General features: G+C 66.3%; 47 protein-coding genes and 5 tRNA genes (1 of these 52 running past the window's edge). 20 read left to right on the top strand and 32 right to left on the bottom strand.

Translation table 11 applies throughout. From position 1 onward, the window contains the following. The 5 genes from MJ602_RS14070 to MJ602_RS14050 all read left to right on the top strand — a co-directional run. On the top strand, positions 1–443 hold the 3' end of the coding sequence (locus MJ602_RS14070; protein ID WP_243021459.1) for a TonB-dependent receptor. It extends 1,702 nt beyond the left edge of the window; only the last 443 of its 2,145 coding nucleotides appear in the window; the start codon falls outside the window, past its left edge; the stop codon is at positions 441–443. Positions 444–708: 265 nt separating this feature from the next. Then, on the top strand, positions 709–1,872 hold the full coding sequence (locus MJ602_RS14065) for a PepSY-associated TM helix domain-containing protein (protein WP_243021457.1): 1,164 nt from the start codon (positions 709–711) through the stop codon (positions 1,870–1,872). Further along, complete coding sequence (locus MJ602_RS14060; RefSeq protein WP_243021456.1) at positions 1,869–2,096, top strand: hypothetical protein; 228 nt, start codon at positions 1,869–1,871, stop codon at positions 2,094–2,096. The genes MJ602_RS14065 and MJ602_RS14060 overlap by 4 nt, the downstream gene beginning before the upstream one ends. Positions 2,097–2,181: 85 nt before the next feature. Further along, on the top strand, positions 2,182–2,907 hold the full coding sequence (locus MJ602_RS14055; protein ID WP_243021454.1) for a DUF4198 domain-containing protein: 726 nt from the start codon (positions 2,182–2,184) through the stop codon (positions 2,905–2,907). Positions 2,908–2,955: 48 nt separating this feature from the next. Beyond that, complete coding sequence (locus MJ602_RS14050) at positions 2,956–5,067, top strand: TonB-dependent siderophore receptor (RefSeq protein ID WP_243021452.1); 2,112 nt, start codon at positions 2,956–2,958, stop codon at positions 5,065–5,067. Here MJ602_RS14050 and MJ602_RS14045 read toward each other — a convergent pair. From MJ602_RS14045 to MJ602_RS14020, 6 genes are read right to left on the bottom strand one after another with little or no spacing between them, the layout of a single operon-like run. Next, on the bottom strand, positions 5,045–5,209 hold the full coding sequence (locus MJ602_RS14045; RefSeq protein ID WP_243021450.1) for a hypothetical protein: 165 nt from the start codon (positions 5,207–5,209) through the stop codon (positions 5,045–5,047). The two genes, MJ602_RS14050 and MJ602_RS14045, sit on opposite strands and share 23 nt — an antisense overlap. After that, a complete protein-coding gene (locus MJ602_RS14040) occupies positions 5,206–6,696 on the bottom strand; it encodes an efflux transporter outer membrane subunit (RefSeq protein ID WP_243021449.1) in 1,491 nt (496 codons plus the stop codon). The genes MJ602_RS14045 and MJ602_RS14040 overlap by 4 nt, the downstream gene beginning before the upstream one ends. 32 nt (positions 6,697–6,728) lie before the next feature. Next, entirely contained in the window at positions 6,729–7,445 is a 717-nt protein-coding gene (locus tag MJ602_RS14035; protein WP_243021448.1) for an ABC transporter ATP-binding protein, read from the bottom strand. Position 7,446: 1 nt separating this feature from the next. Then, positions 7,447–8,652 (bottom strand): ABC transporter permease, encoded by a 1,206-nt coding sequence (locus MJ602_RS14030; RefSeq protein ID WP_162015686.1) that lies wholly within the window; start codon positions 8,650–8,652, stop codon positions 7,447–7,449. Further along, positions 8,649–9,800: an efflux RND transporter periplasmic adaptor subunit gene (locus tag MJ602_RS14025; protein ID WP_243021446.1), complete on the bottom strand. Its 1,152-nt coding sequence runs from the start codon at positions 9,798–9,800 to the stop codon at positions 8,649–8,651. Before MJ602_RS14025 ends, MJ602_RS14030 begins: the two co-directional genes overlap by 4 nt. Further along, on the bottom strand, positions 9,797–10,408 hold the full coding sequence (locus MJ602_RS14020; protein WP_243021444.1) for a TetR/AcrR family transcriptional regulator: 612 nt from the start codon (positions 10,406–10,408) through the stop codon (positions 9,797–9,799). Before MJ602_RS14020 ends, MJ602_RS14025 begins: the two co-directional genes overlap by 4 nt. A gap of 140 nt (positions 10,409–10,548) precedes the next feature. Here MJ602_RS14020 and MJ602_RS14015 point away from each other — a divergent pair, with 140 nt between their 5' ends. Further along, positions 10,549–11,232, top strand: a complete 684-nt coding sequence (locus tag MJ602_RS14015; protein ID WP_243021443.1) for a hypothetical protein — start codon at positions 10,549–10,551, stop codon at positions 11,230–11,232. A 6-nt stretch (positions 11,233–11,238) separates the two neighbouring features. Further along, positions 11,239–12,165, top strand: coding sequence for an RNA polymerase sigma factor SigJ (sigJ, locus tag MJ602_RS14010; protein WP_243021442.1), 927 nt, complete (start codon positions 11,239–11,241; stop codon positions 12,163–12,165). Here the strand turns inward: sigJ and MJ602_RS14005 are convergent. The 3 genes from MJ602_RS14005 to MJ602_RS13995 all read right to left on the bottom strand — a co-directional run bounded on the left by MJ602_RS14005 (position 12,131) and on the right by MJ602_RS13995 (position 17,404). Continuing rightward, positions 12,131–13,090 (bottom strand): alpha-E domain-containing protein, encoded by a 960-nt coding sequence (locus tag MJ602_RS14005; protein WP_243021440.1) that lies wholly within the window; start codon positions 13,088–13,090, stop codon positions 12,131–12,133. The genes sigJ and MJ602_RS14005 overlap by 35 nt on opposite strands. Further along, positions 13,084–14,550: a circularly permuted type 2 ATP-grasp protein gene (locus tag MJ602_RS14000; protein WP_243021438.1), complete on the bottom strand. Its 1,467-nt coding sequence runs from the start codon at positions 14,548–14,550 to the stop codon at positions 13,084–13,086. The genes MJ602_RS14005 and MJ602_RS14000 overlap by 7 nt, the downstream gene beginning before the upstream one ends. Positions 14,551–14,926: 376 nt before the next feature. Further along, positions 14,927–17,404, bottom strand: a complete 2,478-nt coding sequence (locus MJ602_RS13995; RefSeq protein WP_243021436.1) for a DNA internalization-related competence protein ComEC/Rec2 — start codon at positions 17,402–17,404, stop codon at positions 14,927–14,929. A 132-nt stretch (positions 17,405–17,536) separates the two neighbouring features. Here MJ602_RS13995 and MJ602_RS13990 point away from each other — a divergent pair, with 132 nt between their 5' ends. Then, positions 17,537–17,995 (top strand): RidA family protein, encoded by a 459-nt coding sequence (locus MJ602_RS13990; protein WP_162015678.1) that lies wholly within the window; start codon positions 17,537–17,539, stop codon positions 17,993–17,995. A 29-nt stretch (positions 17,996–18,024) separates the two neighbouring features. Here the strand turns inward: MJ602_RS13990 and MJ602_RS13985 are convergent, their stop codons facing one another. From MJ602_RS13985 to MJ602_RS13965, 5 genes are all read right to left on the bottom strand, one after another. Continuing rightward, positions 18,025–20,673: a putative bifunctional diguanylate cyclase/phosphodiesterase gene (locus tag MJ602_RS13985; protein WP_243021434.1), complete on the bottom strand. Its 2,649-nt coding sequence runs from the start codon at positions 20,671–20,673 to the stop codon at positions 18,025–18,027. Further along, positions 20,674–21,186: a prepilin-type N-terminal cleavage/methylation domain-containing protein gene (locus tag MJ602_RS16770; RefSeq protein WP_279236302.1), complete on the bottom strand. Its 513-nt coding sequence runs from the start codon at positions 21,184–21,186 to the stop codon at positions 20,674–20,676. An 81-nt stretch (positions 21,187–21,267) separates the two neighbouring features. Next, complete coding sequence (locus MJ602_RS13975) at positions 21,268–23,055, bottom strand: methyl-accepting chemotaxis protein (protein WP_243021431.1); 1,788 nt, start codon at positions 23,053–23,055, stop codon at positions 21,268–21,270. A gap of 163 nt (positions 23,056–23,218) precedes the next feature. Beyond that, positions 23,219–25,570, bottom strand: coding sequence for a DNA topoisomerase IV subunit A (parC, locus tag MJ602_RS13970; RefSeq protein ID WP_243021430.1), 2,352 nt, complete (start codon positions 25,568–25,570; stop codon positions 23,219–23,221). Between the two features lie 106 nt (positions 25,571–25,676). Next, positions 25,677–27,653: a DNA topoisomerase IV subunit B gene (locus MJ602_RS13965; RefSeq protein WP_243021428.1), complete on the bottom strand. Its 1,977-nt coding sequence runs from the start codon at positions 27,651–27,653 to the stop codon at positions 25,677–25,679. Positions 27,654–27,760: 107 nt separating this feature from the next. On the opposite strand from MJ602_RS13965, the gene MJ602_RS13960 reads away from it, so the two are divergent. The 5 genes from MJ602_RS13960 to bamC are packed head-to-tail and all read left to right on the top strand — an operon-like array spanning position 27,761 to position 31,822. Beyond that, positions 27,761–28,978, top strand: a complete 1,218-nt coding sequence (locus tag MJ602_RS13960; RefSeq protein ID WP_243021426.1) for an MFS transporter — start codon at positions 27,761–27,763, stop codon at positions 28,976–28,978. Positions 28,979–28,985: 7 nt separating this feature from the next. Next, positions 28,986–29,135 (top strand): hypothetical protein, encoded by a 150-nt coding sequence (locus tag MJ602_RS13955; protein WP_197904980.1) that lies wholly within the window; start codon positions 28,986–28,988, stop codon positions 29,133–29,135. A 43-nt stretch (positions 29,136–29,178) separates the two neighbouring features. After that, the gene (locus tag MJ602_RS13950; protein ID WP_243021425.1) at positions 29,179–29,757 is read left to right on the top strand and encodes a class I SAM-dependent methyltransferase; all 579 of its coding nucleotides are present in this window, start codon (positions 29,179–29,181) and stop codon (positions 29,755–29,757) included. 34 nt (positions 29,758–29,791) lie between these two features. After that, positions 29,792–30,688, top strand: a complete 897-nt coding sequence (dapA, locus tag MJ602_RS13945; protein WP_243021423.1) for a 4-hydroxy-tetrahydrodipicolinate synthase — start codon at positions 29,792–29,794, stop codon at positions 30,686–30,688. A gap of 39 nt (positions 30,689–30,727) precedes the next feature. After that, a complete protein-coding gene (bamC, locus tag MJ602_RS13940) occupies positions 30,728–31,822 on the top strand; it encodes an outer membrane protein assembly factor BamC (protein ID WP_243021422.1) in 1,095 nt (364 codons plus the stop codon). A gap of 221 nt (positions 31,823–32,043) precedes the next feature. Here bamC and selD read toward each other — a convergent pair whose 3' ends face one another. Continuing rightward, entirely contained in the window at positions 32,044–33,141 is a 1,098-nt protein-coding gene (gene selD / locus MJ602_RS13935) for a selenide, water dikinase SelD (protein WP_243021421.1), read from the bottom strand. 46 nt (positions 33,142–33,187) lie between these two features. On the opposite strand from selD, the gene mnmH reads away from it, so the two are divergent. Beyond that, positions 33,188–34,237: a tRNA 2-selenouridine(34) synthase MnmH gene (mnmH, locus tag MJ602_RS13930; RefSeq protein WP_243021419.1), complete on the top strand. Its 1,050-nt coding sequence runs from the start codon at positions 33,188–33,190 to the stop codon at positions 34,235–34,237. A 97-nt stretch (positions 34,238–34,334) separates the two neighbouring features. Here the strand turns inward: mnmH and MJ602_RS13925 are convergent, their stop codons facing one another. Both MJ602_RS13925 and fumC read right to left on the bottom strand, forming a co-directional pair. Further along, positions 34,335–34,583 carry a DUF2249 domain-containing protein gene (locus MJ602_RS13925; protein ID WP_162015667.1) on the bottom strand — a complete coding sequence of 83 codons (249 nt, stop codon included), beginning with the start codon at positions 34,581–34,583 and terminating at the stop codon, positions 34,335–34,337. A gap of 46 nt (positions 34,584–34,629) precedes the next feature. Beyond that, a complete protein-coding gene (gene fumC / locus MJ602_RS13920) occupies positions 34,630–36,012 on the bottom strand; it encodes a class II fumarate hydratase (protein ID WP_243021418.1) in 1,383 nt (460 codons plus the stop codon). A gap of 136 nt (positions 36,013–36,148) precedes the next feature. Here fumC and MJ602_RS13915 point away from each other — a divergent pair, with 136 nt between their 5' ends. Beyond that, positions 36,149–37,699 carry a fumarate hydratase gene (locus MJ602_RS13915; RefSeq protein WP_243021417.1) on the top strand — a complete coding sequence of 517 codons (1,551 nt, stop codon included), beginning with the start codon at positions 36,149–36,151 and terminating at the stop codon, positions 37,697–37,699. A 26-nt stretch (positions 37,700–37,725) separates the two neighbouring features. After that, positions 37,726–38,580 (top strand): glutamate racemase, encoded by an 855-nt coding sequence (gene murI / locus MJ602_RS13910; protein ID WP_243021415.1) that lies wholly within the window; start codon positions 37,726–37,728, stop codon positions 38,578–38,580. Here murI and MJ602_RS13905 read toward each other — a convergent pair whose 3' ends face one another. The 13 genes from MJ602_RS13905 to MJ602_RS13845 all read right to left on the bottom strand — a co-directional run bounded on the left by MJ602_RS13905 (position 38,581) and on the right by MJ602_RS13845 (position 51,097). Then, a complete protein-coding gene (locus MJ602_RS13905; RefSeq protein WP_243021413.1) occupies positions 38,581–39,120 on the bottom strand; it encodes a M48 family metallopeptidase in 540 nt (179 codons plus the stop codon). Positions 39,121–39,131: 11 nt separating this feature from the next. After that, positions 39,132–39,767 carry a DUF6806 family protein gene (locus tag MJ602_RS13900; protein ID WP_162015662.1) on the bottom strand — a complete coding sequence of 212 codons (636 nt, stop codon included), beginning with the start codon at positions 39,765–39,767 and terminating at the stop codon, positions 39,132–39,134. A 15-nt stretch (positions 39,768–39,782) separates the two neighbouring features. Beyond that, a tRNA-Leu gene (locus MJ602_RS13895) sits at positions 39,783–39,874 on the bottom strand. A 129-nt stretch (positions 39,875–40,003) separates the two neighbouring features. Further along, a tRNA-Gly gene (locus MJ602_RS13890) sits at positions 40,004–40,079 on the bottom strand. 123 nt (positions 40,080–40,202) lie between these two features. After that, positions 40,203–40,276, bottom strand: a tRNA-Cys gene (locus MJ602_RS13885). A 54-nt stretch (positions 40,277–40,330) separates the two neighbouring features. Further along, positions 40,331–40,406, bottom strand: a tRNA-Gly gene (locus MJ602_RS13880). 84 nt (positions 40,407–40,490) lie between these two features. Next, entirely contained in the window at positions 40,491–42,923 is a 2,433-nt protein-coding gene (lon, locus tag MJ602_RS13875; protein WP_162015661.1) for an endopeptidase La, read from the bottom strand. A gap of 137 nt (positions 42,924–43,060) precedes the next feature. After that, positions 43,061–44,326: an ATP-dependent Clp protease ATP-binding subunit ClpX gene (gene clpX / locus MJ602_RS13870; RefSeq protein WP_243021411.1), complete on the bottom strand. Its 1,266-nt coding sequence runs from the start codon at positions 44,324–44,326 to the stop codon at positions 43,061–43,063. A 105-nt stretch (positions 44,327–44,431) separates the two neighbouring features. Then, positions 44,432–45,040, bottom strand: coding sequence for an ATP-dependent Clp endopeptidase proteolytic subunit ClpP (gene clpP, locus MJ602_RS13865; RefSeq protein WP_162015659.1), 609 nt, complete (start codon positions 45,038–45,040; stop codon positions 44,432–44,434). 128 nt (positions 45,041–45,168) lie between these two features. Beyond that, entirely contained in the window at positions 45,169–46,491 is a 1,323-nt protein-coding gene (tig, locus tag MJ602_RS13860; protein ID WP_162015658.1) for a trigger factor, read from the bottom strand. Between the two features lie 75 nt (positions 46,492–46,566). Continuing rightward, positions 46,567–46,653: transfer RNA gene (locus tag MJ602_RS13855), tRNA-Leu, on the bottom strand. An 84-nt stretch (positions 46,654–46,737) separates the two neighbouring features. Beyond that, positions 46,738–49,908, bottom strand: coding sequence for an efflux RND transporter permease subunit (locus MJ602_RS13850; protein ID WP_243021409.1), 3,171 nt, complete (start codon positions 49,906–49,908; stop codon positions 46,738–46,740). A gap of 7 nt (positions 49,909–49,915) precedes the next feature. Next, entirely contained in the window at positions 49,916–51,097 is a 1,182-nt protein-coding gene (locus MJ602_RS13845) for an efflux RND transporter periplasmic adaptor subunit (protein WP_243021408.1), read from the bottom strand. 71 nt (positions 51,098–51,168) lie between these two features. On the opposite strand from MJ602_RS13845, the gene hpnC reads away from it, so the two are divergent. Further along, positions 51,169–52,026: a squalene synthase HpnC gene (gene hpnC, locus MJ602_RS13840; protein WP_243021407.1), complete on the top strand. Its 858-nt coding sequence runs from the start codon at positions 51,169–51,171 to the stop codon at positions 52,024–52,026. A gap of 267 nt (positions 52,027–52,293) precedes the next feature. Beyond that, a complete protein-coding gene (locus MJ602_RS13835; protein WP_243021405.1) occupies positions 52,294–53,679 on the top strand; it encodes an L-serine ammonia-lyase in 1,386 nt (461 codons plus the stop codon). Positions 53,680–53,743: 64 nt separating this feature from the next. On the opposite strand, the gene MJ602_RS13830 is transcribed toward MJ602_RS13835, so the two are convergent. Continuing rightward, positions 53,744–54,904, bottom strand: coding sequence for a branched-chain amino acid ABC transporter substrate-binding protein (locus MJ602_RS13830; RefSeq protein WP_162015653.1), 1,161 nt, complete (start codon positions 54,902–54,904; stop codon positions 53,744–53,746). Positions 54,905–55,091: 187 nt separating this feature from the next. On the opposite strand from MJ602_RS13830, the gene MJ602_RS13825 reads away from it, so the two are divergent. Both MJ602_RS13825 and MJ602_RS13820 read left to right on the top strand, forming a co-directional pair. Beyond that, positions 55,092–55,718, top strand: a complete 627-nt coding sequence (locus tag MJ602_RS13825) for an ANTAR domain-containing response regulator (RefSeq protein WP_162015652.1) — start codon at positions 55,092–55,094, stop codon at positions 55,716–55,718. 309 nt (positions 55,719–56,027) lie between these two features. Beyond that, positions 56,028–57,317: an amidohydrolase family protein gene (locus MJ602_RS13820; protein WP_243021403.1), complete on the top strand. Its 1,290-nt coding sequence runs from the start codon at positions 56,028–56,030 to the stop codon at positions 57,315–57,317. Between the two features lie 146 nt (positions 57,318–57,463). On the opposite strand, the gene MJ602_RS13815 is transcribed toward MJ602_RS13820, so the two are convergent. Then, the coding region (locus MJ602_RS13815) for a hypothetical protein (protein ID WP_243021401.1) at positions 57,464–57,671 on the bottom strand (208 nt) is incomplete at its 5' end.

Genomic DNA, 57,671 nt, shown 5'->3' with positions numbered 1-57,671 from the left:
TCAATGGCCGCCTGCCGGGACGCTGGGATGTGAGCGCGGGCTACGCCTTCCTGGACGGACGCATGGTCAAGTCGCTGGCGCGCGTGACCTCCACGCAATTGCCCACGCAATCGGTGGCCGTGCAGGGCAAGGTGCCCGCCCTCACACCGCGCAACTCCGCCTTCCTGTGGGCCATGAAGGACCTGGGCAACGGCCTGCGCGTGGGCGGCGGCCTGCAGCATGTGGGTGCGCGCTTCACCTCGGTGAGCAACCTGGTCACGCTACCGGCCTACACCACGCTGGATGCCGCCCTGCAATACACGCTGGGCGCCTGGGGCCTGGACGTGAACCTCAGGAACCTCACCAACCGCAAGTACTACGTGTCCAGCCACGGCAGCCACGACAACCTGATCCTGCCGGGCTCGCCACGCGCGCTGCAGGTCACGCTGCGGCGCCAGTTCTGAGACACGTCAAACCACTCAGCAAGAATAATCATTCTTATTTACAATGCCGTGCTGAGAGCGCAAGCCAGGGTTTTGCACAGCACAACGCCACGCACCACCGCCAGCGCAGGCCTATCGATTCAACCCACGCGCTGCGGTGCGCCTGGTTGCGAAAGGCGCTGGTGCACCCAACCCTGCCTACTGCCGCGCAGCCTTGCCCAAGGCGCGCTCGCAGACGCACGGCGGCGCCTGCGCCCGCAAGCGGGTGGTACGGGCGCACCATGCCATGCTTTCATCTGCCGCTCTGCGCCGCTGGAGCTGGGCCCACAAGTGGTCCAGCCTGGTTTGCACCATGTTCATGCTGCTGCTGTGCCTTACCGGCCTGCCGCTGATCTTTCACCACGAAATCGGCCACCTGCTGGGCACCGAGGTGGAGGCCCCGACCATGCCGGGCGACACCCCGCGCGCAAACCTGGATTCCGTGCTGGCCAAGGCCCAGGCCCTGTACCCAGAACGGGTGGTGCAGTTTGTTTCGCAGGCCGACGACGACAAGGTCTGGTTCGTCACCCTCACCCCCACGCCAGAGCCGACCAACGACTTCAAGTCTGTGGCCGTGGATGCGCGCAGCACCGACATCCTCTCGCGCAGGCCGGTGAACGAAGGCTTCATGTACGTGATGTTTCGCCTGCACGTGGATCTGTTTGCCGACCTGCCGGGCAAGCTGTTCCTGGGCCTGATGGGTCTGCTGCTGTTGGTGGCCATCGTGACCGGCGTGGTGCTGTACGCGCCCTTCATGCGCCGCCTGGCCTTTGGTGAGGTTCGGCGCACGCAGTCTCCCCGGCTGCGCTGGCTGGATCTGCACAACATGCTGGGCATCATCACCCTGGTGTGGGCCCTGGTGGTGGGCGCCACGGGCATGGTCAACACCTGGGCCGATCTGCTCGTCAAGTACTGGCAGTACGACCGTCTCTCCAGCCTGCTGGCACCTTACCAAGGCCAGCCCACCGTGCCCGCAGGCGAACGCGCCCCCATGCAGCGTGTGCTGGAAGCGGCGCAGGCACAGGCGCCCGGCATGAAGTTCGGCTTCATCGCCACGCCCGGAACGGCGTTCTCCAGCCCACACCACTACACCGTGTTCCTGCGCGGCACCACGCCGCTGACCTCGCGCCTGCTACAGCCGGTGCTGGTGGACGCCCGCAGCGCCGCGGTCACCGCTACCCCCGCCTTGCCCTGGTACCTGACGGCGCTGCTGGTGTCCCAGCCGCTGCACTTTGGCGATTACGGCGGCATGCCGATGAAGATTCTGTGGGCACTGCTGGACGTTGCCACCATCGTGGTGCTGGGCAGCGGCCTTTACCTCTGGCTGCGCAAGGGCGCGGCGGCGGCGCGCAGCACCCCGGTGCCCAGCACCGCCCTGCCCGCCACGGAATCGCTGGAGGGCCACCCATGAAAGCCGCCGCTGCACACCGCGCGCACCGCACCTGGCCGGGCCCCATCGCCATGGGCCTGCTGACCTCGACCGGACTGGCCACCGCCCTGGTGTCCGACACCTGGGGCGACTTGTGGTCCTGGGTGGGGCTGGGCCTTCCAACGCTGGCCATGGCCTGGTTTGCCTGGCGGCCCAAGCCCTCTTCGCACCCACAGCCCTCAACACAGGAAAAACAAACCAAATAGGCTTCTAGCGCTTTATATATAAGCGCAAGCAGCTATTGTTTTTATAGCATTTCTTGATTTTTTAGCCCCCCAAAGGAAACACACCATGCATCTCACACCCCGCCGCACCCGCCTTGGCGTCACCCTGTTGGCCTTGTGCGCCAGCGCCGCGCACGCCCACCAAGTGTGGATTGAAAACACCGACGGCCAGGCCCGCCTGCGCTTTGGCGAATACCACATGAACCTGCGCGAGACCTCACCGGGTGCGCTGGACAAGTTCCTGGCCGCCCCCACGCTGGAGCAGCGCAGCAGCGCGGGCAGCACGCAGTTGCCCAGCACGCTGGGCAAGGACGCCTTTGTGGCCAGCGCGCAGGCCGACGCGCAGAGCCTGTTCGCCACAGCCGCCTACCCGGTGATCGACCGCAGCAAGCGCAACCTGCCCGCCCTGCTGTGGGTGCCCGCTGCACGCTGGGTGGCCCACGCCAGCCAGGCGGTCGAGCCCCGCCCCCAGGCGCTGGACCTAGTGCCCACGGGCAAACCCGGCGAGTTCAAGGCCTTGTTCAACGGCACGCCGCTGGCCAAGGTGGCAGTGGAGATGGTGGCGCCTTCGGGCTGGTCGCGCAGCCAGAACAGCGCCGAAGACGGCACCGTGACCTTTGCCCTGCCCTGGAAGGGCCAATATGTGGCCGAGGTCAAGCACACCGACAAATCGGCAGGCGAAGCACAGGGCAAGCCCTATGCCGAGGCGAGCTATGTGACCACGCTGAGCTTTGTGCAAAGGGACGGCCTGGACTCGCCAGCACTGCCCGAGCCGCCCACCAAGAGCCATTGATTGGCCCACTGCGCACCTCTTTCATTGCCTTGCCAACTTCTTCTCACCATGCCAACACGACGCACCTCTTTCCCCTTTCCGCTAGCCCCACTGGGCACCGCCATCGCCCTGCTGCTCGCCCCATCCGCCTGGGCGCAGCAAGGTAACTCAGCGGACACTGCACTGCCCACCGTCACGGTCAAGACCGCGCCCACATCCGACACGGTGGTGACCCAGAACCAATCGGCCACCGTGGGCAAAAGCCCCGCAACGGTGCATGAAACACCGTTTGCCATGTCCGTCATCCGCGTGGAGCAGATGCGCGAAGCGGGCGCCAAGACGGTGGAGGACACCTTGCTCTACAGCGCTGGCGTGTACGCCGGGCGCTATGGCTTTGACACGCGGGGCGACTGGGCAGCGGTGCGTGGCCTGTCGCCGTCGATGTACCAGGACGGCCTGCGCAGCCTGTTCGGTTACTACAACAACGTGCGCCCGGAGATCTACACGCTGGAGAGCGTCGAGGTGCTCAAGGGCCCGTCTTCGGCTCTGTACGGCCAGGCAGAACTGGGTGGCATCGTCAACGTGGTGAGCAAGCAGCCCCAGAAGGCCCCTTCCCGCGAAATCGAGTTGCAACTGGGCTCGCACAACCGCAGGCAACTGGCAGCCGACTTCACCGGGCCGCTGAACGCGGACCAGACCCTGCTCTACCGCCTGGTGGCACTGGGTCGCAAGAGCAGCACGCAGGTGGATTACGTCAACGACGACGCGCTGGTGCTGATGCCATCGCTCCAGTGGCAGCCCCATGCCGACACGCGTGTCAGCGCCAGTTTGGTGCACCAGCAAAATGACTCCAAGGTGTCCTCGCAGTTTCTGCCCTACCAGGGCACGCTGGGAGCGGCACCGCTGGGCACCATCCCCAGCAACCGCTTTGCCGGAGAGCCCGATTGGGACCGTTACGAGACGCGCAAGAACGAACTGAGCCTGAACTGGGACCAGCGCCTGACACCCGCCTGGAAGTTGGTCGGCGCGCTGCGCAAGACCCAGTCCTCCAGCGTCACGCGCGAGATCTACACCTCCGTGGGCCCCATCCCCACGGCGGCGGGCAACATCTCGCGCACCGTGCACGCGGCAGACCGCAAGACCGATGTTCTGGGCACCGACCTGCGGCTGGAAGGCACGCTGCAGGCAGGCCCCATCCAGCACCAGGTGGGTGTGGGCGTGGACTACCAAAATGCCCTGTGGGAGGAGTTCAACTACTTCAGCCAGTCGGGCGTGGGCAGCTTCAACGTGTACAACCCGGTGTATGGGTCGGTGGGCGCGCTGAACCTCTCCCGCCTGCCCCTGGCCGATCGCCCGGACAACAAGATCGTTCAAACCGGCATCTATGCCACCGACCACATCACCTGGGGCCCCTGGATCGTCTCGGGCGCCGTACGGCACGATCAGGCGCGCAACCAGGTGCTCAACCTCGCTACCCCCAACACCGTGGTCAAAAACACGGCCACCACAGGCCGCCTGGGCCTGATGTATCAGTTTGCCGCAGGCCTGGCACCCTATGCCAGCCTGTCCAACTCCTTTGTGCCCAACCTGGGAACGGACGGCACGGCCGCTGCCAGCTACCTCAAGCCCACGACCGGCATGCAGAAGGAAATTGGCCTGAAGTACCTGGCGCCCAACGGCAAAACCTCTGCAGCCCTCGCCTGGTTCGACATCGAGCAAAAAAACCGCGTGGTGGACGGAAGCACCCCCGGCGGGCGCGAGCAGATCGGAGCGGCCATCCAGGGATGGGAGCTCGAGGCACGCCACCGCACCGGCGCCTGGGACCTGCTGGCCAACTACACCCGGATGGACGCCGTGAACCCGGCCACCGGCAAGCGCCTGAGCGCCATTGCCGAAGCCACGGCCTCGGCATGGGTCGAATACCACTTCGCTGGCGGCTGGCGCGTGGGCCTGGGCGGGCGCTACATCGGCGACCTCACCGGCAATGGCGGCGCGCCCGTGGTTCCCTCTGTGGCACTGTACGACGCCATGGTCGGCTACGCCACCGGGAACTGGGATTTCCGGCTCAACATCAAGAATCTTGCGGACAAACAGTACGTCTCGTGGTGCCGCGGCCCCAACATGGATTGCGGGTACGGCGAACGGCTGAACGCGTCGCTCACCGCGCGCTACCGGTTCTGAGCGCTGTGACGCAGGGCCGAAGGTGGGCGGTATTGGGCGTATCTTCCAGCACCAGGGTGCCGGTCAGCAGCAGAAAAAGCACTACCGCAGCAGCCAGCCAGTGAACCGCCATCTGGCCTGCGGCATACCGGAAAGATGTCATCGTGACTCCTGTGGGTTGCGAAGGGAAACCTGGGCATCCTGCCGGGGTGCGTGGTCACCCGCCATCGCAGCGCCCAGCGCCACGGTGTCCAGCAAGCGCTGTGCCTGTGCGGCAGCCAGGTTGCTGCGCGCCTGCAGCAGCACCTGATCCGCCACCAGCAGTTGCACGGGGCTGGCGGCGCCTGCCCTGTGCTGGCTCACGACCACACGGTGTTGCTCCTGGGCGGCCTGGGCGCTGCGCGCCAGGGCCGCCAGGGTCTGCGCATCCTGCTCCACGGCGCTGAGCGCGTCGGCCACGTTGCGCAGCGCCTCGAGCACCACGCGCTGATAGCTGGCGGTGGCGGCCTCCAGCGCGGCCTGCGCTGCGCGCCGCTCTGCAGGCAGGCTGGCATTGAACAGGGGCTGGCTGATCTGACCCAGCACGCTCCAGACCGCTGCGCCGCCACCGAACAGGGCGGACGTCGTCAGAGCCTGGCTGCCCAGGCTGGCGCTCAGGGTGAACTGGGGGTATTGCCGCGCGATGGCAACGCCCAGATCGCCATGTGCGGCCCGCAGCGCCGCTTCGGCCGCCTGGATGTCGGGCCGGCGGCGTGCCCACTCGGAAGGCACGGTGACCGGCAGGCGCTCAGGCAAGCGGAAGTCTTCCAGTGTGAAGACCGGCACACCCTGCCCCGGGGGGCGTCCGGCCAGCACCGCCAGCAGGTGCTCGGTCTGCTGCAATTGCTTGCGCAAGGGGGGCAGCGCGGCGCGGGTCTGCTCGGCCTGGGCCGTGAGGGCGCTCACTTCGTCGGGGGCCGCATGGCCCAGGCGCGTACGCACCTGGGCAAGATCGACCAGGGATTGCTGGGTGCGCAGGATCGCCGACAGCGATTCGATCTGGGCCGCCAGCCGGGCGCGTGTGATGGCGGCAGTGGCCAGGTTGGCCGCCAGGGCGTGGCGCGCCGCTGCCAGCTCATGTTGCCGCACATCGGCGCGTGCTGCCGCTGCGCGCAGGCTGCTGTCGATGCCACCACCCATATCGAAGCGGTAGCGCACGCCCACGCTGGCACCATACAGGCTGAACTCGCGCGTATCGCCTGCCAGACCCTGGGCGCTGGGGCTGATCTGCTGGCGCTGCGCGCCCAGGCCCAGATCCAACTGGGGCAGTTGCGTGGCGCCAGCCTGGGCAGCGTACAACTCGCGCGACTGGGTCAGCACGGCCTGGGCTGCGGCCAGTGTGGGGCTGGCGTTCAGGGCCTCGTCCACCAGTGCATCGAGTGCGCCGCAGCCCAGTGCCCTCCACCATGCGCCCTCCACGGCGCCCTCCACCCATTGCTGCGCCAGCCCATGCAGAACTGGGGCCGATGCGGTGGGAATGGCCAGCGGACTGACGGTATAGCCCGCCACTGAGGGCGGCGGCGGGGCCTCGTAGGGCGGCGCCGATGCGCAACCGGCCAGCGCCAGCGCAGCTGTCAGTGCCCCCAGGGCAGAACGGAGGGGTTGTTGCATGGGCCTAAGTCCTTGTGGATGCGCAGGGAGCGTCATGCGGCTTCGATGCTGCGGCCTTCGCCCGCTTCTTCGTGCGTGACGCCGTCACGGATGTGGTAAATCCGCCGGAATATAGGGATGATTTTTTCGTCGTGCGTGACCACGATGACGGCCGTCTGGTAGCGCTGCGCCATGTCGTTGAGGATGCGCACCACGGCCATCGCGCGCTCGCTGTCCAGCGGTGCCGTGGGCTCGTCGGCCAGGATCACCGGCGGGTGGTTGACCAGGCCACGCGCAATGGCCACGCGCTGCTGCTCGCCCCCGGAAAGCTGCGAGGGCATGGCCTTGGCACGGTGCTGCACGTCCAGCGCCGTGAGCAGTTCCAGCGCGCGCGAGCGCGCATGGGCGTTGGGCATGCCCGCCAGCATGGGCAGCAGCGCGACGTTGTCGGTCACGTCCAGAAAAGGGATCAGGTACGGTGCCTGGAAGACAAAGCCGATGCGGTCGCGCCGCAGGGCCCGCAGGTCGTCCACCTTCCAGCCCTCGTCGTAGATGACCTCCTGGCCCAGCGTCATACGCCCGGCGGTGGGGTCGATCACGGCGCCCAGGCATTTGAGCAGCGTGCTCTTGCCCGAGCCCGAAGGGCCGATGAGGCCCACCACTTCGCCCGGAGCGACCTGCATGTTTACGCCCTTGAGCGCATCCACCGCCGTGTCCCCGCTGCCGTAGCGCTTGCGCAGGCCTTCGATGCGGATGCCGTTGCCGTTCATGTCATCCCCCAATGGCCTCGGCCGGGTCCACGCGCAAGGCCATGCGGATGGCGATCACGCTGGCGAGCGCGCAAATCACCAGCACGATGGCCAGCCCGGCCAGCGAATCCTGCGGCACCAGCAACACGTATTTGGGAAACAGTGGCGCAGCAAAGGTGGCCGTGATCTTGCCCACCGCAAACCCGATGAGCCCCAGCGCCAGGGCCTGCTGAAGAATCATGGAGGCAATGGTGCGGTTGCGCGTGCCGATCAGCTTGAGCACCGCGATCTCGCGGATCTTGTCCATGGTCAGGGTGTAGATGATGAAGGCCACGATGGCCGCACTGACCGCCGCCAGGATGACCAAAAACATGCCGATCTGCTTGGCCGAGGTGGCGATGAGCTTGCCGATCAGGATGCCTTCCATCTCGGCGCGGGTATAGACCGTCAGGCGCTTCCAGCGGCGCACGGCATCGGCCACCTCGTCGGCATGGGCGCCGGGAAGCAAGCGAACGAGTACGGCGTTCACGGTGTTGCTGCTTGTCTGCGATGCCTGGATGGCCGACAACAGACCCGGCACGCCCGGCCGGTTGAATGCCGGGTTGGCAGCAGTGCGCTGGCGGTTCTGCACAATGGCGTCGTTGTCCTTGAGGAACTGGGCTTCCTGCGCATCCTTCAGGGGGATGAACACCATGGGGTCGCCGCTGGAGGAGACCATGCGGCGCGTCAGGCCGACAACGGTGTAGCTGTTGCGGCGAATGCGCAGCGTGTCGCCCAGCCGAAAGCCCGTAGCCACATCGGCCATGGCCTCGTAATGGCCACGCGTGACGCGTCGCCCCGCCACCAGCGCCGGTGGCCAGCCCGGCGAGCCCCAGGCATCGCCCGGCACAATGCCCACCACCATCGCGCGCACGTCCCGTCCCCCCTGGCGCACCTGCATGGTGAGGTAGGTCACATTGGCTGCCTCGGCCACCCCAGGCATGGCACGCAGGGCGCGCTCGGTGTCGTCCGGAATGCTCGACGGCTCGGCATAGGGGCCCAGCGTGTCACGCTGCACCACCCAGAGATCGGCGCCGCTGTTGTCCAGCAAGGCCTTGCCATCGTCCACCATGCCACGGTACACGCCTGCCATCACCAAGGTCACGCCCAGCAACAGGCCCAGGCCCAGGCCGGTGAAAACGAACTTGCCCCAGGCGTGGGCAATGTCGCGCCCCGCCAGGCTGATCACGAGGACACTCCAGGGATGCGCTCGACCACATGGATGCGCGAACGTGCGGTCAGCGCCTTTTCGCTGTAGAGCACGATGGAGTCACCGGGCGCAAGCCCCTTGAGCACCTGCACCCGCCCCTCCAGATCCGAACGCCCCAGCACCACCGGCACAAAGTCCAGGCGGTCACCCTGGGCCACCCATACGCCGATCTGCGTGCCCTGGCGCTGCACGGCGGCATTGGGAACGACAGGCCCCTGCGCCAGTTCGGGCAGATCCACCGTCACCTCGGCGCGTTCGCCAATGGGCGGCAGGGGCTGCGGCACCGTGGAAAAAACCACCTTGGCCAGCAGCTCCTCGGTCACCGCGTCGGCACGCGGCTCCAGGCGCAGCACCTGCCCAGCCAAGGTCTGCGCCCGGCGCGAGCGCAACGCCACCTGCGCGGGCTGCTGCGCCGCCAGGCCTGCGGCACTGACCTGGTCAAAGCGCGTGTTGACCCAGAGCGATGTCGGATCGACCACCTCGACGACCATCTGTCCAGCCACGAGGGTGGTGCCGGGCTCGGCGTCGCGCGCGGTAACCAGGCCGTCCACCGGCGACACCAGGCGCAGACTGGCGCGCTGCGTGCGCAGTGCCTGCAGATCGGACTGGGCGCGGGCCTGGTCTTCGCGTGCCGCCGCCAGTGCCGCACTGGCCAACTGCAAGTCCTGGCGGCGTGCGGCCAACAATTCCTCGCTGGTGGCCTTTTCGGCAAAAAGTTGCTCGTAGCGCCGGGCCTGCTGCTGGGCAAAAGCATGGCGCGCCGTGGTGTCGGCCACGGCGGCGGCGGCGCGCTGCACCTGCGCCTGCTGCGAGCGCAGGCGGTCGTCGCTGTCCACGGGGTCCATTTCGCCCAGCACCTGACCGGCCTTGACGGTATCGCCCACCTGCACCGACAGGCGCAGCAGGCGCCCCGGCGCCACCGGCCCCAGGCGGTACAGCTGGCGCGCCTCGACCGTGCCCACGCCAAACAGGGACGGGCGCAACGCCTTCGACTCCACCTGCACCACCGTGACGGCCACAGGCGCCAGGGGCCCGGAACGCAGGGCCACATAGCCCAGAACGAAGGCCAGCGGCACCAGCACGGCCAGGATGGACAAAGCGCGACGGCTCAGCGGGAGCTTGCTCATGGTGTACCTCGGGAAATGCCACGCAGATAGGTGGCGAACACTCCGGGCGCGTTGCGCTGAATGGCCTGCACATCCCCCGCAAACAAGGCCTGGATGACGAGGCCCTGGATGGAGCCGACAAACAGGGTGGCGGCAGCCTCGATGTCCAGGTGCGCATCCAGCTCGCCGCTGTCCCGACCGCGCTCCAGCAAGGTGCGCAGGCGCTCGGCATATTCGCGCAGCAGTGCGGCCACCAAGCGCTTGGGCGTGGTCGAACCGGCCCGCTGAAGTTCCCCGAACAACAGGCGCGGTACGCCCGGATGCTCGCTCACGAACGCGGTGTGCGCCATGAACATGGCCTGCAAGGCGCTGCCGGCGCTCGGCGCCCCCAGCACCACGGCGTCTATGCGGGACATGAGCCGCTGGGCCACCCACTGCACCACCGACTCCAGAATGGCGTCCTTGGTGGGAAAGTGCTTGAACAGTGCCCCCTGGGTCACCCCCATGTGCTGCGCAATCGTGGTGGTCGTGATCTCACCGGGCGCGTGGTTGGCCGCCAGTTCAATCACCGCCTCGACGGTGGCGGCACGCCTATCGTCCGCCGAAAGGTATTTGCTGCGTGTGCTCATTGCAAAAGTAAGTAACTTATTACTATCTTATGAAGCGCGTTTCATCCTGTCAACGCCAAATCCGGTGACCCTATGCTCAGGGTGGTCAGCGCCCGCTGCCGCCCATGTCACAAAGGCACAGGCTGCGTCGTCTTGGAGGTATGAACACACCTCCACCCCTGACACTGCCCGCACAGCCCCCGCTGGGCCACACTCCCGCCACCCCCTGGCACCGGCGCCTGCACCGCCTGGGCGCCCGCGTTCTGGTGGCTTTCGTGCTGCTGCACCTGCTCAACCACCTGACCGCTCTGGGCGGAGTGGCCACCCACCAACAGGTGCTGGAGGTGCTCCGATGGATTTACCGCCACCCGTGGGTGGAACCTGTGCTGCTGTTGGCCGTGCTGAGCCAGGCGGCCTCGGGCAGCCGCGCTGCCTGGGGTGCCTGGCGCGCGCCCAAGCGGCTGGGGACGGTGGAGCGCATCCAGGTGCTCTCCGGCCTGGTGCTGGGGAGTTTTCTGTCCATCCATGTCAGCGCAGTGCTGGCAGGACGCTGGCTGCAGGGCCTGGACACCAACTTCCACTTTGCGGCGGCGGGTCTGCATATCGCGCCCTTCGGGTGGTTTTTTGCCCCGTACTACTTTGTGGGCGTGAGCGCGCTGGGCATCCACCTGGCCTGCGCGCTGTGGTGGCGGCTCGCACACCGCACGGCGGCGCAGCAACGCCGCGCGGCCTGTGCAGTGGCGGTGGCGGGCATGGCGTGTGCCGCAGTGCTGGTGGCGCTGCTGGCGGGCTGGGTGGTGCCGGTGCAGGTGCCATCCGCCTACCGGGCAAGCTTTGGGGTGTAATCCGCCATGCCCCGCGACTTTGAAGCCCACCGCCCCCGCCTGCGCGCGCTGGCCTACCGCATGCTCGGTTCACGCAGCGAGGCCGAAGACGTGGTGCAGGACGCCTGGCTGCGCTGGCAGGCTGCCGACCAGGCCCAGGTGGAGGACCCGCTGGCCTACCTGTGCCGCGCGACCACACACCTGTGCCTGGACCTGCTACAAAGCGCCCGCGCGCGCCGTGAACAGTACGTGGGACTGTGGCTGCCCGAGCCCATCGTGGACGAGGCGCACCACAGCTACGGCGCACCCAACCCCGAGACCGTGCTGGGCCACTACCAGCAACTGAGCCTGGGGTTCATGTGGGCGCTGCAGCAGCTCAGCCCGCTGGAGCGCGCCGCCTTTGTGCTGCACGATGTGTTCGAGCAACCCTTCGATGAGGTGGCGCAAACCTTGGGGCGCAGCAGTGCTGCATGCCGCCAGTTGTCCAGCCGTGCACGCAAGCAATTGCAGGCGCAGGGCTACGGTGCAGAAGACACTGCCGCAGCACCTGCGGACACCCGCATGCAGGCCCTGCTGGAAGCCTTTGCACAGGCCCTGGCCAGCGGCGAGTTGGGGGCCCTGGCAGAGTTGCTGACACAGGACGTGCGCCTGTGCAGCGACGGCGGCGGCGTGGTCTGTGCGATACCGGCGCCGCTGCTCGGGCGCGATCGCGTGGCACAGGCCCTGGTGGCGTTTGCCCGTACCTGGCAGCGCGATGCCGGTGCCCAGGCGCTGCACCCCGCATGGGTGAACGGCGCCCCAGGCGCCTTGCTGTGGAATGCCCAGGGCGTGCTGGAACAGGCCTGCGCCCTGGAATGGGACACCCAGGGCCGGGTGCGTGGCATTTACTTCCAGCGCAACCCGCAGAAGCTGGCCGCCCTCACGACCACACCGGCACCAGGAAGTCGCGGCTGACGCCCGCGCCCAGGTCGTTGACGCGGTCCAGAAACTGCGTCAGGAACGCGTGCAGGCCCGTGGCCAGGATTTCATCGATGCGGCCGTACTGCAGATCGGCCAGCAGACGCCCGGCGCGGCGCTGTGTCTCTGCCGAATGGTCGTTGGACACCTGGGCCAGGTTGTCCACGACCTCGCGCAGGCTGGCGTGCAGCGAGCGCGGCATGTCCCTGCGCAGAATGAGCAGTTCGGCCACGCGGTCGGGGCTGATGGCGTCGCGGTACACCTTGCGATAGACCTCGAACGCCGAGACGCTGCGCAGCACGGCACTCCAGTGGTAGAAGTCCGCCTCGTGCTCGCGCGCGGGGGCCAAGCCATGGAATTCGGACTCCACGGCATGGAACTTCACGTCCAGCAGACGCGCAGTATTGTCGGCACGCTCCAGGAAAGTGCCCAGGCGCAGGAAGTGGAAGGCCTCGTCCTGCAGCATGGTGCCCAGCGTCACACCGCGCGAGAGGTGCGAACGGTACTTGACCCACTCGAAGAACTGGCCCGGATCGCGCTCGAAGGCGCCCTCGGCCAGCATGCGGTTGACCTCCAGCCAGGTCTGGTTCTGCGTCTCCCACACCTCGCTGGTGAGCGTGCCGCGCACGGCACGGGCATTCTCGCGGGCGGCGCGCAGGCAGGAGAGGATGGACGAGGGGTTGGAGCCGTCGCGCACCATGAAGTGCAGCACCCCGTCGCGCGTAACGGTGCCGTGGCGCGCGGTGTAGGCGGGGATCAACTCGCTGATCGAGAGCATGCCCAGCCAGCCCTCCTGGGCGCGCTCGGCCGACTGAGGCAGCAGCGCGGTCTCATGGACCACGTTCAACATCCGGGCGGTGTTCTCCGCTCTTTCTGTGTAACGCGACATCCAGAACAGATGGTCAGCGGTGCGGCTCAGCATGGCGTGCTCCCTTCTTCCTGCAACACCCAGGTGTCCTTGGTACCCCCGCCCTGCGAGGAGTTGACGACGAGCGAGCCCTCCTTGAGCGCCACGCGCGTGAGGCCGCCCGCCACCATCTGCACCTTGGTGCCTGACAGCACAAAGGGCCGCAGGTCGATGTGGCGCGGCGCCAGGCCGCTGTCCACGAAGGTGGGGCAGCTCGACAGGCTCAGCGTGGGCTGCGCGATGTAGCGCGCCGGGTCGGCCACCAGAGCGCGGCGGAAATCCTCGATCTCGGCGCGCGTCGCGGCCGGGCCGATGAGCATGCCGTAGCCCCCGGCGCCGTGCACTTCCTTGACCACCAGTTCGCCAAGGTGGGCCAGCACGTACTGCAGGTCTTCGGGCTTGCGGCACATCCAGGTGGGCACGTTGTGCAGGAGGGGCTCTTCGCCCAGGTAGAAGCGGATCATCTCGGGCACGTAGGGATAGACCGATTTGTCGTCCGCCACGCCCGTGCCCACGGCGTTGCACAGGGCCACGTTGCCCGCACGGTAGGCGCGCATCAGCCCGGCGCAGCCCAGGGTGGAGCCGCTGCGGAAAACCTGCGGATCGAGGAAGTCGTCGTCCACGCGGCGGTAGATCACGTCCACGCGCCGCAGGCCGCGCGTGGTGCGCATGTAGATGAAATCGTCCTGCTCCACCAGGTCCAGCCCTTCCACCAATTCGACGCCCATTTGCTGGGCGAGGAAGGCGTGCTCGAAGTACGCGCTGTTGTACATGCCCGGCGTGAGCACCACCACCGTGGGCGCCGCAGCGGCAGCGGGCGGCGCCATGGCGCGCAGGGTTTCCAGCAACAGGTCGGGGTAATGGGCCACGGGCGCAACGGCGTGCTGGCTGAACAGTTCGGGGAACAGCCGCATCATCATCTTGCGGTTTTCCAGCATGTAGCTCACGCCGCTGGGCACGCGCAGGTTGTCTTCCAGCACGTAGTACTGGCCTTCGCCCTGGGCGTTGGCGGCACGCACGATGTCGATGCCCGCAATGTGCGCGTACACACCGTGGGGCACGGGCGCACCCTGCATCTGCGTGCGGTACTGGGCGTTGTGCAGCACCAGCTCGGCGGGCACGATGCCTGCACGCAGAATGTCCTGACCGTGGTACAGGTCGTGCAAAAAGCGGTTGAGCGCCGTCACGCGCTGCACCAGGCCGCGCTCCATCCAGGCCCATTCAGCCGCAGGGATGATGCGTGGCACCAGGTCAAACGGAATGAGGCGCTCGCTGCCCACGCCCTCCTCATCCTTGTCGCCGTACACGGCAAAGGTGATGCCCACGCGCCGGAAGATCATCTCCGCCTCGGCGCGGCGGGACTGCATGGACTGCGCGGGCTGCTGCGCCAGCCAGTGCGCGTAGCGCTTGTAGTGCTCACGCACATCACTGCCGTCGAACGGCAGCAGGGCGTACATCTCGTCGAACTTGGACATGGGCCTGGCCCCTCCTTGCCAGCAGGATAGCAAGTTGCGGGCCACAGGATAGAGAACACCCCCCTGCGTCGCTTCGCGCCTTCCCCCCTCTCTCGAATCGCTGCGCGATTCGGGAGGGGGGACGCTCCCAGCGCGGCGGGGCGGCCCTTGCGCGGGAGCCCTGGCCGGGCCACGCCCCGTGCATGCGATCGAGGATGTAGAACACACCCCTTATCGCCTTCGGAGCCCCCTCTCCCACCAGGGGAGAGGGGGTCACACCTCCCCTCCCCCCTCGCGGGGGAGGGGTCGGGGGAGAGGGGGGACGTTCCCGGCGCGGCGGGGCGGCCCTTGCGCGGGAGCACTGGCGGGGGGCCGCCTATATAGGCAGCGTCGGGGACTACCAGCGGTGCTGCCAGTAGCGCGGGCGCTCTTGGCGCTCGCAGCGCACCTCGGCGGGCTGGCGCGACGCCCAGAGCGCCGCACCGCAACGCGCCGACTCCACCACGGCAATGCCGCGCGCCTGCAGGCGTGCCAGCACTTCAGGGGCCGGGTGCCCAAAGCGGCTGCGGTAGGCGGCCTGCACCAACGCGGTGCGCGGCTGCACGGCATCGAGGAAGGCGGGGCTCGACGAGGTCTTGCTGCCGTGGTGGGGCAGCAGCAGCACGTCAGCCTGCAGTGGCGCTGCCTGGGCCACCAGCAGTTGTTCCTGCGCGGCCTCGATGTCGCCCGCCAGCAGCGCCACGGCGCCGCCCGCACTGCGCACGCGCAGCACGCAACTGAGGGCGTTGCTGCGCGCCGGTCTGGTGCCTTCAGGCGGGCTGGCGGCAGGCGGGTGCAGCAGCTCGAACTGCACGCCATCCCAGGTCCACTGCTGGCCTGCCACGCAGGGGCTGATTTCGCCCAGGACCTGCAGCGCGGCATCACCGGCCACAGAGCCCACCAGTCGCGTTTGGGGTTGCTGCGCCCGCACGGCGGCGGCGCCCCCGGTGTGGTCGCTGTCGCGGTGGCTGAGCATGATCAGGTCCAGCCGCTCGCCCTGTGCGCGCAGCAAGGGCACCAGTACGCGGTCGCCCGCATCGCTGTCCAGGCTGTAGCGCGGGCCGGTGTCGTACAGCAGGCTGTGCGTGGCCGTGCGCAGCAGCACCGCATTGCCCTGGCCTACGTCGGCAGCCAGCAGATCGAACTGCCCCTCCAGCGGACGCGCAGGCTGCCACAGCAGCACCGGCAGCAACAAAGGCAGCCCCAACAGGCGCAGCGCCCAAGGCAGTCGCAGCACCATCCACAAGCCGCCCAGCACCGCCGCCACGCCCACCCCCCAGGGCGCCACAGGCAACCACAGCGATGCCGCTGGCCACGCCGCAAGCCACTGCAAAACCGCCACCAAACCCTGCACCGCCCACAGTGCGGCCTGCCACAGCGGCGCCCACAGCACCCCGGCCAAGGCCAGCGGCGTAACCACCAGCGTGACCCACGGTATGGCCAGCAGGTTGGCCACCATGCCTACCAGCGACACCTGCCCAAAGAACAGCAGGCCCAGCGGCGTGAGCACAAGCGTCACCACGGCCTGCTGGCGCAGCATTGCAACAAAATGGCCTTTAACACCCGTGGAATAAGCGCCAAAAGCTATCAAATTGCTAGCAAACAATGCCGTAACCGCTACAAAGCTGAGCCAGAACCCCGGCTGCAGCAAGGCCCAGGGGTCGGCCAGCGCCACCACCGCGCAAGCCAGCAACCACACCTGCGGCCAGGGCCAGCGCCGCCCCGACAGGCGCAGCAGCACCACTGTGGCCAGCATGGCCACCGTGCGCTGCGCGGGCACACCCCAGCCGCTGAACAGCGCGTACAGCCCCGCCAGCAGCAAGCCGCCCACCAGCGCCGCCGAGGGTGCAGGCCACGCCAGGCACAGGCGCTGCGAGCGGCGCCAGGCAGCACCCACCGCCGCAGCGGCGAGCCAGGCAAACAGCGTGATGTGCAGGCCCGAGATGCTCATCAGGTGCGACACGCCGGTGGTGCGGAACAGATCCCACTCGCTGCGCTCGATGGCGCGCTGATCCCCGGTGACCAAGGCCGCCACCACACCCGCCAGGCGCTGCTGCTGCGCATCGGTGGCGTCGGGGGCCAGGTAGTCAAAAATGGCGTCACGCACCGCCTGGCGCACGCGTTCCACCGGGTGGCGCCAGGTGTGCGCCAGGCGCTGCGGCACCTCGTCGCGCGGGCCTGCGCGCACGTAGCCGGTGGCGCCCACGCCCTGCTCCCACAACCACAGCTCGTAGTCAAACCCCTGCGGGTTGCGCGCGCCATGGGGCTGCTTGAGGCGCACCGTGAGCGCCCAGCGCTCGCCCGCACGCAGGTCGCCGCTCAGGCGCTGCGGCTGCGCGCTGTCGGCCGACTCCTGCAGCACGCCGTGGTACCAGCCCAGGTCCACCCGCGCGGGCAGGCGCACGGGCTGACCGTTGAACGTGGCGGACTCGACCGCCACGCGCAGGCGCACCCCGTTGGACGTGGGCTGGGGCATGGCAGCCAGGGTGCCGACGATGCGCAGGTCCTTGCCCTGCAAATCGGCACCGAGCTGCTGCGCCTGCTGCTGCAGGGCGCGCAGGCCAGTGGCGGCAAACGCCAGGCTGGCCGCCGCCAGCAAGGCCCAGAACCAGGAGGCGCGGCCCCCACGCCGACCCGCCAGTTGCACCATGCACCACAGCAGTCCCGGCAAAGCCACCGCCAGGTACACCGGGGCGGCACCCAGTTGCGGCTGCTGCAACTGGACAAGAACACCCACCACCACCCCGGCGCACAGGGCCGTGCCGTGCCACGCCCTGGGTACAGTGGCGGCCTCAAGCACAGGAACCTGGTGCGGTGGGACGACGGAGTGCTCCATGCGCAGATGCTAATGCCGCATGAAAGCCCTGCCCAAAGGCGTGCCGCCACGGCCAGGCCTGTGTACCATGCCCAGCAGCCCGCCCCCGCTGGAGCGGCATTGCCCTTTGTTCTGTCTTACCCGAGGTACCCCATGAGCGTTTACGACAAGCTTTCCGAACTGAACATCACCCTGCCCCCCGTGAGCGTGCCCGCCGCAGCCTACGTGCCCTACGTGCAGACAGGCAACCTGGTGTTTCTGAGCGGCCACATCGCGCGCAAGGACGGCAAGCCCTGGGCTGCGCAGTTTGGCCGCGATATCAGCACCGAAGAAGGCAAGCTGGCCGCACGCTCCGTGGCCATCGACCTGATGGGCACGCTGCAGGCGGCCTGCGGCGGCGACCTGAACCGCGTCAAGCGCATCGTCAAGGTGATGAGCCTGGTCAACTCCACCGGCGACTTCACCGAGCAGCACCTGGTGACCAACGGTGCCAGCGAGCTGCTGGGCCAGGTCTTCGGCGAAGCCGGTGTGCACGCACGCAGCGCCTTTGGCGTGGCCCAGATTCCGCTGGGTGCGTGCGTCGAGATCGAGCTGATTGCGGAACTGGGCTGAGACCCACGACACCCCAGGGTGGCAAGTGGCTAAGGCGCCGTGCGGGACGGCTGCGGGGTGACGGCCAGAAGGGCTTCCAGTTCGGCTGCCGTCTGCGGCTTGCCAAAGAGGTAGCCCTGCAGTTCATCCACCCCCAGCCCCTGCAGCAGTGCCGCCTGCTCGGGGGTCTCCACCCCTTCCGCCACCACGCGCTTGTCGAGCGCCTTGGCCAAGGCGACGATCGCGGTGGCAATGGCCAGCGCAGGGCGCTCCACCCCGAAGGCAAACACAAAGCTCTTGTCGATCTTGAGGGTGTCGAACGGCAGTTGGCTCAGGTAGCTCATGGCCGAGTAGCCCACACCGAAGTCGTCCAGCGCAATGGCCACACCCAGCGCACGCAATGCGGCCAGGCGCTCGACGGCGGTATCGACATCGCGAATGAGCGCGCCCTCGGTGATTTCCAGTTCCAGTTCACCGGGCTGGATGTGGAACTCCTCCAACAGGGCCTGCAGTTGCGCAGGCAGCGCAGGATCGGCCAACTGCAAGGGTGAAAGATTGACGGACAGATGGCGCACCGGATGGTTCGGGATGCTGCGCCACTGCTGGAATTGCCCAAGCGCCTGGCGCAGCACCCAGCGCCCCAGTTCGAGAATGAACTCCGACTCCTCCGCCAGGGCAATGAAGATCTCGGGCGAGACGAACCCCTTGTCCGGGTGACGCCAGCGCAGCAAGGCCTCGACCGAAGCGATCTGGCCATGGGTACCCGCCACGCGCGGCTGGAACACCACAAACATCTGTCCGTCTGCCAACGCATGGCGCAGGTCGCGCCGCAGCAGCATGCGTTCGTCCAGCTCTGCATTGAGTGCGTGGTCGAACTCCACCAGCATGTGGCGACCGGAACTCTTGGCGCTGTACATGGCCAGATCGGCATACTTGAGCAGGTCTGCATGCGTGCTGCCATGCTCGGGGAACAGGGACATGCCAAAACTCGCGGTCAGATGGAGCTTGCGCGGCGGCACCACCACAGGCTGGCGTACCGCCTGCATGACGGCATCGATGGTGCCGCGATAGCTGCGACTGGCATCGGCGGGCAGCACAAAGACAAATTCGTCACCCGCAGGCCGCCCTATGGCCAAGGCACTGGCCCCCATGCAATGCAGCAGCCGCGCAGCAACCTCCTTGAGCACACTGTCGCCCACATCGTGACCATAGGCATCGTTGATCTCCTTGAACCCATCCAGGTCCATGTACACCACGGCAAAGCCCGCGGCGCTGTCCTGTGCCTGCGCGCCGTATTGCGTGGCCAGTTGGTCGATGGTCTCCACCAGCCCGTATCGATTGAGCAAACCGGTCAGGCTGTCACGGGTGGCACGCTCGCGCAATTGCTGCTCGCGCTGTTCGGCATGCAGCGCCACGGCCAGCCGCTGGCGAAAGGCGCCCAGTTCGCGCACAGCCCGCTCGGGCGCCACCGGAACCCGGGCCACACGCAGCCACACCCGCTGGGTCTGCGTCTGCGCCACCGGCAGGTCCACCCAGGGCTGGCCAGCAAGGGCCCCCGTGTGAGGCCCCCCGGCATGCCCACCGCCACCGGGGGCGGTGGCGGGGCGGCGTTCCAGCGTCCCATCCGGCAGAAGGGCCAGCGCCCAGGGGGATGGCTCACCGTCTGGCCATTGCACCACGCAGGCCGCACCACCACAGGCGGCCATGTCCAGATGCGCCAGCGTCAGCCGCACTACCTCCTCAAAGGGGCGCTGGTCCACGATGGCCCGGTCCATTTGCGCGAGCAATTGGAACAACTGAAGGTCATGCCCCACCTCCTCGGTCATGGCGTTGAAGGAATCCGCCAAGTCGGTGAATTCGCTGCGCGGCCCGGCAATGCGCACCCTGCGGCTGAAATCGCCACGCTGCATCGCACGCGTTCCCGACATCAAGGCATCCAGCGGCTGGGTCAGCTTGCGCAGCAGGACCGAACTGGCGGCCAGGGCCAGCAAAAAGGCGATGCCTGCCACATTGCCCACCAGGGCCGCAGTCCCGATGGGCAGATGGCGCTCCACGCTCGGTGCCAGCATGGCCGTCACTGTCCAGGAAGGCGTATCGAGGTACGGGCGGAAGAAGATCTCGCGTTCACTGCGGATCACCGCCGCGCCTGTCTCCTGCACGCCCTGGCAGTAGGGCCGCGCAAAACCAGCACCGGAGAAACAGATCCGATGGGTGCCGGACTGCGCGTTTTCCCACAGGTACTCGGCGTTGAGCGTGCCGTGCACCCGCCATGACTCCATCGGCACCACCAGTTCCACTGCGGGCGGCGTGTCTGGCACATCACCGTCCTGCACGCGGAGCGAAGCCAACGCACCCTTTCCCACAGGCAATACCGAGGCCGAAGCTTCCACGCGCACATTGGAAAAAACCACGGCCATCCGCTCGCTCAGTGCGGTCGATGGGGTGCCTGCAGCCAGACTTTGCGCATGGATACGCAGAAGGCTCTCGGCAGCGCGCAGCCGGTCGATCAGGTTGATGCCCACCGCCTTGGTCATTTCGCTGCTCAGCTGCGAGGCCGACTGACGCACGATGTAATCGGTCAGTTGGTAGGCCAACAGGGAGACAGCCCCCACCAATACTGCCACCAGAAAGAAGAAGGCAGCAAAGAGCCTGCGTCCCACGCGGCTTTGCAGAAAGGTGCTTGCCGCACTCCAGCGCATTCAATAATCCTCTGCCACCCCAACAAAGCCACCGTTGTTGGCACGGATGATGTCATCGCGGCTGGCCTTTGCCGTCAGCGCGGTCTGGCTGGCGCCATCGGGTCCCATGCTGTAGAGGTCGTAATCACTGTTGAGGGGGTGCAAGGACTTGTCCTTGCGCTTTTGGCCAACCGTCGCACCATCCATGGATAGGTATCGGTAGGGCGCGCCCCAGGGATCCAGGGGCACGCTGCCCAAAGCGGCAAGACTGGCGGGGTAGGCGCCCACGGCCATGAACACCCGATCCAGCCGCAGGCTGATTTCCAGAATGTCCTTCTTGGCCGCAGCGATCTTGGCCTTGCGCAGATAGGACTCGTAGCTGGGCACCGCAATGGCGGCCAACAAGCCGACCAATGCCACCGCAATCATCAACTCCACCAAGGTGACGCCCAGGGTCCGCATCCCGCCGCGTTGCCTCGCCCTCCTTCGGTGCCGCAAGTGGCCTGCAAAGGAGGCCCATGAAGAAGCGCTCATGCTCTGATCGCCGCCTCCATGGGACGCAAAAAGACCATGACTGCGTAGCCGGAGGCAGACAACCCATTCATCCTGGAAACCTCAGAAAGACTCCCAATCGTCCTCATTGGCGCGCGCTGCGGGTCGTGCAGGCGCAGCAGAAGCCGCCTTGCCTGCGGGCGGCGACGACGGGCGGGCGGCGGCCAGACGCGGGGTGCTGGCTGGCGCTGCTGCTGCCTTGCCCTGCAGCGGGCGTGCTGCCGGCGCCGCCACCGGCTTGGCAGGCGCAGGCGCGGGAGTCGGTGCAGGGGCATGTCTGCGCGGCGCGACCATGGCATCGGCCGCAGCACCACTGACCTTGAACTGCGACACCGCCTGCGCCAGTTGTTCTGCTTGCTCGCGCAGGCTTTGGGCGGCGGCGGTGCTTTCTTCGACCAGTGCGGCGTTCTGCTGCGTCATCTGGTCCAGATTTCCCACGGCCTGGTTCACCTGGGCGATGCCAGCGCTTTGCTCGGTCGAGGCAGCGGTGATTTCGCCAATCATGTCGGTCACGCGCTGCACGGATTGCACAATGTCCTGCATGGTGCTGCCGGCCTGCTGCACCAGGCCGGAACCGGCCTCGACCTTCTCGACCGACACACCGATGAGCTGCTTGATCTCCTTGGCCGCCTCGGCACTGCGCCCGGCCAGGCTGCGCACCTCGCTGGCCACCACGGCAAAGCCGCGGCCCTGCTCGCCCGCACGGGCGGCCTCCACGGCGGCATTCAAGGCCAGGATGTTGGTCTGGAAGGCAATGCCGTCGATCACGCCAATGATGTCGGCAATCTTGCTGCTGCTGCGCTGGATTTCCTCCATGGTGGAGACCACCTGCGAGACCACATCGCCCCCCTTGCGTGCCACGCTGGCCGCTCCATTGGCCAGGCTGCTGGCCTGCTGGGCACTTTGGGCGCTTTGCTGGATGGTGCTGGTGAACTGCTCCATGGCGGCCGCCGTTTCCTGCAGGTTGCTCGACGTCTGTTCGGTACGGGCCGACAAGTCGTGGTTGCCCTGGGCGATTTCGGAGCTGGCAGTGGCAATGCTGTCGGTGCTTTGGCGCACCTGGTACACCATGCGACCCAGGCTTTCGCTCATGGAATTCAGGGCGCGCAGCAGGTCGCCAAATTCGTCGCCCCGCACCACGGCTTCCTGCGAACTGAGGTCGCCCGCAGCGATGCGCTGGGCCAGCGTCTGCGCCTGTGCCAGCGGCTGCTGGATGCTGCGGATCAGGAAGTAGGCCCCCAGGCCGATGCCCGCCAGCACCAGGGCCACCATCACGCCGGCCAGTTGCACGGTGCGCATGCGATCCGAGCCCAGCTCGGACTGGCGCTGCGCCGCGTACTTTTGCTGCAGATCCACAAAATCGCGCAAGGACTGCAGGTAGGTCGCCACCGCCGGGTTGTAGGACTGCTTGACCAGCGCAATGGCTTCGTCGTTGCGGCCCTCCCCCTTCATTTGGGTGGCCTGCTTGCGCAGTTCCAGCATCGCGCTGCGTGCGGCGGCGATCTTGGCCATCTGGGCCTTGTCGGCCTCGGTGAGGTTCATAGCCTCCAGCGCTTTTTGCACCTGGCTGATCTGCGCCGAAGTGGCGGCAATCACCTCCTTGAACTCACCCTCGACGGCCGGGTCGCTGCTCACGATCATGGCCTGGGTGCGGGCGGCATTGGTTTCGGTCAGGCCCTGCCACTTGAGCGCCGACTCCACCCGCGTGGCCAGTTCGCGGGTCACGGCGTCGGCCTGCGCCTGGGATTTGGACGAGCGGTAGCCCGCAAAACCCACCACCGACACCAGCAGGACGATGATGGCGAGAACGGCAAGCCACAGTTTGTGGCCCATGCGCAGGTTGTTGGTCATGTATTTCTCCGGTGGGGCTTGGCTACACCAAATCGATGTCTGGCGTATTTTTGTGACCAAGTGTACGCCGATCAAGCGGCAATTCCAGCCCCACCCAAACGCCCGAACGCCCGAGTGCCACGCTGGGCCATGGTGCCCGAGGTGCGCGGACGGCCTTGCCGCCTCACTCCACCCGGGTAATGGCCGACGGCTTGAAGCCCAGATCCGCCGCCTTGCCCTTGCGCCCACGCGCTGCACGGGCGTTGTTCAGGCTGCGGATTTCGAGCTGCTCCTCGCGCAGCTTGCCGCCCCGGCCCACGCCTTCGATGCGGATGCTGCGCGTGTAGGCGGCTGCGCCGGCCAGGCGGTCCTTGTCTTCCAGGTCGATGAGCATGAGGCCGCGGCCGCCCTTCTCCAGCGTCTTGAGTTCGCCGATGTCAAAGCTCAGGATGCGCCCCCCCACCGAGGCACAGACCACATGCGTGGCGGGCGCCAACGGCTGGCTGGCGCTGCTGTGCGCCACATGCGAGGGTGCGCACACGGTGTCGCCCTCGCCCAGGCTGATGAAGGCCTTGCCGCCGCGCTGGCGCGACAGCATGTGCTCCACGGTGGCCAGAAAGCCGTAGCCGCCCGAGCTGGACAACAGCAGCTGCGCTGTGGCCGGGCCGGCAAAGTAGTGCGCAATGCTGCTGCCGGGCTCCAGTTCGATCAGCGTGGTGACGGGCTGCCCGTCGCCACGCGCGCCGGGCAGTTGCGCCACCGGCACCGAATAGATGCGACCGTTGCTGCCGAACACGAGCAAATGGTCCACCGTGCGGCATTCAAAGGTGCCGTACAGGCCGTCGCCCGCCTTGAAGGCAAAGCTCGCCGCCTCGTGGCCATGGCCGGTGCGTGCGCGCACCCAGCCTTTTTGCGAAACGATCACGGTAACCGGCTCATCGACCACCTTCACTTCGGCCACGGCCTTCTTCTCGGCCTGGATGAGGGTGCGACGCGCATCGCCAAACTGCTTGGCGTCTGCCTCGATCTCGCGCACCATCAGACGGCGCAGCGAGGCCGGGTTGGCCAGAATGTCTTCGAGCTTGCCCTGCTCCTCGCGCAGCTCCTTGAGCTCCTGCTCGATCTTGATGGCCTCCAGGCGGGCGAGTTGGCGCAGGCGGATTTCCAGAATGTCCTCGGCCTGCCGGTCGCTCAGTGCAAAGCGCGCGATCAGCGCCGCCTTGGGGTCTTCGGCGGCACGGATGATGGCAATCACCTCATCGATGTTGAGCAGCACCATCTGCCGCCCTTCGAGGATGTGGATGCGATCCAGCACCTTGTCCAGGCGGTGCTGCGTGCGGCGGGTGATGGTGGTCTGGCGGAAGGCGATCCACTCCTCCAGCATCTGGCGCAGCGACTTCTGCACCGGCTTGCCGTCGATGCCCACCATGGTCAGGTTGATGGGCGCCGAAGTCTCCAGGCTGGTGTGCGCCAGCAGCGCGGTGATCAGCTCCTGCTGCGGCAGCTTGCCGGTCTTGGGCTCGAAGACGATGCGCACCGGCGCGTCCTTGCTCGACTCGTCGCGCACGCCGTCGAGCACGGCCAGCATGCTGGCCTTGAGCTGCGTCTGATCCTGCGTGAGCGCCTTCTTGCCGGCCTTGACCTTGGGGTTGGTGATGTCCTCGATCTCTTCCAGCACCTTTTGCGCCGACACACCGGGCGGCAGCTCGGTCACCACCATCTGCCACTGGCCACGCGCCAGGTCTTCGATCTTCCAGCGCGCACGCACCTTGAGGCTGCCGCGGCCGCTGCGGTAGGCGTCCTGGATGTCGGCCGCCTGGCTGATGATCTGGCCGCCGCCGGGGTAGTCTGGTCCGGGCACCAGGGCGAACAGCTCGTCGTCCGTGAGCTTGGCGTTTTTCACCAGAGCCACGCAGGCGTCGGCCACTTCACGCAGGTTGTGGCTCGGGATTTCGGTGGCCAGGCCCACGGCAATGCCGCTGGCGCCATTGAGCAGCGCAAACGGCAGGCGCGCAGGCAGCTGGCGCGGCTCCTGCGTGCTGCCGTCGTAGTTGGGCACAAAGTCCACCGTGCCCATGTCGATCTCATCGAGCAGCAGGGTGCTGATGCGCGAGAGCCGTGCCTCGGTGTAGCGCATGGCCGCCGCGCCATCGCCGTCGCGGCTGCCGAAGTTGCCCTGGCCGTCGATCAGCGGGTAGCGCTGCGAAAAGTCCTGCGCCAGGCGCACCAGCGCGTCGTAGGCCGACTGGTCGCCGTGCGGGTGAAAACGGCCCAGCACATCGCCCACCACCCTGGCGCTCTTGACCGGCTTGGCCGCCACGTTGCGGCTGGGGCCGCTGTAGCCAAGGCCCATGCGGTCCATGGCGTACAGAATGCGCCGCTGCACGGGCTTGAGGCCGTCGCACACATCGGGCAGCGCACGGCCCTTGACGACGGACAGCGCGTACTCCAGGTAGGCGCGTTGGGCGTAGCTGGCAAGCCCAGGCTCGCCGTCGGCTGCGGAGGGTTGGAGGTCGAGGATGGGTTGGTCGCTCATGCGGAGGGTTCCTGCGCAACGGGGCTGATACCTTTGAAGGCACCCGAAACGCTATGTTTTTAATAGCTGCTGACGCTTGAATATATTGCCTTGGAGGCCAAAAACACTACACATCCACCTCTACCGCATCCCCATGCAGCTCCATCAGCTCACGGCGCGCGGCGGCTTCGCCCTTGCCCATGAGCTTGGTGATGAGGCCTTCGGTGGCGGCAAAGTCCAGGTCGCCCAGTTGCACGGGCAGCAGGCGCCGGGTGTCGGGGTTGAGGGTGGTGTCCCAGAGTTGCTCGGCGTTCATTTCGCCCAGGCCCTTGAAGCGGCTGATCGGGCATTTCTCGGGCGGCACGCCGTCCTTGGCGCATTTGTCGAGGATGGCGGTGAGCTCGCCCTCGTCCAGCGCGTACATCTTGGCCGCGGGCTTCTTGCCGCGCGCGGGCACATCCACGCGGAACAGCGGCGGGCGCGCCACATAGATGTGGCCGGCCTCGATGAGCTTGGGGAAGTGGCGGAAGAACAGCGTGAGCAGCAGCACCTGGATGTGCGCGCCATCCACGTCGGCATCGCTGAGGATGCAGATCTTGCCGTAGCGCAGGCCCGACAGGTCGGGGGTGTCATTGGGGCCGTGCGGATCGACGCCGATGGCCACGGCAATGTCGTGCACCTCGTTGTTCTTGAACAGCAGGTCGCGCTCGACCTCCCAGGTGTTGAGGACCTTGCCGCGCAGCGGCAGCACGGCCTGGCATTCCTTGTCGCGGCCCATCTTGGCGCTGCCGCCGGCCGAGTCGCCCTCGACCAGAAACAGCTCGTTGTGCGCGAGGTCGCGGCTTTCGCAATCGGTGAGCTTGCCCGGCAGCACGGCCACGCCCGAGCCCTTGCGCTTTTCCACCTTCTGGCCGGCCTTCTGGCGCGTCTGCGCCGCCTTGATGGCCAGTTCGGCCAGCTTTTTGCCGTAGTCCACATGCTGGTTGAGCCACAGTTCCATGGCCGGGCGCACAAAGCTGGAGACCAGGCGCACGGCGTCGCGCGAGTTCAGGCGTTCCTTGATCTGGCCCTGGAACTGCGGGTCCAGCACCTTGGCCGAGAGCACATAGCTGGCGCGCGCAAATACGTCCTCGGGCAGGAGCTTGACGCCCTTGGGCAGCAGGCTGTGCAGTTCGATGAAGCTCTTGACGGCCTGGAACAGCCCATCGCGCAGGCCGCTGTCGTGCGTGCCACCGGCGCTGGTGGGGATGAGGTTGACGTAGCTCTCGCGCACCGGCGCGCCTTCTTCGGTGAAGGCCACGCAGCAGGCCGCGCCCTCGCCTTCGGCAAAGCTGTCGTGCCCTGCATCGGCAAAGCCTTCGCATTCGAACAGCGGAATCACCGGGTCGGCGCTCAGCGTCTGGGCCAGGTAGTCGCGCAGGCCGCCCTTGTACTGCCAGGTCTGCGTTTCGCGGGTTTTCTCGTTGGCCAGGGTCACCGACACGCCGGGCATCAGCACGGCCTTGCTGCGCAGCAGGTGCGTGAGTTCGCCCAGCGGCAGGTTGCTCGATTCAAAGTATTTGGCGTCGGGCCACACGCGCACCGTAGTGCCCTGCTTGCGCTCGCCCGCCTCCAGCGGGCGCGCCACCAGGGGCTCGACCACATCGCCGCCCGCAAACACCAGGCGCGCGGCCTGGCCTTCGCGGTGGCTGGTGGCCTCCAGACGGGTGGCCAACGCGTTGGTCACGCTCACGCCCACGCCGTGCAGGCCGCCCGAGAAGCTGTAGGCACCGCCCTTGCCCTTGTCGAACTTGCCGCCCGCGTGCAGGCGGGTGAACACCAGTTCGATCACCGGCGCCTTTTCCTCAGGGTGCAGGCCGAAGGGAATGCCCCGGCCGTCGTCCTCCACGCTGACCGAGCCGTCGGCATGCAGCGTGACCTTGATCTTCTTGCCGAAACCGGCCAAGGCCTCGTCGGCGGCGTTGTCCAGCACCTCCTGGATGATGTGCAGGGGGTTGTCGGTGCGGGTGTACATGCCCGGGCGCTGCTTGACGGGCTCCAGGCCCTTGAGCACGCGGATCGAGCCTTCGGAGTATTCGGATGCGGAAGTGGGTTTGACTGCCATGGGCGCGGATTGTAGTGCTGTATGAAATCACAGTCATGCCAGGGTGCCGCGCTGTACCGGCGAACGCTGTACCGGCAGAAAACGCCGCATCCCGTTACATTGCGGGAATGTCCTTGAGCCCTCCCAAGCTTTCCATGTTCCAGGTGCTGGCCTGCGGTGCCGCCATCGTGACCCTGTCCATGGGCATACGCCACGGCTTCGGCCTGTGGCTGCAACCCATCACCCAGGCCATGGGCTGGACGCGCGAGTCGTTCGCGCTGGCGCTCGCCATCCAGAACATTGCCTGGGGCCTGGTGGGCGTGTTCGCGGGCATGGCGGCGGACCGCTTCGGCGCCTTCCGCGTGCTCGTCGTCGGCGCCATCCTCTACGGGCTGGGGCTGGTGGGCATGGCACTGTCACCCACCACGCTGCTGTTCGCCCTGACCACCGGCCTGCTCATCGGCGCGGCGCAGGCGGGCACCACCTACGCCGTGATCTACGGCGTGCTGGGGCGCCAGATCGCCCCGGAAAAACGCTCCTGGGCCATGGGCGTGGCGGCCGCGGCGGGCTCGTTCGGCCAGTTCCTCATGGTGCCGGTCGAGGGTTTCCTGATCTCCAGCCTGGGCTGGCAGGACGCGCTGCTGGCGCTGTCGCTCCTGGTGCTGCTGATCGTCCCGCTGGCGCTGGGCCTGCGCGAGCCGGGCTTCCGGGGCGCAGCACCCGCGCAGCGCAGCCAGACCGTGGGCCAGGCGCTGGCCGAGGCCGTGCGCACGCCCAGCTTTGGGCTGCTGACGGTGGGCTACTTCGTCTGCGGCTTCCAGGTGGTGTTCATTGCGGTGCACATGCCCAGCTACATCAAGGACCTGGGCCTCTCGCCCCAGGTGGCGAGCTTCTCGCTGGCGCTGATCGGGCTGTTCAACGTGTTCGGCACCTACATCGCGGGCTCGCTGGGCCAGCGCATGCCGCGCCGCTTCATCCTGGCCTTCATCTATATGGCGCGCTCGGTGGTCATCGTGGTCTTCCTGCTGGTGCCGATCTCGCCGATGTCGGTGTACGTGTTCTCGGCCGTGATGGGCATGCTGTGGCTCTCCACCGTGCCGCCCACCAACGCCACCATCGCGCAGATTTTCGGCGTGCAGCACCTGTCCATGCTCGGCGGCCTGGTGTTCTTCAGCCACCAGATCGGCAGCTTCATGGGCGTGTGGCTGGGCGGCGTGCTGTACGACCGCACCGGCAGCTACGACATCGTCTGGTACATCTCCATCGGCCTGGGCGTGCTGGCCTGCCTGGTCAACCTGCCCGTGCGCGAGCAGCCGCTGCAGCGCACGGCCCCCCAACCTGCCTGATCCGGCCATGGACTCCACCACGCCCCCCACCCTCCGCCCCTGGCGCCGCTGGCTGGGCTGGGCGCTGGTGCTGCTCGCGCTGCTGGCGGTGCTCCTGCTCTACCGCGACCCCGGCTTCATGCTCATGCTGGCAGACCAGGTGTGGGCCTGTTTTTAGACAAAATCGGCCTCCAGCGCTTATTCATCAAGCGCAAAAAGCTATGAATTTTATAGCAACCCCCTTCCCCGCGCGAGGCCCGGACGCCCCTTCCGAATGGGTGCGCCGCTGGTCGCACCTGGTGCCGTCCGGTGCGCCGGTGCTCGACGTGGCCTGCGGCGCAGGCCGGCACCTGCGCTGGTTCCAGGCACTGGGCCATCCCGTGACGGGCATCGACCGCGACCCGCTGGCCGTGCAGGCGGCGGCCCAGGCCGGCGAAGCCATCGAAGCCGACATCGAGAACGGCCCCTGGCCCCTGGCGGGCCGCACATTTGGCGCCGTGGTGGTAACCCACTACCTCTGGCGCCCCCTGCTACCCGCCATCGTGCAGTGCGTGGCGCCGGGCGGCGTGCTGCTCTACGAAACCTTTGCCCAGGGCAACGAGACCGTGGGCCGGCCCGCGCGGCCCAATTTCCTGCTGCGCCCGGGCGAGTTGCTCGGCGCCTGCGCCGGCCTGCGCGTGGTGGCCTACGAGGACGGCTTCCTCGACGACCCCGCGCGCTTCGTGCAGCGCATCGCCGGCGTGCGCGTGCCGACGGACGGGCCGTCGCCGGCACGCCATCCACTGCGTGCACTCTCCTAGTTAGAATGCTCTTTTACCGTTCAACACTGCGGACATGACCTCTCCCACCGCCCCCCTTACCGGCAGCATCGTCGCCCTCGTCACGCCCATGCATGCAGACGGCAGCGTGGACTACCCCACGTTGCGCAAACTGATCGACTGGCACATCGCTGAAGGCACCGACTGCATCGGAGTGGTGGGCACCACGGGCGAATCGCCCACGGTGAACGTGGAGGAGCACTGCGAGATCATTCGCGTGGCTGTGGAGCAGGCCGCCAAGCGCGTGCCCATCATGGCCGGCTGCGGCGCCAATTCGACGGCCGAGGCGATCGAGCTGGCCAAGTTCGCCAAGAAGGTCGGCGCAGACAGCCAGTTGCAGGTGGTGCCCTACTACAACAAGCCCACGCAAGAGGGCCAGTACCAGCACTTCAAGGCGATTGCCGAAGCCACGGGCGACCTGCCCATCGTGCTGTACAACGTGCCCGGCCGCTCGGTGGCCGATATGCTGCACGACACCGTGCTGCGCCTGGCGCAGGTGCCCGGCATCATCGGCATCAAGGAAGCCACGGGCAACATCGAGCGTGCACAGTGGCTGATCCGCGATGTGCCCAAGGGCTTTGCCGTGTATTCGGGCGACGACCCGACCGCCGTGGCACTGATGCTGTGCGGCGGTCAGGGCAACATCAGCGTGACGGCCAACGTGGCCCCGCGCCTGATGCACGAACTGTGCATGGCCGCCATCGCCGGTGACATCAAGCGCGCCATGGAAATCCAGTTCCGCCTCATGCCCGTGCACAAGCACTTGTTCGTCGAGGCCAACCCCATTCCCGTGAAGTGGGCCATGGCCCGCATGGGCCTGTGCGGCGGCACACTGCGCCTGCCCATGACGCCCTTGAGCCAAGGCAACGAAGCCGTCGTCGAGGGCGCGCTGCGCGCCGCCGGCCTGCTGTAATTCATCCGCTGCGTTCAGCGTTTCAAGAGGATTAGCCGCGTGAACAACTCCGCACGACTGGGCCTGCTCGGCCTGACCATCGCCCTGGGCGCCTGCTCGGTGCTGGAAGGCGACAAGATCGACTACAAGAGCGCCTCCAAGGGCTCCACGCTCGAAGTGCCGCCCGATCTCAAGACGCTGTCACGTGACACGCGCTACACCGTGCCCGGTGGCGTGGTCTCGGCCAACGCCATGCAAGCCAACCAGGCGGCGCAGCCGTCGGGGGCGCAAACCGCACTGTCCTCCCTGGGTGACGTGCGCATCGAGCGCAACGGCAACCAGCGCTGGCTGGTGGTCAACCGCCCGGCCGATCAACTTTGGGACCCGGTGCGCGAGTTCTGGCTGGAAAACGGCTTCACCCTGGCGCTGGATCAGTCCAACATCGGCATCATGGAAACCGACTGGGCCGAGAACCGCGCCAAGATTCCGCAGGACTTCATCCGCAATACCCTGGGCAGGGTGCTCGATTCGCTCTACTCCACCGGCGAGCGTGACAAGTTCCGCACCCGCCTGGAGCGCAACGCCCAGGGCGGCACCGAGATTTACGTCAGCCACCGGGGCATGCAGGAGGTGTTCAACACCAGCACCAAGGAAACCACCGTGTGGCAGCCCCGTGCGGCCGACCCCGAGCTGGAAGCCGAATTCCTGCGCCGTCTGCTGGTCAAGCTCGGCGTCAGCCAGGAGCAGGCCAAGGCCGTGGCGGCTACACCGGCAGCACGTGCGTCGTCTTCCCGCGTTGGCAATGTGGGCGGCGTGCCCGTGGTGCAGATCGACGAAGGCTTTGACCGTGCCTGGCGCCGCGTGGGCCTGGCGCTGGATCGCACCGGCTTCACCGTGGAAGACCGCGACCGCAGCCAGGGCCTGTACTTCGTGCGCTACGTGGCGCCCAAGGGCGACAAGAAGGAGCCGGGCTTCCTGGGCAAGCTGATGAGCTTTGCCTCGTCGGAGAAGGCCGTGCCACCGCTCAAGTACCGCATTGTGGTGCGCAGCCAGGGCGAGGCCACCACCGTTTCCGTGCTCAACGCCGCAGGCGCTCCCGAATCATCGGCCAATGCCGAAAGCATCGTGCGCGTGCTGGCGGAAGACCTGAAGTGAAACACTCCCCTGAGGCCCTGCGGGCCTTCCCCCCGCTCTCGCAGCGCTATGCGCTGCGGGCAGGGGGGCGCCACCAGTGCGGCGGGGCGGCCCTTGCACGGTGGCCGCTGGCCTGGGGCGCACCGGTTTCATGCGTCGCGGTTAGTGCACGCACCATGAAAAACTGAAATAAGACCCTGTGCGCCGCAGCCCAGGAGGCGGCCGTGCCCTTGGCGGGCAGTTCAGGCGAAGGCCAGACGCGATCCGCGATCGTGTTCGCAGGCCTGCATGCGCCCCACCACAGCGGCCTGGGCAAACCCGCTGGATTGAAAGGCCTGCAGCACGGCGGGCGCTGCACTGGCGGCGCAACTCACCAGCAGGCCACCGCTGGTTTGCGGATCGGTGCACAAGGTACGTTGCCATTCAGGCGCGTCGGCGGGCCAGTCCACATCGCTGCCATAGGCGGCCCAATTGCGACCCGAGGCCCCCGTCGCCACACCCTCGCGGGCCCATTGCACTGCGCTGCCGATCAGCGGCAGGCTTGCCAGCTCCACCTGGGCCGACAGGCCCGAACCACGGCAAATCTCCAGCAAATGGCCTGCCAGGCCGAAGCCGGTCACATCGGTCATGGCATGCACACCGTCCATCTGCCCCAGCGCAGCGCCCACGCGGTTGAGCTGTGTGGTGTGGCGCAGCATTTCGGCGTAGCCCGCGCCGCCGAGCTGGCCCTTCTTGAGCGCCGCCGACAACACCCCCACCCCCAGCGGCTTGCCCAGCACCAGCACGTCACCGGCCTGCGCATCGGCGTTGCGCCGCACGCGGTCGGGGTGCACCAGGCCCAGGCCGACCAGGCCGTAAATGGGCTCGAGCACATCGATGGAATGCCCGCCCGCAATGGGAATGCCTGCCTCGCGGCAGACGGAAGCGCCGCCTTCGAGCACACGGCCGATGACCTCGGGGGCGAGCTTGGCAATGGGCATGCCGACCAGCGCCAGCGCCAGGATGGGCGTGCCGCCCATGGCGTAGATGTCGGACAGCGCGTTGGTCGCAGCAATGCGGCCAAAGTCGTAGGGATCGTCAACGATGGGGGTAAAAAAATCGGTGGTTGCCACCAGCGCCTGGGTGGCATTGAGGCGGTACACCGCGGCGTCATCGGCGGTTTCAGTGCCCACCATCAGCTCGGGCGGTACCAGGCCCTGGGGTGCGCGGGCCAGGATCTCACGCAACAGGCCGGGCGCAATCTTGCAGCCACAGCCGCCCCCGTGGGCAAACTGGGTAAGCTTGGGGGATTCTTCAAAGGGTGTGGCTGCATCCATCATGGAGCGGATTGTGCCAGCCATGGTTTCCATCCATCCGTTTCCGCATGCTCCTGCAGGAGTTCTTTCCATGAGCCCACGCGGCCCTGTCAGCGTACTTGAACGCCACACTTTTGACACCCTGATCGACGTGCGCTCGCCCGCCGAATATGCGCTGGACCACATTCCCGGCGCCATCAACTGCCCCGCGCTGGACAATGAGGAGCGCCACATCGTTGGCACGCTGTACAAGCAGCAAGGTGCCTTTGAGGCACGGCGCGTGGGAGGCGCCATGGTGGCGGCCAATATCGCGCGCCACTTGCGCGAGCGCTTTGCCGACCAGCCCGCGTCCTGGCGACCGCTGGTGTACTGCTGGCGCGGCGGTATGCGCAGCAGTTCGGTGGTGCAGTGGCTGCGCTTGGTGGGCTGGGACGCCCAGCAACTTGCAGGCGGCTACAAGGCCTGGCGCCGACATGCGATCACGCTGCTGGAAACGATTTGCCCGCAATTGCCGCTGCGCGTGCTGTGCGGCCCCACGGGCAGCGCCAAGACACGCATCTTGCATGCACTGGCCAGGCAGGGAGCGCAGGTCATCGACCTGGAAGGCTGCGCACGGCACCGGGGCTCAGTGCTGGGCACGCTGCCGGGCGTAACCCAGCCCTCGCAAACGGCCTTTGAAACCCTGCTGGCCCAACAGGTGGAAGGGCTGGACACCAGCCGCCCGGTTTACGTGGAGGCCGAGAGCAGCCGCATCGGCCGCCTGACGGTGCCAATGCCGCTGATCCGCCACCTGCGCGCCAGCCCTTGCATTGAGATCCAGGCCGGCACCAGCGAACGGCTGGCCTTCCTGCTGCGCGACTACGCCCACTTGGGTGATGACCGTGCCGCACTGGTGCAGACACTGGGCACGATGCGCGAACTGCATGGCCAGCAGGTCATCGATCGCTGGCAGGCCTGGGCTGCCGAAGGCGCGCTGCAACCGTTGTTCGCCGAGCTGATGGCCTTGCACTACGACCCGCTGTACGCACGCTCGCAAAGCACCCATCTGTACCAATGGGCGCAGCGCCAACCGGTGCAGGCGGAGAACCTCACGGACGAGGGCATCGCCAGAGTGGCCCAGGACATCCTGGTCTTGCCATGAAACACCGGCACCCAGGCGACTGGCAAGAATCCAAAGGAAAAATGCCTCCAGCGCAATATCGACGGGCGCTGGAAGCTATGTTTTTGATAGCAAACGCTTACTGGCGGATGAAGTCGATCATGATCGCGCCGGGTTCCCGCTGCAGGTACTCGATGCGCACGCCGTTGCCGTAGCGCATCTGCATCTGGTGCAGCAGCGGCAGCGGGTCGTGGTCGTTCATGAACCGCATGGTTTCGCCGGGGTTCAGGGCGTCCAGCGCACCAAAAATCGCGGCATGGCGAAAGCGCTTGGCGACACCACGGGCGTCAAACGGGTAGATCGCTTCAGGGGTGGAATGGTCGTGCATGGTTAAAGATTCACAAAAAATGAATCTTAAGTATAAACCGGTTTGCTCAACCCACCATGCGCTCGGGCACCACCCATTGGTCGAACTGCTGTGCAGTGACAAAGCCCGTGGCAATGGCCGCCTCGCGCAGGCTGGTGCCCTCCTGGTGCGCCTTCTTGGCAATGGCGGCCGCCTTGTCGTAGCCGATGTGGGGGTTGAGCGCCGTCACCAACATCAGCGAGCGCTGCACCAGCTCGGCAATGCGTTCGCGCTGGGGTTCGATGCCCACGGCACAGTGGTCGTTGAAGCTCACCATGCCATCAGCCAACAGGCGCACGCTTTGCAGGAAGTTGTGCGCCACCATGGGCCGGAACACGTTCAGCTCGAAATTGCCCGATGCCCCGCCCATGTTGATGGCCACATCGTTGCCCATCACCTGGCAGCACAGCATGGTCAGCGCTTCGCACTGCGTGGGGTTGACCTTGCCGGGCATGATGGACGAGCCGGGCTCGTTCTCGGGGATGGTGATTTCGCCGATGCCGCTGCGTGGCCCACTGGCCAACCAGCGCACATCGTTGGCCACCTTCATCAGGCTGGCTGCCAGGGTCTTGAGCACGCCATGGGCGTGCACCAGGGCATCGCAGGCGGCCAGGGCCTCGAACTTGTTGGGCGCCGTGACAAAGGGCAGCCCGGTGCGCTGCGCCAGTTCGAGCGCCACGCCCTCGGCAAAACCCTTGGGCGCGTTCAGGCCCGTGCCCACGGCCGTGCCGCCCAGTGCCAGTTCGCACAAGTGCGGCAGCGCGGCACGCACATGTTTTTCTCCCTGGGCCAGTTGCGCCACCCAGCCCGAGATTTCCTGGCCCAGCGTCAGCGGGGTGGCGTCCTGCAGGTGGGTGCGGCCGATCTTGACGATGCCGTCGAAATCGCGGGCCTTGCGCTCCAGCGTGCCGCGCAGCAGGGCCATGGCAGGCAGCAGGCGCTGCGTCAGCGCATCCACCGCTGCCACATGCATGGCGGTGGGGAACACGTCGTTGCTGGACTGGCTGCGGTTCACATCATCGTTGGGATGCACCTTGCGGCCCTCGCCGCGCTCGCCGCCCAGCAGCTCGCTGGCGCGGTTGGCCAGCACCTCGTTGACGTTCATGTGGGTCTGCGTGCCCGAGCCGGTCTGCCACACCACCAGCGGAAACTCCTGCGCGTGCAGGCCGTCGATCACCTCCTGCGCAGCGGCCACGATGGCATCGGTCTTGTCGCGCGCCATCAGGCCCAGCGCATGGTTGACCGTGGCCGATGCCTGCTTCACCAACGCCAGCGCCCGAAGGATCTCCTGCGGCTGGCGCTCGCCGGAAATGGCGAAATGGAGCAAGGAGCGCTGCGTCTGCGCCCCCCAAAGCCGGTGCGCGGGCACCTCGATGGGGCCCAAGGTATCGCGTTCGGTACGGAAGTTCATGGCAGACCTCGCAATGAAACCATCGACAGCCGAGTGCCCCCTGCCACCCCACCTGCACCGGGCAAGGGTCGCGTCAGCGGGCAGCGGCGATAATTGGCGGGTTTCCCCACACTCCACCGCAGAGTATCGCCCCACCATGACCACCATCCGCCAAGAAGACCTGATCGAGTCCATCGCCGCTGCGCTGCAGTACATCAGCTACTACCACCCGGCCGACTACATCCAGCATCTGGCCCGCGCCTATGAACGCGAGCAGAGCCCTGCCGCCAAGGACGCCATGGCGCAGATCCTGACCAACAGCAAGATGAGCGCCTACGGCCACCGCCCCATCTGCCAGGACACGGGCATCGTCAACGTCTTCCTCAAGGTGGGCATGAACGTGCGCTGGGAAGGCTTCACCGGCAGCCTGGAAGACGCCATCAATGAAGGCGTGCGCCGTGGCTACAACCACCCCGACAACATGCTGCGCGCCTCTGTCGTGGCCGACCCCCTGTTCGCACGCAAGAACACCAAGGACAACACGCCCGCCGTCATCTTCTCCGAGATCGTGGCCGGCGACACACTGGACATCACGGTCGCGGCCAAGGGCGGCGGCAGCGAGAACAAGTCCAAGATGATCATGATGAACCCCAGCGACAACCTGGTGGACTGGGTGCTCAAGACCGTGCCCACCATGGGCGCTGGCTGGTGCCCACCGGGCATGCTGGGCATCGGCATCGGCGGCACGGCAGAAAAGGCTGTCCTGCTGGCCAAGGAAAGCCTGATGGACGACCTGGACATGTACGAGCTGCAGGCCAAGAACGCTCGGGGCGAGAAGCTCACCCAGGTGGAAGAGCTGCGCCTGGAACTGTTCGAGAAGGTCAATGCCCTGGGCATCGGCGCGCAGGGCCTGGGGGGCCTGACCACCGTGCTGGACGTGAAGATCAAGATGTACCCCACGCACGCCGCCAGCAAGCCTGTGGCCATGATCCCCAACTGCGCGGCCACGCGCCACGCCCATTTCGTGATGGACGGCTCCGGCCCGGTCTATATGGACCCACCCAGCCTGGACCTGTGGCCCAAGGTGGACTGGGAACCCAACACCGAGACCAGCAAGCGCGTGGACCTCAACACGCTCACCAAGGAAGAGGTCGCAAGCTGGAAGCCGGGCCAGACCCTGCTGCTCAACGGCAAGATGCTCACCGGCCGCGACGCGGCGCACAAGCGCATCCAGGACATGCTGGCCAAGGGCGAGAAGCTGCCCGTGGACTTCACCAACCGCGTGATCTACTACGTCGGCCCCGTCGATCCGGTCGGTGACGAAGTTGTTGGCCCAGCAGGCCCGACCACCGCCACGCGCATGGACAAGTTCACCGACATGATGCTGGCCCAGACCGGCCTGATCGCCATGGTCGGCAAGGCCGAGCGCGGCCCCACCGCGATCGAGGCCATCAAGAAGCACCAGAGCGCCTACCTGATGGCCGTGGGCGGCGCCGCCTACCTGGTCTCCAAGGCCATCAAGGGTGCCAAGGTGGTGGGCTTTGCCGATCTGGGCATGGAGGCCATCTACGAATTTGACGTGGTGGACATGCCCGTGACCGTGGCTGTGGACGCCGGTGGCACCAGCGCCCACATCACCGGCCCGGCCGAGTGGCAAAAGCGCATCGCCACGGGCGAATTCAAGGGCATCAGCGTCAACGCGGGCTGACTACACCAGCGCTCTCTGCCGCACGCATGAACGACACAGCGCAGCAGCCCATCGGCGTGTTCGACAGTGGTGTCGGCGGCCTGAGCGTGCTGCAGGCGCTGCGTGCCGAACTGCCGCACGAGCGCTTCGTGTACCTGGCCGACAGCGGCCATGCCCCCTACGGTGAGCGCGGCGACGCCTATGTGGCTGCGCGCACCCATGCCATCAGCGACTTTCTTTGCGCGCAGCACCACATCAAGGCGCTGGTGGTGGCCTGCAACACGGCCACGGCTGCCGCCATCCACGAAGCACGGGTGCGCCACCCGCAGCTACCCCTGGTAGGCGTCGAGCCTGCACTCAAGCCCGCCGTGGCAGCCACACGCACTGGCCATGTGGGGGTGATCGGCACGCGCGGCACGCTGGGCAGCGCCAAGTTTGCCCGGCTCCTGGCCTCGCTGGAAGGACAGGCGCGCTTCACCATCCAGCCCTGTGACGGGCTGGCCCATGCCATCGAACGCAGCACCGCCCACCCACCTACGGCTACGCAGGATGCTACAGAAATAAGAGCACTTTGCGCCCAGTACACGGGCGCCATGGGCCCATTTGGTACAGAAGAAGGCGCGATCGATACGCTGGTGCTCGGCTGCACCCACTATGTATTTGCGCAGGACATCCTGCGCGACCTGCTGGGCCCTGACGTGGCCCTGATCGCCACAGGCGAGCCCGTGGCACGCCAGACCCGGCGCCTGCTGCAAACAGCCCATGCCCTGGCCTGCCAGGAAACGCCCCTCGGCGCAGACGCGGTCACTGTGTTCACCACCGGCGCCCTGGAGCCGCTGCAGAACGCCGTGGGCCGCTGGCTGCAGTTGCCTGCGCGGTGCTGTTCTACAGTGGATTTGTAGTCAGGCGTCCCAGAGCCGCTCGCCAGACGACTCCATGTGGGTCAGGTAGAGACGGACATCGAGCTCGTACTGGTGGTAGTGCGGCTCCATGTGCTGGCACAGTTGGTAGAAGGCCTTGTCGTGCTCGCGTTCGCGAAGGTGTGCCAGCTCATGCACCACGATCATGCGCAGAAACTCTTCGGGCGCCTGCTTGAAGAGGGCGGCAATCCGGATCTCGTGCCGAGCGGCAAGTTTGCGCCCCTGGACCCGTGCGACGGTGCTGTGCAGCCCCAGCGCATGGCGCACCACGTGGATCTTGTTGTCAAACACCACCTTGTTGACCGCATCTGCGTTGCGCAGGTGCTGGCTCTTGAGATCCATGGCGTACTGGTACAGCGCCTTGTCGGTGCGCACCGCATGGGCCTGTGGGTATCTGCGCAACAGCAACGGACCCAGAGCGGCCGGGTCCTGGGCCAGCAGCGTGGACACCTGATCTCTGATGCCTGCCGGGTAGGAAGAGAGGTACGCCAGCCCGGAAAGCGCATGCAGCGCGCCTGTCATCGGACGCCGAGTCAATGCAGATGGCGCGGCCGGCGACCTCCGCCGCCGCCGCCGTGCCCGCCTGCCGGCCCACCGGGGCCGCGCGGGGGCTTGCCAATCTCCAGCGAGTTGACCAGGGCATCGAAGCGCTGCGAGAAGAGCTTGTCGATCTCTGCCACCACGCCGCCGAGTTCGGAGCCGTCGAAATGCCGCTCCATCATGTTCACGACATCCTGCACCAACAGGTCACGCTGCACCTGCATGATGGCGGCAGGCGTGGGACCCACGAAGAGCATCATGAAGTCATCGCGGGCCTCGGCATCGTCGTCCGCCTCGTCTTCATCGAACTCGGTGTCGTAGAAGGTGATTTCAATGGCAGCGCCCTGCTCTGCCAGATCGTTCAGCCCCATGCACATGTCGTCCAGCGACTGACGGAAGTCCTCATCGCCCCGCACCGTCCAGCACATCTGCAGGGTGTGGGCCTTGGCATCGAACTGGATGCCCGGCTCCTCTTCGTAGGCACTGGCGGCGCCATCGGCCAGCGAACGCGCACCCGCATATTTCCACAGGGGTTTGAGGGCATCCTGCAACTGATCGTAGTCCACACCAGGACGCAGTTGCACCTGGCCGTGCACGTGGATTTCGAAGGGAGCGTTGTAATGTGGCATGTTCAGTTTCAGTGGTGGTGCCCCGAGCCGGGGTCGAACCGGCACGCCCCTTTTCAGGAAGCGGCGGATTTTAAGTCCGCAGTGTCTACCAATTTCACCATCGGGGCGAGTCGCTCCAGGGCGTGCGCTCATGCGCAGCGTACCCCTTGCCCACCATGCGCGCAATGCCCATCAGGCCGCGCACGGCACCAGGCCCTGCAAATGCAAAAGGGAAGCCGAAGCTTCCCTTTTTGAACTGGAGCGGGAAAAGAGTCTCGAACTCTCGACCTCAACCTTGGCAAGGTTGCGCTCTACCAACTGAGCTATTCCCGCATGGTGCCTGTTCAATCTGACGATCAGATCAAGGCTGGCAAGCCTCGCATTATAGCGCAATTTTCAGCGCTATCCAGAACTTTGGATGCATGCCGTGCAAAACACGGCCAGCCACCGAGGTTCTGGAGGCGCGGTCCGGAGTCGAACCGGACTAACCGGATTTGCAATCCGGGGCATAACCGCTTTGCTACCGCGCCAAACCTTCGCTTCGACAAAAAAGGGAAGCGGCTGCTTCCCTTTTTCGCGGAATCTGGAGCGGGAAAAGAGTCTCGAACTCTCGACCTCAACCTTGGCAAGGTTGCGCTCTACCAACTGAGCTATTCCCGCATTGTTTGCAGCCTTACATTCTACAACGCTTGTCTGCAATAAACGCATTGTAGCGCATTTTTTGAGGGGACTTTCAATAACCCTTCAATGTTTTACGGATTCCGCCGTCGGCACAGCGGCCGCCTTGTCCGCAGCAGCAGCCACCACAGCGGCGGCGGCCACCTCCTCGTCGGTCAGCGGCACGGGCTTGCGCTCCAGGGCGATTTCGAGCACCTTGTCGATCCACTTGACGGGAACAATCTCGAGGCCACTCTTGACGTTGTCCGGAATCTCCTGAAGGTCCTTGACGTTCTCTTCGGGGATGAGCACCGTGCGAATGCCGCCGCGCAAGGCCGCCAGCAGCTTTTCCTTCAGACCACCGATGGCGGTCACCTCGCCGCGCAGGGTGATCTCGCCCGTCATGGCCACATCGCCGCGCACTGCAATGCCGGTGAGGGCCGACACAAAAGCCGTGACCATGGCAGCGCCCGCGCTGGGGCCATCCTTGGGCGTCGCACCATCGGGCACGTGGATGTGCACGTCCTTCTTGTCAAACACCTCGTCCTTGATGCCCAGCATCCGGGCACGGCTGCGGACCACGGTGCGTGCGGCCTCCACGGACTCCTTCATTACATCACCCAGCGAGCCCGTGCGCGTGATGACGCCCTTGCCCGGCATGGTGACGGCCTCGATGGTCAGCAGATCGCCCCCCACCTCGGTCCAGGCCAGGCCCACGACCTGGCCCACCTGGTTCTGCTGCTCGGCACGGCCATAGGTGTACTTGCGCACGCCCAAGAAGTCCGGCAGATTGTCTGGAGTCACCACCACCTTGGGCTCGTACTTCTTGAGCAGCAGGCCCTTGATCACCTTGCGGCAGATTTTGGAGAGCTCGCGCTCCAGCGAACGCACACCCGCCTCGCGCGTGTAGTAGCGCACCATGTCGCGCACGGCAGCCTCGGTCACCTCCAGCTCGCCGTCCTTCACGCCATTGTTCTTGAGCTGCTTGGGCAGCAGGTACTTCATGGCGATGTTGGTTTTCTCATCCTCGGTGTAACCCGACAGGCGGATCACTTCCATGCGGTCGAGCAGCGCCGAGGGGATGTTCATCGAGTTCGAGGTGGCCACGAACATGACATCGGACAGATCGAAATCGACCTCGACGTAGTGGTCGCCGAAGGTGTGGTTCTGCTCGGGGTCCAGCACCTCCAGCAGCGCGCTCGACGGGTCGCCCCGGAAATCCTGGCCCAGCTTGTCGATCTCGTCGAGCAGGAACAGCGGATTGCGCGTACCAATCTTGCCCAGGCTCTGCAGCACCTTGCCGGGCATGGCGCCAATGTAGGTGCGTCGGTGGCCGCGGATCTCGGCCTCGTCGCGCATACCGCCCAGTGCCATGCGCACGTACTTGCGCCCCGTGGCCTTGGCGATGGACTGGCCCAGCGAGGTCTTGCCCACGCCGGGTGGCCCCACCAGGCACAGAATGGGCGCCTTGACCTTGTCCACGCGCTGCTGCACGGCAAGGTATTCAAGGATACGGTCCTTGACCTTGTCCAGGCCGTAGTGGTCTTCGTTGAGCACCACCTCGGCGTTGCCCAGGTCGTGCTTGATCTTGGTCTTCTTGCTCCAGGGCAGCGAGACCAGCACGTCGATGTAATTGCGCACCACCGTGGCCTCGGCCGACATGGGCGACATGAGCTTGAGCTTCTTGAGCTCGGCCTCGGCCTTCTTGCGCGCCTCGGCGGGCATCTTGGCGGCCTTGATCTTCTTGTCGATCTCTTCGAGGTCCGCGCCCTCCTCGCCCTCGCCGAGTTCCTTCTGGATGGCCTTGACCTGCTCATTGAGGTAGAAGTCGCGCTGGTTCTTCTCCATCTGCCGCTTGACGCGGCTGCGGATGCGCTTGTCCACGTTGAGGATCTCGACCTCGCGGTCCAGTTGCTCGAACAGGTTTTCCAACCGCTCCTTCACACCAGCCAGGTCCAGCACGGCCTGCTTGTTCTCCAGCTTGAGCGGCAGGTGCGCGGCGATGGTGTCGGCCAGGCGGCCGGGATCGTCGATGCTGGAGATCGAGGTCAGGATCTCCGGCGGAATCTTCTTGTTGAGCTTGACGTAGTGGTCGAACTGCTGCATCACCGCACGGCGCAGTGCCTCGATCTCACTGGGGGGCGCATCGGCCTGGTGCTCGATGGGAGCCACCGTGGCGCTGAAATGGGTTTCCGCATCCTCAATGGACTGGACCTGCGCGCGCTGCTGGCCCTCGACCAGCACCTTCACGGTGCCATCGGGCAGCTTGAGCATCTGCAGGATGGTGGAAACGCAGCCCACATCGAACATGTCCTTGACGGACGGCTCGTCCTTGGCAGCAGCTTTTTGGGCCACCAGCATGATGCGGCGGTCGGCCTCCATGGCCAGTTCCAGCGCCTTGATGCTCTTGGGGCGTCCCACAAACAGTGGAATCACCATGTGGGGAAATACGACCACATCACGCAGCGGCAACAGCGGCAGCGCAATGGGAGTGGAAGGCAGGGGGGGGTGTCCGGACATGGGATTCCTCATCAATCTACCAAGCATATGACCCGCAGATGCTCAATTTCAAGCCCAAGCCCGCCTCGAAACCCGGCTTGGGTGGCACTGCCAGGGGCTGCCTGGCAGTGAATGGGCTGCCCACAGCTGGCAGGGCGTCAGGCCTTCTTCGCGGCTTCGCGGTACACCAGCAGGGGCGGCTTGCCCTCTTCAATGGTGGACTCATCGACCACCACCTTTTCGACGTTGCTGGCATTGGGCAGATCGAACATGGTATTGATCAGTGCCTGCTCCAGAATGGAACGCAGCCCGCGCGCTCCAGTCTTGCGCGCCAGCGCCTTGCGGGCAATGGCCTTGAGCGCGGCGGGGCGGATCTCCAGTTCGGCGCCCTCCATCGCCAGCAGCTTGTTGTACTGCTTGACGAGTGCATTCTTGGGTTCGGTCAGGATCTGCACCAGTGCGTCCTCGCCCAGTTCCGCCAACGCGGCCACCACGGGCATGCGACCCACCAGCTCGGGGATCAGGCCGAACTTGATCAGATCCTCAGGTTCGATTTCCTGGAACACCTCGCTCAGAGAGCGCTGCTTCTTGCTCTTGACGGCTGCGCCGAAACCGATGCCCGAGGCCTCGGTGCGGTTCTCGATGACCTTCTCCAGGCCAGCGAACGCGCCGCCGCAGATGAACAGGATGTTGGTCGTGTCGATCTGCAGGAAATCCTGGTTGGGGTGTTTGCGTCCGCCCTGGGGTGGAACGCTGGCCATGGTGCCCTCGATGAGCTTGAGCAGCGCCTGCTGCACGCCCTCGCCCGACACATCGCGCGTGATGCTGGGGTTGTCCGACTTGCGCGAGATCTTGTCGATCTCATCGATGTAAACGATGCCGCGCTGCGCACGCTCCACTTCGTAGTTGCAGCTTTGCAGGAGCTTCTGGATGATGTTCTCGACATCCTCCCCCACATAGCCCGCTTCGGTCAGCGTGGTGGCGTCAGCCATCACAAAGGGCACATCAAGCATGCGCGCCAGCGTTTGCGCCAGCAGCGTCTTGCCCGACCCCGTGGGGCCGATGAGCAGGATGTTGCTCTTGGACAGCTCCACGTCGTCCTTGGCCGCCTTGTCCTTGTGGCGCAAGCGCTTGTAGTGGTTGTACACCGCCACCGCCAGCGTTCGCTTGGCGGCCTCCTGGCCAATCACATAGTTGTCCAGATTGGCCTTGATTTCGGACGGCGTGGGCAGATCGGTCTTGGCTTCACGGCTCGCTTCGCCTGCAGGCAGCTCGTCGCGGATGACTTCGTTGCACAGGTCAATGCACTCGTCGCAAATGAAGACCGACGGACCGGCAATCAGCTTCTTCACCTCGTGCTGGCTCTTGCCGCAGAACGAGCAGTAAAGGGTTTTTTCGCTGGATGAGCCTTTTTTCTCGGCCATGGGAAGCTGTGCCTTGTGTGTTACTGAAAGTTGTCGGGATGATACCCAAAGCAGGGGAATGCGCCACGGGCCGGAAAACCAGCCCTGCGGGCGCTCTGCACAGGATCAGGGCCGCTTGGCGATCACCTGATCGACGATGCCGTAGTCCTTGGCCTCGTCGGCGGTCATGAAGTAGTCGCGCTCGGTATCCTGCTTCACCTTCTCGATCGGCTGCCCCGTGCGCTCGGCCAGGATGCGGTTCATCTGGTCCTTGGTGCGCAGGATGTCGCGCGCGTGGATCTCGATGTCCGTGGCCTGACCACGCGCGCCACCGAGCACCTGGTGGATCATGATCTTGGAGTTGGGCAGCGAGAAGCGCTTGCCCTTGGCACCCGCTGCCAGCAGGAAGGCGCCCATGCTGGCGGCGAAGCCGCAGCACAGCGTGGAAACGTCGGGCTTGATGAACTGCATGGTGTCGTAAATGGCCATGCCCGCCGTGACGCTGCCACCCGGGGAGTTGATGTAGAACGAGATGTCCTTGTCCGGGTTCTCGCTTTCCAGGAACAGCAACTGCGCCACCACCAGGTTGGCCGTCTGGTCGTTGACCTCGCCCACCAGGAAGATCACGCGTTCCTTGAGCAGACGCGAATAGATGTCGTACGACCGCTCGCCGCGGCCCGACTGTTCGATGACCATGGGGATCATGCCCAGGGCCTGTGTTTCCAGTGCGCTCATGTAGGTTTCTCCATTGCAGGCGGGTAATGTACCCAGAAATGAAATGGGGCTTGTGCCCACGGTCACAAGCCCCCAAGCATGGCTTCAGTGCACGCACAGGCCCGCAACGGCCCGTGCGCTGCGGCCTATCAGGCCTGCGCTGCAGCCGCGCCCATCAGTTCGTCAAAGGTGACGTCCTTGTTGGTCACCTTGGCCTTGCTCAGCACAAAGTCGGCCACGTTGTTCTCGATCACCACGGCCTCGACTTCGGCCAGACGCTGGCGGTCGCTGAAGTACCAGCGCACCACGTCTTCGGGCTTCTCGTAGCTGGCTGCCAGCTCGTCGATGTGGGCCTTGAGCTGGTCCGGCTGGGCATGCAGGTTGTTGGCGCGCACCACCTCGGCCACCACAAGACCCAGGCGCACGCGGCGCTCGGCCTGCGCACGGAAAATGTCGTCCGGAATTTCGGCCTTGTCGGCGTCCTTGATGCCACGCTGCTTCAGCTCGGCGCGTGCGCCAGCCTTGAGGCGCTCGATTTCGGCCTGCACGCTCGCGTTGGGCAGGTCCAGCTCGGCCTTGGCCAGCAGTGCGTCCATCACGGCAGCCTTGTTGCGGGCCAGCAGGCGGAACTTGACTTCGCGCTCCAGGTTCTTCTTGATGTCGGCACGCAGACCGTCCACCGTGGCGTCGGCAATGCCCAGCGACTTGGCCAGCGCATCGTTCACTTCGGGCAGGTGCGAGGCTTCGATCTTCTTGACCGTGACCAGGAAGTCGGCCGTCTTGCCCGCCACGTCCTTGCCGTGGTAGTCGGCCGGGAAAGCCAGGGGGAAAGTCTTGCTCTCGCCCACCTTCATGCCGCGCACGGCATCTTCAAATTCCTTCAGCATCTGGCCTTCGCCCACCAGGAACTGGAAGTCCTCGGCCTTGCCGCCGGCGAAGGGTTCGCCGTCGATCTTGCCTTCGAAGTCCACGGTCACGCGGTCGCCGTCCTGGGCGGCTGCGTCCAGGGCGCGCTGGGCAAAGCTGCGGCGCTGCTTGCGCAGGATGTCCAGCGTGCGGTCGATGGCGCTGTCGGTCACTTCGGTGGCCAGCTTTTCCACTTCGACGTCGGACAGGTCACCGATCTTGACTTCGGGGAAGACTTCAAACACGGCGTCGAAGGTCATTTCGCCCTCGGGCGCACCTTCCTTCTCGGTGATGCGCGGCTGGCCTGCCACGCGCAGCTTGGCTTCGTTGGCGGCCAGGGTGAAGGCCTCACCGACCTTGTCGTTCAGCACTTCGTACTGCACCGAGTAACCGTAGCGCTGCGCCACCACGTTCATGGGCACCTTGCCGGGACGGAAGCCGTCCATCTTGACGGTGCGCGCCATGCGCTTGAGGCGCGATTCAACTTCACTCTGCACAGCGGCCAGGGGCAGGCTCAGCGTGATCTTGCGTTCGAGCTTTTCAAGGGTTTCAACGGTAACAGCCATGGCTACTCCTAAATTTCTGAATAAACGCGCCAACTGCGGAGCAGTGGCGCCGTGTCCGGACAAGTCTCAAAGGGGTGGTGCGCGGGGGGGGACTCGAACCCCCACACCATTGCTGGCGTCAGGACCTAAACCTGGTGCGTCTACCAATTTCGCCACCCGCGCGGTCTTCAAACAGACAGGCGGCAAGCACCGCCTGCCGCCTGTGTGAAACTGGTTAACTCTTGATTTTAACCTGATGCGGGCACATCAATCCCCGGCGCCCACTTCGGGCTCTGGCCGACGCACCCGGAACCAGGCCGCATACATGGCCGGCAGGGCCAGCAGCGTGAGCACGGTGGCCACGATCAGCCCGCCCATGATGGCCACGGCCATGGGCCCCCAGAACACGCTGCGCGAGAGCGGGATCATGGCCAGCACGGCGGCCGCGGCTGTCAGCACGATGGGGCGCAGGCGGCGCACCGCCGACTCCACGATGGCGTCCCACGCCGGAACGCCGCGCGCGCGGTCCTGCTCGATCTGGTCGATCAGGATGACCGAGTTGCGCTGGATCATACCCATGAGCGCGATCACGCCCAGCAGCGCCACAAAGCCGAACGGCCGCCCCAGCAAAATCAGCGCCCCGGCCACACCAGCGATACCCAGCGGCCCGGTCAGGAACACCAGCATGGCGCGGCTGAAGCTGTGCAGTTGCAGCATCAGCAGTGTGAAGGTGACGAACAGCATGATGGGCACGCCCGCCGCGATGGACGACGAGCCCTTGGAGCTTTCGGCCACCGCGCCCGCCACGGTGATGTGGTAGGCGTTCTGCCCTGCGGCGTGCCAGTCGGCCTCGATCTTGCGCAGCGCGGGCAGCAGTTGCTGCGTGACCGTGGCCCCCTGCAGGCCCTTCACCACATCGCCCTGCACGGTGATGGCGTACTCGCGGCCCTCGCGCCACATCACGCCCGGCTCCCAGGTGAACACCGGCTTGGCGATCTGCGTGAGCGGGATCGAGCGGCCGCTGGCCGTGGGCAGGTAGGCGTTGGCAATGTCGGTGATGGCGCGGCGCTCGTCCTCGGGCTGGCGCAGCACGATGTCGATGAGCTTGTCGCCCTCGCGGTACTGGCCCACCTGCATGCCGGTCTGCATGACCTTGGACGCCTGCGCGATGGACTGGCTCGTCACGCCCAGCGCGAGCGCCTTGTCCTGGTCCACCTCCAGGCGCAGCACCTTGACGGACTCGTTCCAGTTGTCGTTCACGCCGCGCATGTTCGGCGAGGCACGCAGCACCGCCTTCACCTCGTCGGCATGGGCACGCAGCACCGCCGGATCCGGCCCCATCACGCGGAACTGCACCGGATACGGTACCGGCGGCCCGTTGGGCAGCAGCTTGACGCGGCCACGCACCTCGGGGAACTCCTGCGCCAGCAGGGCCGGCAGCGAGGCCAGCAGCGCCTCGCGCTTTTTCAGGTCCTGCGCCAGCACGATGAACTGCGACACGTTGCTCTGCGGGAACACCTGGTCCAGCGGCAAATAGAAACGCGGCACGCCCGAACCCACCCAACCACTGACCGTGGCCACGCCGGGCTGCTCCATGAGGCGCTTTTCCACGCGCAGCGTGACTTCCTCGTTGCCCGCATACGAGGTGCCCTCGGGGAACCACAGGTCCACTAGGATTTCGGGGCGGTTGGAATCCGGGAAGAACTGCTGCTGCACCTTGCCCATGCCCACAATGCCCAGGGCAAAAATCAGCAAGGTGGCGCCAATGGTCATCCAGCGGTGTTCCACGCACCAGTGCACCAGGCGCCGGAAGGCCGTGTAGAACGGGCTGTCAAACACCTCGTGCGGGTCGTCGGTGATGCCCGCAGCCACCACATGCGGCGGCGGCTTGAGCAGCAGAGTGCCCAAATAGGGCACGAAGTACACCGACGCAATCCAGCTCAGCACCAGCGCAATGACCGTAACTGCAAAGATGGCGAAGGTGTACTCCCCCACCGCCGACTTGGCGATGCCGATGGGCAGAAAGCCCACCGCCGTGATGAGTGTGCCTGTCAGCATGGGCATGGCCGTCAGCTCGTAGGCGAAGGTGGCGGCGCGCATCTTGTCGTAGCCTTCTTCGAGCTTGAGCACCATCATCTCGACGGCAATGATGGCGTCGTCCACCAGCAGCCCCAGCGCGATGATGAGCGAGCCCAGCGACACCTTGTGCAGGCCTATGCCCCAGTACCACATGGCCAAAAAAGTCACCGCCAGCACCAGCGGAATGGTGATGGCCACCACCAGGCCGGGGCGCGGGTCGATGTACCAGCGCTTCCACCAGCGCTGCTCGCCCGTGCGCTTGTGCATCCCCAAGCTGACGAAGCTCACGGCCAGCACGATGGCCACGGCCTCGATCAGCACCTTGACGAATTCATTGACCGAACTGGCCACCGACTTGGGCTGGTCCTGCACGTTCACCAGTTGCACGCCCGCAGGCAAGGTCTTGGCGATCGAAGCGGTGGCCGCGTGCAAGGCCTTGCCCAGCCGAATGATGTCGCCGCCCTTGGTCATGGAGACACCCAGCGCGATCACCTCCTGCCCTTCGTGGCGCACCTTCACGGCCGTGGGCTCCACATAGCCACGCCGAATTTCGGCAATGTCGCCCAGGCGCAGCATGTTGCCCGTGGCCCCCCGGATGGGCATGGCGCGCAGGTCTTCAATGGCCTGGAACTGCCCGGCCACGCGCACCTGCACCTGGTCCTGCGGCGTCTGCACCACGCCTGCTCCCTCCACGGCGTTCTGCTGGCCCAGCTGCGCCAGCACAGCGTTCATGTCCAGGCCCAGTTGCGACAGTCGCTTTTGCGAGACCTCGATGTAGAGCTTCTCGTCCTGCACGCCGAACAGCTCCACCTTGGCCACATCCGGCACGCGCAGCAGTTGTTGGCGCACGTCGTCGGCAAACTGCTTGACCTCGGCGTAGCTGTAGCCCTCGGCCTGCAAAGCGTAGATCACGCCATACACATCGCCAAAGTCGTCGTTGAAGAACGGCCCCTGAACGCCCTGCGGCAGGGTGTAGCGCATGTCGCCCACCTTCTTGCGCACGGTGTACCAGATGTTGGCCACCTCGGCAGCGCGCGTGCTGTCCTTGATCTCCAGGATGATCTGCGACTCGCCGGGCTTGGAGTAGCTGCGGATCTTGTCGGCGTTGGGCACCTCCTGCAGGGTGCGCTCGATCTTGTCGGTCACCTGCTCGGCCACCTGCTGCGCCGTGGCGCCGGGCCAGTAGGTGCGCACCACCATGGCACGGAAGGTAAACGGCGGGTCTTCGTCCTGCCCCAGTTGGAAGTAGGCCGCAATGCCCAGCACCATCAGCACCACCATCAGGTAGCGCGTGAGCGGGGCATGGTCGATGGCCCAGCGGGAGAGGTTGAAGCCCTCTTTCGGTTGCACTGGCGTCATGGCGTGCTCACTGGGCAGAGGAGGCAGCGGCAGCCGCAGCATCATTTGCTACTGTTTTTGTAGCTGCTTGCGCTTGTCCAGATTGCCTTGGAGCCGATTTTGGCTGAAACACCACAACCTTTTGCCCCGGCGTGAGCACATGCACCCCGGTGCTCACCACCTGCATGCCCGGCGTGAGGCCGCCCACGATGACGGCGTCGTTGCCGTCGGCCGTGGCCACCTGCACCACCTGCGAGCGCACCGTGCCCTTGTCGGCCTCGTACACCCACACTGCCGTTGCCTGGCCCTCCTGGCGCAGCGCCGTGGTGGGCAGCTTGATGGCCTGCAAACCCTTGGCCGCCAGCGCCTGCGGCACCACATGCACCGTGGAGCCCAGCGGTGGCGCAGTGGCCGGGTCGATTTTCACCTTGACGGTGAAGGTGCGCGTGACCGGGTCGGCACTGGCCGCCACCTCGCGCACGGTGCCGGGCAAGGACTCGCCCGTGGACCAGGTGCGCACCTGCACCGGCTGGCCCGGCTCCAGGCGGGTGACCTTGTCCTCCGGCACGGCGATGACCACATCGCGCGCGCCATCGTGCGCCAGACGCAGCACGGGCGTGCCTGCGGCCAGCACCTGGCCGGGCTCGGCATCAATGCCCGTGACCACGCCCGAAGCGTCTGCCTGCAGGCGCGTGTACTGCGCCTGGTTGCCCTGGGCCTGGGCCTGCGCCTGGGCCTGCTGCAATTGCGAACGCGCCGCCTTCAGCGCGCTTTCGCGGCGCTCGAGCTCGGCGCCGCTGATGAAGTTCTGCTCCTTGAGCTTGCCGAAACGCTGGAAATCGGCTGCCGCCAGCTCGTACTGCGTTTGCGCTGCGGCCACCTGTGCGCGCGCTGCGGCGGCGCTCAACTGGTAGTCCTGCGGGTCGATCTGCGCCAGCACCTGCCCGGCCTGCACGCGCTGGCCCAGTTGCACGGGGCGCTCGACCAGCTTGCCCGCCACGCGAAAGCCCAGGCGCGACTCCACGCCTGCACGCACCTCGCCCGCGTACTCCTGCACCGTCTGCAGCTCGCTGGCACCCACCGTGAGCAGCTTGACCGCCCGCACCGGCTCGGGCGGGGGCTCGGGCTGCGAGCAGGCGGTGACCAGGGAAAGCAGGGCCAGAACCCCCAAAAGCCCCATACGGGGCTGTGCTGCGGACGAAGTTCGCATGGATGTGTCCAAATAATTACTGACTGACTGGTTAGTAATCTATGTGATCGCTTGTCCCTTGTCAAGCGACAATGCAGCCCGTGAACACACCCCTGCCCCCACCTGTCACCCACTACGAGAACTTTCCCGTGGCGTCCTGGCTGTGCCCGCCGCACCTGCGCGCACCCATTGCCGCCATCTACGCCTTCGCGCGCACGGCCGACGACATCGCCGACGAAGGCCCGGCCAACGCCGCCCAGCGCCTGGCCGACCTGGCCGCCTACCGGGCCGACCTGCACGCCATCGCAGCGGCGCAAGCGCCCTCGGAGCGCTGGTCCGCCGTCTTTGCCCCGCTGGCCGCCATGCTGAAAAGCCACGCCCTGCCCGTGCCGCTGCTGGACGACCTGCTCAGCGCCTTCATCCAAGATGTGGAAAAAACCCGCGATGGCGCCGGCTACGCCCACCGCACCGAATTGCTGGACTACTGCCGCCGCTCGGCCAACCCCGTGGGCCGGCTGCTGCTGCACCTGTACGGCGTGCAGGGCGCGCAGGCGCTGGACGAAAGCGACGCCATCTGCACCGCGTTGCAGCTCATCAACTTCTGGCAGGACCTGAGCGTGGACCTGCCGCGCGCGCGCTTTTACCTGCCCGACGAAGACTGCGCCGCCCACGGCGTGGACCGCGCCCAGTTACTGGCCTTGCGGCCCACGGCGCAGACCACGGCCCTCATCAACGAGCTCTCGCGCTGGACGCGCGCCACCATGCTGCGCGGCGCGCCCCTGGTACACCGCGTACCCGGCCGCATGGGCTGGGAGCTGCGCCTGGTGGTGCAAGGCGGCTTGCGCATTCTGGACAAGGTGGACGCCCTGCAAGGCCGCAGCCTGTGCCAGCGCCCCCGCATCCGCGCGTGGGACGCACCGGGCATGCTGGCCCGCGCCCTGGCGATGTAAGAACGTGTTCACGTTTTAAGTAAGAAACATTCATGCCCCGCAACCCGCGCTGAAGCCTGTGCGCCTTGGGCTACAAGATCCAAAGAAAATTGGGCTCTAGCGCCCGTATTCATTGCGCAAGCAGCTATTGTTTTTATAGCAAACAACACCCCGCGCAGGGCATAGCCAGCGGCAGAGCACACCAACACCTCAGGGAATGTGCGCTTGCCAGCGCGCTGCGGCAGCCCCACGCTTGAGGCCACACAGCTTGCGCTCAGCGCACACCCCATGACCGTCAGCGTTTTCGACCTCTTCAAGATCGGCATCGGCCCATCCAGCTCGCACACTGTGGGCCCCATGATTGCCGCCCGGCACTTTGCCAGCCAGCTCCAGGCGGCGGGCCTGCTGGGCGCCACCCAGCAACTGAACACCGAGCTGTTCGGCTCGCTCAGCGCCACAGGCCGGGGCCACGGCACCGACAGCGCCGTGCTGCTGGGCCTGGCCGGGCACGAGCCCGACCGCATCGACCCCGACCAGATCGCCCCTGCGCTGCTGGACATCCGCAGCCGCCAGCAACTGGCCCTGCTGGGCGAGCACACGGTGCGCTTTGTGGAAAAGGAGCACCTGCTGTTCCGGCGCAAAAGTCTGCCCTTCCACCCCAATGGCCTGCGCTTTGCCGCGCTGGACGCGCAGGGCCAGGAACTGCTGGGCGCCGAATACTTCTCGGTGGGCGGCGGCTTTGTGGTCGATGCGCGCGGTGAGCGCGTGTTCAGCCGCCCCCCTGCACCGCTGGCCGAAAGCCCGGTGCCCTACTCCTACGCCAGCGCCACCGAGCTGCTGGCGCTGTGCCGCACGCACAGCTTGAGCGTGGCCCAGTTGCAGCGCGCCAATGAAGAGCACCTGCGCAGCCCCGCGCAGGTGCACGACGGCCTGGCCGCGCTGTGGCAGACCATGGCCGCCTGCGTGCAGCGTGGCTGCGCCGCGCAGGGCCACCTGCCGGGGCCACTGCAGATCCGGCGGCGCGCGGCCGAGCTACAGCACAAGCTCAGCAGCGCCCCCGAGGCCGCGCTGCGCGACCCGCTGTCCATGCTCGACTGGGTCAATCTGTACGCCATGGCCGTGAACGAGGAAAACGCCGCCGGCGGCCGCGTGGTGACGGCGCCCACCAACGGCGCCGCAGGTGTGATCCCGGCGGTGCTGCACTACTACGTGAAGTTCATCCCCACCGCCACCGAGGCGGGCATTGCCGACTTCCTGCTCACCGCAGGCGCCATTGGCGGCATCTACAAGATGAACGCTTCGCTCTCGGGCGCCGAAGTGGGCTGCCAGGGCGAGGTGGGCGTGGCCTGCTCCATGGCCGCAGGCGCGCTGGCCGCCGTACTGGGCGGCACGCCCGCGCAGGTGGAAAACGCTGCCGAAATCGGCATGGAACACAACCTGGGCATGACCTGCGACCCCGTGGGCGGGCAGGTGCAAATCCCCTGCATCGAGCGCAACGCCATGGGCGCCATCAAGGCCATCAACGCCGCACGCCTGGCACTGCGCGGCGACGGCACACACGTGGTGTCGCTGGACCAGGTCATCCGCACCATGGTGCAGACGGGCAAGGACATGATGTCCAAGTACAAGGAAACCTCGCGCGGCGGCCTGGCCGTGAACGTGGTCGAGTGCTGAAAAAACGGGCACCGAGGGCTCAATGCCCCCAGCGCCCGCTGCTCTGTGCTGAGCCGTGTGCCGCTTACCAGCGGTCCGAACGCATGCGCAGCTCCCAGCTGCCGCGCCGCAGCTCGTACACGCCCACAGCGGCGTAGCGCTGCTCTCCCTTCTCATCCCACTTCATGGTGCCGGTGACCGGCGCGTAGCCATTGATACGGCGCAGCGCCGCCGTCACGTCCTTGGGCTTGACCGACTTGGCCGCCTGCATGGCGGCGGTCAGCACATAGGTGCTGTCGTACGAGTAGTGCCCACCATAGGCTGGCGGCACCTTGAAGGCTTCCAGGTAGCGCTCCAGGAACGGGCGGCCCGCCACAAACTCCTTGGCCTCCAGCACCGGCGAAGTGGCAAAAATGCCCTGGATCTGCCCCGCCGCCTTGACCATGTCGGTGGTCTTGACCGTGTCGCCCCCCAGCAGGCGCACGTTGGTGTAGTCGATCTTGGCCAGCGCGGCAATCAGCGCCACGGCCTGGAAGTCGTTGAGCGTGGAGACAATGACGCCCACCTTCTCGGACTTGATCTTGGCGGCCAGCTCGTCAAAAGCCACGGTCTTGTCGTCGAACGACTGGCGCAGCACCACCTCGCGCTTTTCCGCCTTGAGCTGCTCGACCGCACCATCGGTCAAACCCTTGCCGTAGGGCGTGCCATCGTCCAGCGCGGCAAAGCGCACATCGCCAAACTGCGACGACGCAAACGAACCAATGGCCCGGGCCTGCAGGTTGTCGTTGGCCACCATGCGGAAGGTCGTCTCGTGTCCCAGTTGCGTGAACTTGGGGTTGGTGGAAATGGCGATCTGCGCAATGCCTGCCGCTGCATAGATAGGCGCCGTCTCGATGCTGACACCCGAATTGAGGTGCCCCACCACCGCGACCACGCCCGCATCCACCAGTTGCTGCGCCACGGCCTTGCCGGTAGCCGCATCGGCCTTGTCGTCCACCGACATCACCTCCAGGGTGACACGCTTGCCCTCAATGCTGAAATTGGCCTTGTTCAGCTCGTTGACGGCCAACTGCACGCCATTGAGCAGATCCTTGCCCAGTGCGCTGAGCGGGCCGCTCAGCGGCTGCGCGACACCGATCTTGATGCTGTCGGGGATATTGCTGCAACCCGTGAGCAGGCCACCTGCGGCCCAGGGTGCCAGGGCCAGACCAGCAGAAAAACGGCGCCGGTTCAATGGTTGGATCATGCTGAAAACTCCGTCGGATAAATGAAATATCACAGGGGTATATAAGACGCCCGCAAATTTCCCTACCGGGTAAGCCCGACCATTAGTTACTTTCAGGCGCCGCAAGGGCCGCAGATGCACCAAAAAAGTGCAACGCACGGCGCGCTACACATCGGGCCATGGCATGTTTGTTGCTGCGGATGCGGGCATGAACGACACGCTGCGCATTGTGGTGGTGGCGCCCGACCTGGCCATCACCAACCCCGACGACCAACACGCCGCGCGCCTGGCGGCGCGCTCGCGCATGCTGCGCATCGGCCTGCTGGAAAACAACTACAACCTCGTGGCCGCGATACCGGCCGACACCTTCCTGGCCGAGCGGCTGGCGCAATTGCAGCCCGACCTCATCATCGTGGACAGTGAAAGCGAAGCCCGCGACGCCCTGGAGCATGTGGTGCTGGCCACGCGCGAGGCGCCCCGCCCCATCGTCATGTTCACCAACGACGAGGACACCACCCACGTCAAGGACGCCGTGGCCGCGGGCGTGTGCGCCTACATCGTGGCCGGGCTGGCGCCCCAGCGCATCCGCCCCATCCTGGACGTGGCCATGGCCCGCTTTGCCCACGAACAGGCCCTGCGCGCCGAACTGGCCGACGCCCGAACCGAACTGCAGGACCGCAAGACCATCGACCGCGCCAAAGGCCTGCTCATGCAACGCCAGGGCCTGAGCGAGCAGGCCGCCTACGAAAAGCTGCGCAAAACCGCCATGGACAAGGGCCTGAAGCTGGGCGAGGTGGCCCGGCGCATGCTGGACATGGTGGATTTGCTGGGGTAAGCAGCGGCAGGCTCGGACCGCTCGCGGTGCGCTGGTTGGCGCCACCCACCCTGCGGGCACGACACCTGCGCACCAGCGGCGCGGATCACCGGGACTTGCATGGCACAGCAGCCGACGCCATGCGGTTTATGCTTGGCGACATGCTTGTGCACCCCAGGTATTGCCACCTGTCCCGCTTGGAGAGCCCGATGGTCTTTGCTGCTGCGCCGCTGGCGCTGAAGGTTGCCGCCACGCCCCTGGCGCTCTGCAGGCGCCCCACAGCAGCGCCCGCACAAGCCTGCGGTGCATGGCCTGCTGAAGGAGCCCATGATGCTTGACCTGCTGATCACCCATGCCAGTCTGCCGGATGGCCGTTGCGACATGTCGGTCGCCGTTCAGGGAGGCTGCATCGTCGAGGTGGCACCCGGTTTGCACGCACCGGCGCACGAAACCGTGCATGCCCAGGGCCAGTTGCTGAGCCCGCCGTTCTGCGATCCGCACTTTCACATGGACGCGACGCTCAGCTACGGACTGCCGCGCGTCAACCACAGTGGAACGCTGCTCGAAGGGATCGCGCTTTGGGGCGAACTCAAGCCGATGCTGACCGAGGAGGCGCTGGTCGAACGTGCGCTGACTTACTGCGACTGGGCGGTGGCCAAAGGCTTGCTGGCCATCCGCAGCCACGTGGACACCAGCGACCCCAGCCTGTTGCCGGTGCGCGCCATGCTGGAGGTCAAAAACCGCGTTGCGCCCTACTTGGACTTGCAACTGGTCGCCTTTCCGCAGGACGGCGTGCTGCGCACCCCAGGGGGCCTGGACAACCTCCAGCGCGCGCTCGATCTGGGCGTGGATGTGGTGGGCGGCATTCCGCACTTTGAACGCACCATGGGCGAAGGTGCGGCCAGCGTGAAGCTGCTGTGCGAGCTTGCCGCCGAGCGGGGCTTGCCGGTGGACATGCACTGTGACGAGAGCGACGACCCCCTCTCGCGCCACATCGAGACGCTGGCATTGGAGACGCAGCGCCTGGGCCTGCAGGGCCGGGTCAACGGCTCGCACCTCACGTCCATGCACAGCATGGACAACTACTACGTGAGCAAGCTGATTCCGCTGATCGCCGAAAGCGGGGTGAGCGCGGTGGCCAACCCGCTCATCAACATCACCTTGCAGGGGCGGCACGACACCTACCCCAAGCGCCGTGGCATGACGCGGGTGCCCGAGTTGATGGCAGCGGGTGTCACGGTCGCGTTCGGCCACGACTGCGTGATGGACCCCTGGTATTCGCTGGGCAGCGGCGACATGCTGGAGGTCGCGCACATGGGCTTGCACGTCGCGCAGATGACCAGCCAGGCTGGCATGCGCCAATGCTTCGACGCCGTGACGGTGAACGCCGCACGTGTGATGGGACTGGATGGCTACGGCATCGACGTGGGCCGCGACGCCAGCTTTGTGCTGCTGCAGGCACGCGACCCGGTGGAGGCGATACGCCTGCGTGCCACCCGGCTCAAGGTCTGGCGCAAGGGCCTGCTGCTGGCACAGACCGCGCCCTGCGCAGCACAGCTCTCGCTGCCCGGCCGGACGGGCAGCACGGCGTTCATGCCCGCCAAAGCGGCCGGTGGCTGACTGCGCACCGTCGATGGCCTGGGTCACCACGGGCGCCTGTTTCAGGTGACTTCACGGGAGCCAGCGGCGTTCAGCCGCACAGCCCCCCTCGGAAGATTCGCCATGGTGTGTACCGGGCAGAAAAGGACAGAGATCCTCCGTCGCTTTCAGGGTGTTGGAGGCACTCCATGCCAGTGGCCGCTGCGCAGCGAAGCCTTTGGAGCAGAGGCCATGCAGCAAATGACGGCAACCGCTGCAAAGGCGACTTCAGGCTGATTGTTATCGTTCACGGTGGGCATCGCGTCAGGCAGCTTCCAACCCTGAGCAGTCCTTCCCCCGAGTTCCGCAAACCGGGGCATCAGTTCGCAAACACCA

This window comes from Simplicispira sedimenti, from assembly GCF_022760965.1.
In the GTDB taxonomy this organism is placed as follows: Bacteria; Pseudomonadota; Gammaproteobacteria; order Burkholderiales; family Burkholderiaceae_C; genus Simplicispira; species Simplicispira sedimenti.
This window is presented reverse-complemented; position numbering and strand designations above follow the sequence as displayed.

Bases quoted from the DNA above. Each gene is read 5' to 3' on its own strand.
- MJ602_RS14015 (WP_243021443.1), top strand. From the start codon at position 10,549: ATGAACACACCTCCACCCCTGACACTGCCCGCACAGCCCCCGCTGGGC.
- MJ602_RS14035 (WP_243021448.1), bottom strand. From the start codon at position 7,445: ATGAACGGCAACGGCATCCGCATCGAAGGCCTGCGCAAGCGCTACGGC.
- MJ602_RS14020 (WP_243021444.1), bottom strand. From the start codon at position 10,408: ATGAGCACACGCAGCAAATACCTTTCGGCGGACGATAGGCGTGCCGCC.
- MJ602_RS14025 (WP_243021446.1), bottom strand. From the start codon at position 9,800: ATGAGCAAGCTCCCGCTGAGCCGTCGCGCTTTGTCCATCCTGGCCGTG.
- MJ602_RS13955 (WP_197904980.1), top strand. From the start codon at position 28,986: ATGGACTCCACCACGCCCCCCACCCTCCGCCCCTGGCGCCGCTGGCTG.
- MJ602_RS13975 (WP_243021431.1), bottom strand. From the start codon at position 23,055: ATGACCAACAACCTGCGCATGGGCCACAAACTGTGGCTTGCCGTTCTC.
- MJ602_RS14065 (WP_243021457.1), top strand. From the start codon at position 709: ATGCTTTCATCTGCCGCTCTGCGCCGCTGGAGCTGGGCCCACAAGTGG.
- MJ602_RS13820 (WP_243021403.1), top strand. From the start codon at position 56,028: ATGCTTGACCTGCTGATCACCCATGCCAGTCTGCCGGATGGCCGTTGC.
- MJ602_RS13925 (WP_162015667.1), bottom strand. From the start codon at position 34,583: ATGCACGACCATTCCACCCCTGAAGCGATCTACCCGTTTGACGCCCGT.
- mnmH (WP_243021419.1), top strand. From the start codon at position 33,188: ATGAGCCCACGCGGCCCTGTCAGCGTACTTGAACGCCACACTTTTGAC.
- dapA (WP_243021423.1), top strand. From the start codon at position 29,792: ATGACCTCTCCCACCGCCCCCCTTACCGGCAGCATCGTCGCCCTCGTC.
- MJ602_RS14055 (WP_243021454.1), top strand. From the start codon at position 2,182: ATGCATCTCACACCCCGCCGCACCCGCCTTGGCGTCACCCTGTTGGCC.
- MJ602_RS14005 (WP_243021440.1), bottom strand. From the start codon at position 13,090: ATGCTGAGCCGCACCGCTGACCATCTGTTCTGGATGTCGCGTTACACA.
- sigJ (WP_243021442.1), top strand. From the start codon at position 11,239: ATGCCCCGCGACTTTGAAGCCCACCGCCCCCGCCTGCGCGCGCTGGCC.
- MJ602_RS13905 (WP_243021413.1), bottom strand. From the start codon at position 39,120: ATGACAGGCGCGCTGCATGCGCTTTCCGGGCTGGCGTACCTCTCTTCC.
- MJ602_RS13835 (WP_243021405.1), top strand. From the start codon at position 52,294: ATGACCGTCAGCGTTTTCGACCTCTTCAAGATCGGCATCGGCCCATCC.
- MJ602_RS13850 (WP_243021409.1), bottom strand. From the start codon at position 49,908: ATGACGCCAGTGCAACCGAAAGAGGGCTTCAACCTCTCCCGCTGGGCC.
- MJ602_RS14050 (WP_243021452.1), top strand. From the start codon at position 2,956: ATGCCAACACGACGCACCTCTTTCCCCTTTCCGCTAGCCCCACTGGGC.
- MJ602_RS14045 (WP_243021450.1), bottom strand. From the start codon at position 5,209: ATGACATCTTTCCGGTATGCCGCAGGCCAGATGGCGGTTCACTGGCTG.
- MJ602_RS14060 (WP_243021456.1), top strand. From the start codon at position 1,869: ATGAAAGCCGCCGCTGCACACCGCGCGCACCGCACCTGGCCGGGCCCC.
- MJ602_RS13965 (WP_243021428.1), bottom strand. From the start codon at position 27,653: ATGGCAGTCAAACCCACTTCCGCATCCGAATACTCCGAAGGCTCGATC.
- MJ602_RS13995 (WP_243021436.1), bottom strand. From the start codon at position 17,404: ATGGAGCACTCCGTCGTCCCACCGCACCAGGTTCCTGTGCTTGAGGCC.
- tig (WP_162015658.1), bottom strand. From the start codon at position 46,491: ATGGCTGTTACCGTTGAAACCCTTGAAAAGCTCGAACGCAAGATCACG.
- MJ602_RS14000 (WP_243021438.1), bottom strand. From the start codon at position 14,550: ATGTCCAAGTTCGACGAGATGTACGCCCTGCTGCCGTTCGACGGCAGT.
- clpX (WP_243021411.1), bottom strand. From the start codon at position 44,326: ATGGCCGAGAAAAAAGGCTCATCCAGCGAAAAAACCCTTTACTGCTCG.
- MJ602_RS13990 (WP_162015678.1), top strand. From the start codon at position 17,537: ATGAGCGTTTACGACAAGCTTTCCGAACTGAACATCACCCTGCCCCCC.
- MJ602_RS13915 (WP_243021417.1), top strand. From the start codon at position 36,149: ATGACCACCATCCGCCAAGAAGACCTGATCGAGTCCATCGCCGCTGCG.
- MJ602_RS13985 (WP_243021434.1), bottom strand. From the start codon at position 20,673: ATGCGCTGGAGTGCGGCAAGCACCTTTCTGCAAAGCCGCGTGGGACGC.
- lon (WP_162015661.1), bottom strand. From the start codon at position 42,923: ATGTCCGGACACCCCCCCCTGCCTTCCACTCCCATTGCGCTGCCGCTG.
- parC (WP_243021430.1), bottom strand. From the start codon at position 25,570: ATGAGCGACCAACCCATCCTCGACCTCCAACCCTCCGCAGCCGACGGC.
- murI (WP_243021415.1), top strand. From the start codon at position 37,726: ATGAACGACACAGCGCAGCAGCCCATCGGCGTGTTCGACAGTGGTGTC.
- MJ602_RS13830 (WP_162015653.1), bottom strand. From the start codon at position 54,904: ATGATCCAACCATTGAACCGGCGCCGTTTTTCTGCTGGTCTGGCCCTG.
- clpP (WP_162015659.1), bottom strand. From the start codon at position 45,040: ATGAGCGCACTGGAAACACAGGCCCTGGGCATGATCCCCATGGTCATC.
- MJ602_RS13825 (WP_162015652.1), top strand. From the start codon at position 55,092: ATGAACGACACGCTGCGCATTGTGGTGGTGGCGCCCGACCTGGCCATC.
- MJ602_RS16770 (WP_279236302.1), bottom strand. From the start codon at position 21,186: ATGAGCGCTTCTTCATGGGCCTCCTTTGCAGGCCACTTGCGGCACCGA.
- fumC (WP_243021418.1), bottom strand. From the start codon at position 36,012: ATGAACTTCCGTACCGAACGCGATACCTTGGGCCCCATCGAGGTGCCC.
- MJ602_RS13845 (WP_243021408.1), bottom strand. From the start codon at position 51,097: ATGCGAACTTCGTCCGCAGCACAGCCCCGTATGGGGCTTTTGGGGGTT.
- MJ602_RS13950 (WP_243021425.1), top strand. From the start codon at position 29,179: ATGAATTTTATAGCAACCCCCTTCCCCGCGCGAGGCCCGGACGCCCCT.
- hpnC (WP_243021407.1), top strand. From the start codon at position 51,169: ATGCAGCCCGTGAACACACCCCTGCCCCCACCTGTCACCCACTACGAG.
- MJ602_RS14040 (WP_243021449.1), bottom strand. From the start codon at position 6,696: ATGCAACAACCCCTCCGTTCTGCCCTGGGGGCACTGACAGCTGCGCTG.
- MJ602_RS13900 (WP_162015662.1), bottom strand. From the start codon at position 39,767: ATGCCACATTACAACGCTCCCTTCGAAATCCACGTGCACGGCCAGGTG.
- selD (WP_243021421.1), bottom strand. From the start codon at position 33,141: ATGGCTGGCACAATCCGCTCCATGATGGATGCAGCCACACCCTTTGAA.
- MJ602_RS13960 (WP_243021426.1), top strand. From the start codon at position 27,761: ATGTCCTTGAGCCCTCCCAAGCTTTCCATGTTCCAGGTGCTGGCCTGC.